The organism is Candidatus Nitrotoga fabula (genome assembly GCF_905221025.1).
GTDB lineage: Bacteria > Pseudomonadota > Gammaproteobacteria > Burkholderiales > Gallionellaceae > Nitrotoga > Nitrotoga fabula.
This window is the reverse complement of the sequence record NZ_CAJNBL010000002.1, coordinates 1-57671: the sequence shown is the minus strand read 5'-3', so window position 1 is coordinate 57671 and position 57671 is coordinate 1. Positions and strand designations below refer to the sequence as shown.

Genomic DNA, 57671 nt, shown 5'->3' with positions numbered 1-57671 from the left:
CGGATTACTTAACTCTAAGCGGACATTTGCAATTTTTTTTCGGATTTCCTCCAGTTCTGCTGCTTTCTGCGCTGTATCAATTTTCAGCTTGCGCAACAAATCCATTGATTCGACACTGCCTGTTGCAGCAGGTGCATGGGTGGACGCTTCCAGTTTTGCGATCTCAGATCTGTTGATATCCAGCTCGGCAGCAATTTTGCTTTCCTGTGGAAGCAATCCGACCAGTTCATTGTCGGTTCCTTCCTGTTTGCTGCTGTCTATCATGGCGGATCCTAGAGAAGTGCCAATACCTATTCCAATCAGAATCAGGGTCTGCTCCGTAAGTATGCTGGTATGATCACCGGTCACTGCCCAGATAAAAAGAAAGGATGCAACTACCAGAATAAACCAGAATGAAGCCTGGAATTTTGCAAGGCTGTAAGGTTTCTCTCTTCCCGGATCAGGATAGGGTGGTTTTGAATCACGTATGATGTTGCTGTTTTTTGCCAGCCAGATAAACAGGCTGATCAGCACTATGAAAGTGATTACCAGGCCGGTAAACCAGTCTTTTCGTAAAACAATAAATTCAAAGTTATTAAAATTTGCATCAATTCTGGAGGATGGATCAACAGGAAAGGCAAACTGATCTGGCAGTCCGACACTGACTTTGACCGGACGGAGAAATTGTCCAGGACTTCCTATCAGAGAAGACCACTTTCCATTATTTTTTTCATTACGTCTTGGCGTGAAAGTCAATTCATTCCGCGTTGGATCGATAGTATCGGGAAAAACTCCATCCAGGGGATACCCGTCGAAATACAGAACCAGCTGCTTAGGGTCAAAGCATGGGCTACGCATTGCTTCTGTAAGCCCCTGCAGTTCAACGATAATTTTTTCTCCCATGGCAGCCTGCTTTGCATCTGTAGCAGGCCGGTCTGATTTAACGGACATCACCGTAGGCAATTTGAGATCTTTATCAGGGCAGCTTGCTGCCGTGGCCGGTTCGGCGCTTGCAGATGAGCTTGCAGACAAGAAAATGATTGCATGGACAGCAATCCAGACCCACTGCCGAATAGGATTCCCCCTAAATATTTTCATCATTGCTTCTCCAGTCTAGCCAGTCGAACGCATTTACAGCGGCAATCTGACATGCAGCTTTAGGTATAAGGCACAAAAACAAAAAATCATTCAATCTCCCATTCCATCCGGTTTCCAGAAACATCTGCTGTTTTCAAATTTATTGGCACCGAAAATCAAAAAATGACAGATATGTAATTTGGATTTACCCTCCGTTTGCTGGCGTATGCATCATTTTTACTGTTTTATCGGATAAAAATCAGGAAATTTTACCTAAAAAATCCTGTTTTCCAATTTCCACCCCATTATGACGCAGGATCGCATAGGCGGTGCTGACATGAAAATAAACATTAGGTATTACAAAATTAAGCAAGTATGACAAGCCGTTAAATGTAAGGGTTGTTTTGTCATGCATTGGCAAATGAATGACTTTCCCTTCCGTACCATCAATCTGTTCGGGCCGAAAAGTCTCGATCAATGCAATCGATTTTTCCAGCCGCGCCATCAACTCAGGAAAAGTGGATTCGTTGTCTTCAAATTTAGGCGGTTCGATGCCTGCAAGACGACAGGAACCATTTTTAGCGATATCCGCTGCAATTTGAACCTGGCGCGACAGCGGAAACATATCTGGATAAAGCCTTGCGTTGACCAGGACTGACGGGTTGATGTTTTTAGCTTCGGTATATACCATCGCTTTTTCAAGCATTCCCTTCAGGTTGCGAAGCGAATGAACGACGGGCGGAACAAAGGCCTGATACATGGAAATTGACATAGTGTTTTACCTCTAAATAAACTTTCGGTTACAGATCCGTTCGGATTGCGCCAACTCGTGGGTTGACTCAATCACTAAATTGACAAGGTCTCAGAGATATAAGCTGGCAAACAAACATAATCCCGGGAAATTGCCGCAAAAAATCCGATAGAAAATTTTTGTTAACAGTATGGATTCTATCCTGCCCGAATAATTTTTACCAAATTCTTAGCAATCTGGATATCACACGATAAGATTGCGCAAATATCCTTGTATGGCGACCCTGCCTGAAATCTGAAAAACTTGATAAAAAAATGCAATGATCCACAAAGGGAATGCATGAAAGTCCAAGTCGGGTCACACGCAGAAAGTCCTTGCATTTGCTAGGTATATCTTTTCATAATATACTTAATCAAATGGTCAGGAATTAACCCGGCCGCCAGTAAACTGGCTACGGCATAGGTCTATGACCATAATGTCATTCGCTATAATTCAAACCGGAGGAATCGTTCATGTGGAAACTCTATCGGGCTGATTTGCTCGGAAAAGATCTGGAAACCAGTCTTCGCCAGATTATTACAGATGCCCGCAACAACCGGCATAAAATCCTTTCCGTGGAACACCTGCTGCTATCCATGCTTGATAACGTATCAGCGGTAGAAACGTTGCAAGCCCATGGAATCAAAGACATTGAAGAGCTGCGCAAGCTGCTGGTGGATCACATAAACCAGAATACCCCTCTCGTCCCGGAAAGCAGTGGATCCGACGAACAGCCTGCGGTTGCAGCAAAACCTACCCTCGCGTTCCATCGTGTCATTCAAAGTGCAATTCTTCAAGTAAAATCGACCGGCCAGAAGGGTGTCCAGGGTAACCTTGTGCTTTCCTACCTTCTGCGGGAATATGACACCTATGCAGTATCCTTGCTGAACCAGCGGGCGTTATATTCGCTGGAAGATCTCATGGAAAAGAAAGCTGAAAAATCAGCAGGTTCTGATATATACACCAATGAAGGTACCACTGACCCTCATGACCCGCATCGTGTAGCCAAGAACGAATCGCTTCTGGCTGCAGGATTAATGCCAATGGTAAGCATCGATGAGACCGGAGAAAATCTGGGTTTTTACAGTCCAGATCTGGGAGCGGATACCTTGGCTGCACTAGCCAAGGCTGCACGCTGATCGCAAATTGTAGAATGGACGGAATTTACGTTGGGGTAACCTGGCGCAAATTCCTGGTATATCCCGGGTGCATAAAGCACATATGACGGCAAGCAACCAGGCTCAATGAACAATCCCGCAACAAGCTGCGGGATTGTTCATTTCATATTCCAGAAACCATACTCCGGAAAAATCCGTTTCAATCCAATATGACAGCTGGAGATCAGATTACGGTATATTCATTCGGATCTACAAAAAGCTGTGGCAGTCCGGCAATTTTACTTCCCTGCTGTGCAGGACCTTCAGGGAACAGGTCATAGAGATACGGGCTCTTGCCTTTTTCTTCTCCTATTTCTTCACTGACCGCCTGGGTCAATTCACGAATATTTGGGGGAGTCTGATGGTATTGGTAATACATACGCAAGAAATTGAGTATCTCCCAGTGATTGTCCGTTAATTCCAGTTCCTCTTTCTTTGCAACAAATTTTGCAAAATCCAGATCCCAATCGTTAAAATTGATAAGGTAACCTTCATTGTCGGTTTCATAGTTCTTGCCATTGACTTCTATGGTAGGCATTTGTTTTCCTGTTCAGCAAAATAAAAATTGTAAAAAATTATAAAACGATCATCAACCATTTTCCCTGGGGAAACTGACAACAGGTAGGTTGTATTGAAGGGAGTCTATGTAAACTACATTCTTCCGTCAAGACAATGTACCGACGGAAAACTCAGTAATCAACTGATGCGCAATGTGGATAAGTCCAGGGTCTGTCATGATAAAAATTGCGCCTAGAATCATTCCATTTATTCAGCACGTTGCAGCTTTAAATTACCCTGAAACTTTCCTGGTCTTGTCTCCTGTTCTGAGCAGTACCCAAACCGCACCGCTCCCTCCGGCATTCCTTGGCGCTTCAGAAAATGCCAGTACATCCGGATGTTGAGGCAACCAGTGCCGAACATGACTTTTCAGCAAGCCTTCCCTTCCATTCATTTGCCAACCTTTGCCATGTATGACGCACACGAAGCGCAGTTTGCGCCCGACTGCGTCATACAAAAATTCAAGCAGCCTTTTGCGTGCGGCATCCTTGTTATAGCCATGCAAATCAAGAATATCCTGTATTTGCCAGTGACCTCGCCGTAATTTACGAAGAATCATTTTCGGCATTCCAGAACGTAAAAATTCGGTTGGCGCAACCTCTTCTTCAGCAAAACTGTCCGAAAGGTTATCTGGAATCAAAGACCGGGTAACTTGAGGGTTATTTCTTGCCGGAGCCTGATGAACAGGTTTTATGGCAGCCACCCTATTGAGGGACGGTAGAGGAGTCACTCCTTCCATTGCCTGCTGGAATAGCAGATCACTATCGGGTGACGTCGCCCCCTTTTTTTCCGCCATATTGCTACTTGAGATGATGCTGTGCACTTAGAAATTTATCAGCATCCAATGCCGCCATGCATCCGCTGGCTGCACTGGTGACCGCCTGACGATAAATATGATCCTGCACATCTCCTGCTGCAAACACGCCGGAAATACTGGTGGCAGTAGCGTTGCCATTCAGTCCGCCACGAGTAAGGATATAACCGTTTTCCATTTCAAGCTGGCCACTAAAAATATCCGTGTTCGGCTTGTGACCAATCGCGACAAAAACGCCCGTCAGCGGGATGTCCTGCATTTTTCCTGTTTGCGTTTCTTTCAGGCGAATGCCGGTAACACCGCTATCGTCACCCAGAACCTCATCCAATACCTGATTCAACTGCAGGGTAATCTTGCCTTTTTCAACCTGCTTCATCAAGTGATCCATGGTAATGCGTTCTGCACGAAAAGTATCGCGCCGGTGCACAAGGGTTACATGGCGTGCAATATTAGCCAGATAAAGCGCTTCCTCGACCGCCGTGTTGCCCCCCCCTATAACGGCGACATCCTGTCCACGGTAAAAGAAGCCATCGCAAGTTGCACAAGCAGAAACTCCCTTGCCCATGAACTTCTCTTCAGAAGGTAAACCCAGATATTGTGCAGAAGCGCCCGTAGCGATAATCAGAGCGTCGCAGGTATAAATTGCACTATCACCGATCAGGCAGAATGGTTTTTGCTGAAGCTTGGCCGTGTGTATGTGGTCGAAAATAATGACGGTGTTAAATTGCTCTGCATGTTGCTGAAAGCGCGACATCAAATCAGGGCCTTGTACCCCAGTCGGATCAGCGGGCCAGTTCTCGACATCCGTGGTAGTCATCAGCTGCCCTCCTTGCGCCATGCCAGTGATCAGAACTGGTTTCAGGTTTGCGCGAGCAGCATATACTGCAGCAGTATAGCCAGCTGGTCCTGAGCCAAGAATTAGCAGGTGGTGATGCTGTGTTGGTTTATCCATATGAATATTGATTCAGTCCGATACAATTTAAAAATTTGAATTTAGCAGCGGTACACTGGATTGTCGAGAGTCAAATACATAAACATGCGGATTTCACCGCTGTTTCTTATTTTAGAATCACATTCCAGTTTTAATACATGAGGTCTTGCAGGCATTTCCTGCCTGAGCTCCAGACACAAATCTATCAAACTGCTTTCCGGGTAAATTTTCCTGGTACTTGTTTCGCGCTTACAGGAAGGAAAGTCCATGGGCATGTAACCAGGCGGGTATCGGGTTTATATATGTCGAACAATCGGGCGCAGAAGAAAAAGATAGTCATCGCATAATGTCATGAGATCCGTTATGCTGACTCATGATTGCATGATCCGTAAAGCAATAGCGGTGAAGGTGAATAATCACAAACAATCACTACCCTGCTTTGCTTGCTTGGCACGCTGGATACTTGGAATACTGGACTGCAAAACGGCGGACATGAATCCGCCGTTCGATCTGGCTGGCCAAGTCTTATTTTACAGTCACATGAATTGTGCTTCGCATTTTTTCACCATATGAAACATGGGCGCCATTAGCGAATTGTAATGTCAGAGTATGCGGGCCTGGAGCCAGTTTTATCTTGGTTTCCGTTTGGCCTTTCCCGAAGTGAAGATGCTTGTCACTCCCTGCTGGAATGGTTTCCCCGGCATTGATCTGCTGCGTGGCATCAATCAGAAGATGATGATGTCCGGTATTTTCTGCTATGGTGCCAGCAGGCATGACTTCCATTCCCTGCACGCCCATTCCCACTTTGAATTCGCTTTCAACTACCGCACCATCCATGGGTTCGATAAAATAAACACGTTGTACCGCAAGTGGTTTGACATCATAATAGCTTGCCATCGCAGTATGCGCATAGCCAATGGATGCGCTTAGCAGAAACATCGGTAATGCAAATTTCATTTTCACGATTCAATTCCTTTATATTTAAAATACCGTAGCATGAGATTTTAACCTAATTGTTCATTTTAGCAATCATATAAAAACAGTCCCAATCCTAGGCAGTTTGATTACAATTAGCCTGCATAATAATAAGGAGGGCGTCATGCAATACCGGATTTTGCTATTTATACTCCCTTTCGCAATCGCGGGATGCATTACCGATCCAACCATTGCTGACATTACTCCCCATACCGCTCAAATCGAAAAATTTTCCGGCCAGCGGGTACGGTGGGGGGGTAGCATCGTACATACCGAACCCGGCAGAAATGAAACCTGTTTTGAGGTAATAAGCTATCCATTGGGTTTTAGCGTCAGATCTCCTGAAACAGACATGCGATCAGGTCGTTTCATTGCATGCGTCCCCGGTTTTTACGAGCCGGAAGTATATGCAAGAGGCCGAGAGGTCACCATTGTCGGCATCCTCCAGGGCACTACCACGCGCAGGGTGGGTGAATATGAATATCTTTATCCGAAAATTAATGCAGAATCCGTTTATCTATGGCCAAAACCCGCTCCATATTATGGGATTTCCGATTTTTCCAGCAATCGAAATTCCGGATAACCCGGACTGAAGGTCCTAGATTGATATAGTAGAGGGAACCAGATACTGATTTGTCTGGTGGAATTATGATAAATAACTATCAGGAGGTTACCATGAATTTCCGGACATTTGTTTTAATAATGCTTCCCATTGCGGTAACAGGGTGTTCCACCGTCCCGAATCAATTATTGGTGGGCACATTTGCAGAAGTTACTCCACTTGCAGCCCAGAACCAAAATCTTGAAGGTCAGCGTGTGCGCTGGGGTGGCACGATAGTCAATACAGAGCCGGGAAAAGACGAAACTTGCTTTGAAGTCGTCAGTTATCCATTAGGTTCAAGCGCAAGACCTCTGGAAACAGATGCTACGTCGGGACGATTCCTCGCATGCACTCCTCTCTTTTATGATCCTGTCGTCTATGCAAAAGGCCGGGAAATAACAGTTATCGGAACCATTCAGGGTATCAGCACACGCAAACTCGGGGAATATGAATATCGCTACCCGCAGATCAAGGCAGAAACCGTCTATTTATGGGCGCAGCTTTCCCCCTATTATTATGGTCCACCATACCCCTACTTTAACGGCTATTATGGTCCCTACTGGTATAATCCGTGGAATACTTGGGATGGACGGTATGGATGGAGGTGGCCTTACTGGTATTAGCTTGTTTCCAAAGCAAGTTTCTGCCATCAGGAAGCTATCCAGCAGGAACGGGACATACGCAATGATTGTCCATTTCTGCTGGCAGCAACAAAGCTATAGCTTTCCTTTTACCCAGTCTGATACAGAAGCAAGCGCTGCTGGCAGGGATTCTGGCTGTGTTCCTCCTGCCTGCGCCATATCTGCGCGACCGCCACCCTTTCCACCAACCTGTTGCGCTACCATATTTACCAACTCTCCGGCTTTAACTCTGCCAGTAAGATCGGGAGTTACACCAGCAATAAGCATCACTTTCCCGTCGGCTACGGAAGCCAGCACTATAGCCGCCGATTTAAGTTTATCTTTCAGCTTGTCCATTGTTTCACGCAGCATTCTGTTATCTGCTCCCTGCAGGATTGCAGCCAGCACTTTCGCATTTCCAATTTCTATTGCCTGATTGAATAGTTCTTCACCCTGCGAAGATGCCATTTTTGACTTCAGGCTGACAAGTTCCTTTTCCAGCATTTTCATCGAGTTCTGTAACTGGTCGATGCGCTGAGTCAGCTCGTTAGGCTGCACCTTTAATGCGGCTGCAGTCTCCTTTATGGTTGCATCCAGCTGTTGAGCCCATTTCACGGCATTCTCTCCACTGATTGCCTCAATACGCCGGATGCCAGCTGCCACGCCAGCCTCCATGACAATTTTGAACAAGCCAATATCGCCAGTACGCTGCACATGGGTACCACCGCATAATTCCGTGGAATATTCCCCCATGCTCAGCACTCGCACTTCATCTCCATACTTTTCACCAAATAACGCCATGGCTCCCAACTTGATTGCTGCATCATATGGGAGAACCTTTGCGCACACTTCGGTATTGGCCTGAATAGCCTGATTTACCCGATTTTCCACCGCGCAAATCTGCATCTCAGTCATTGGTGCATGATGGCAAAAGTCAAAACGGGTTTTTGTCTGGTCAACCAGTGACCCTTTCTGTTGCACATGGCTTCCCAAGACATCTCGCAGTGCCCTGTGCATTAGGTGCGTAACTGAGTGATTGCGCATGATGCGTGCGCGCGCAGCCTGATCAACTATTGCATCAACCATATCACCCAGCTTCAACGTACCGCTTTTTACCTGCCCATGGTGACCAAAAACGTCGGCTTGAATCTTCTGAGTGTCTTCCACAACAAAAAACGCAGACCTTGATTCGTCTCTGGTGCCCTTGTCCTGAAAAACAGAGCTGCTAAAAGCAGTTTTCAATACGCCGATATCTCCCACCTGTCCACCAGATTCTGCATAAAACGGGGTATTGTCCAGAACTACAATCCCAGATTCAGAAGCTGACAATTCCTGTACTGCCACGTTATTTTTATATAGCGCCACTATTTTGCCGTGTGCAATCAGTTGTTCATAACCATGAAATTGCGTTTTGACTCCCTCGTATTCAAGGCCTGTCGTCAATTTGAATTTCCCTGCAGCTCTTGCCTGTTCACGTTGTCGCGTCATGGCATGCTCAAAACCGGCATCATCAACAATCACTCCATGCTCACGACAAACATCCTGGGTCAGGTCAAGCGGGAAGCCATAAGTATCATGTAATGTAAAAGCAACCTGGCCAGAAAGAACAGGAGCGTGATAAAGTATGCTTTCTCTTACCTTCGCACCTCCAGTTGCCGCTTCATCGCGCCGGTCGGATGTAATATTCCCAAGTTCTGCCTCAAGAATTTTCATGCCATGCTCGATTGTCTCAAAAAACCTTTCTTCTTCGACGCGCAAAATCTCGGTTACATTTGCCTGCACATCGACCAGTTCAGGGTACGCCCCCCCCATCTCCTTGGCAAGATCTTTTACCATTCCGTGAAAAAACGCTGCACGACAACCCAGTTTATAACCATGTCTGATTGCACGGCGAATAATGCGACGTAATACATAGCCGCGTCCTTCATTTCCAGGAATCACCCCATCCACGATTAAAAAAGAACAGGCACGAATGTGGTCGGCAATTACCTTCAGTGAGTTATTCGTAAGGTCACTGGTATTAGTTTCACGGGCAGCAGCACAAATCAGGTTCTGAAACAGGTCGATATCATAATTGGAATGTACTTGCTGCAATACTGCAGCAATTCTTTCAAGCCCCATTCCCGTATCCACGGATGGTTTGGGCAAGGAATGCATCACACCATTTTCGTCACGGTTGTACTGCATGAACACCAGATTCCATATCTCGATATAGCGATCGCCATCTGCCTCTGCGCTACCCGGCGGCCCCCCCCATACCTCAGGCCCATGGTCATAGAAAATTTCTGAGCAGGGGCCACAAGGGCCTGTATCTGCCATTTGCCAAAAATTATCAGAGACATACCGCATACCCGGCTTATCCCCGATACGTACAATGCGTGCTGTAGGAACCCCAATCTCGTTAGCCCATATGCCATAAGCTTCATCATCTTCTTCGTAAACCGTTACCCAGAGTTTTTCGGCAGGCAGCTTGTAAACCTGAGTAAGCAATTCCCATGCATACTTTATGGCACTATGCTTAAAATAATCTCCAAAACTGAAATTACCAAGCATCTCAAAAAAAGTATGATGACGCGCGGTATAACCTACATTCTCCAGATCGTTATGCTTTCCACCTGCGCGTACACACCGCTGCGAGGAGGCAGCGCGGATATAGGGACGCATGTCATGACCCAGAAAACAGTCTTTGAACTGCACCATACCGGAATTGGTGAACAATAACGTGGGGTCATTGCCTGGAACCAGCGGGCTTGAAGGTACGACGGTGTGTCCTTGGGAAGCAAAGTATTCTAGAAATTTCAGACGTATTTCACTGCTATTCATCTGTTCACCAATTTATCAAACAATTATTTTTGCTCTTCACAATTAACGGATAATAACACCCGAAACCGATAGATCGCATCCCTGATTTCCCTGGCGGAGAAATAAATAGCAAAAGCCGCTGTCGCTCATCCGCACACTAATTGAAATGACCTCAAAAAGTTCAACCTTGCAACCTCGGCAACTCTTTCCCTGAAACCAGAAGCAGGGTGAATTGCTCCGCGCTCATTGGCTTTCCAAAGTAATATCCCTGAACTTCGTCACATCCTTGTTTTTTCAGGAAGGCCACCTGCTCTGCGGTTTCAACCCCTTCGGCAATTACTTTTAAATGAAGCCCATGTGCCAGGGTGATAATCGCGCTTACAATCACTGCGCTATCCCTGTCAGTGGCCAGATCGTGCACAAAGGATTGATCAATCTTGAATTTATCAATTGGGAACCGCTTGAGGTAGCTTAAACTGGAATAACCTGTGCCAAAATCATCGACTGACAATTTTAATCCCATGGATTTCATATCTTCCAGAAGCAAAATTGCAGCTTCCGCATCATGCATAACGCTACCTTCGGTAATTTCAAGTTCCAGGCCAGAAGGAGGCAAACCACTTTCACGTAAAATCAACTTGATCGTTTCACCAAGATTTTTTTGCCGGAATTGTATGGTTGAAAGATTGACCGCCATGGTGATCTCTTTCAAACCTTGCATACGCCAAACTTGATTCTGACGGCATGCCTCACGTAAAACCCACTCCCCGATTTGGGGAATCAGGCCGTTTTCTTCCGCGATAGGAATGAACTGCGATGGCAATACATTTTGATACATGGGGTGATCCCAACGCACCAACGCCTCTGCGCCGACAACATGGCCACTTTGCAAATCCACTTGGGGCTGGTAAAGCAGATAGAGCTCGTCCCGTTCTAAAGCATGACTCAATTTGTTTTTCATCGACATGCGTTCGAGAGAACGTCTGTTCATGTCATGAGTGAAAAACTGATAATTATTTCTTCCATTTAGCTTGGCTTGATACATTGCCGCATCGGCATGCGCAAGCAGGGATTCACTATCATTCCCATCTTCAGGAAATACGCTGATTCCCACGCTGGTTGTGACTTCTATTTCATTACCATCTATCACGCAAGGTCCAGAAACACATTTCAGAATTTTCAATGCAATGGCCCCGAGATCATCGGCATGATCTACGTATGTCAACAATACGGCAAATTCATCGCCGCCTAACCGACTTACGGTATCCGTAATGCGAGCAACACTGCTGATGCGGTCGGCAACAATTTTCAACAGTTTATCCCCGACAAGATGACCCAATGTATCATTTATTACTTTAAAACGATCCAGGTCCAGAAACATAACTGCTACCTTGCGCTGCTCACGTTCAGCATGGGCTATTGCCTGCGTGAGACGGTCATGCAGCACCATCCGATTGGGAAGACCAGTGAGAAAATCGTGCTGCGCAATATAAACCATGCGTTCTTCTGCAGCCTTACGCTCGCTAATGTCTGAAATTACAGCAATATAGTGACTGTGCTCTCCTTGCTTGTCCTTCAGGGCACTAATACTCAGCCACTCTACATAACTCTCTCCATTTTTGCGCCGATCGCTTATTTCACCCTGCCATCGTCCTGTTTTCCTGATACTCTGCCACATCTTGTCGTAAAAAATCTGGTCCATCAAACCAGAGTGCAGCATATTAGGATCTTTTCCGATCGCTTCGGCCGGACTATACCCAGTAATTTCGGAAAATGCCGGATTAACAAACAGGATATGGTTGCTTGCATCCGTCACGACAACCCCTTCATTGATGGTGTCAAATATTCGGGCGAACAAGCGAAGCCGTTCCGTGGCCTCCTTCCGTTCTGTAATATCCTCGATCACCTCAATAATGTAATCCGGTTCGCCCATACTGGTACGAGTAAGGGACCATGTTAAATTCACCCATACCAGTGAACCATCCTTACGGACATAGCGTATTTCTTTGGTGGAACTCGGGACTTCACCTGTCAGAATTTGTTTTATGCTGGCAAGTTCTTCGTTCAAATCGTTAGGATAAGTAATACTGGAATGGTCTCGAGCTAACAACTCATCTTCAGAGTAGCCGGAAATCACGCAAAGTTTGTGATTAACCCGCAACCAGCGTCCATCTAGCCCGACATGCGCAATACCTACAGCTGCCTGCTCAAATGTTGCGCGGAAACGTTGCTCAGTCTGAAACTGGAGGCGTCTTGCTTCAGCTGCCTGAAGTTCACGCTCTATGGCGGGAATCAGACGTTTCAGATTACTCTTCAACAGGTAGTCATGCGCTCCGGCCTTGATAGCAGCCACTGCAAGATCTTCCCCTATCGCTCCGGAAACAATAATAAATGGCAAATCATGCCTGCTTTGCTGAACAATTTTTAATGCAGAAAATGAATCAAATCCAGGCATGGCATGATCGGAAAGCACCAGGTCCCACTCGCCATCTTGCAGGGCCTTTTTTAACCCATCGGCACTATCTACCCGTATATGTTTGAGTTCATAGGTCTGTTGCAAGAATCGTACTAACAGGAAAGCATCATCTTCCGAATCTTCAATAATCAGCGTACGCAATACTGGCTTGCTCATTTCAACAGCCCACTTCCTGGAGGAGTTACATTAATGGAGAGCCAATATTTCCCAAGGTTGCAAACTGCATCAATAAACTGGTCAAAATCCACAGGTTTGATGATATAGCTGTTCAGGCCAAGTTTATAGCCGGTCAACAGATCGTGCTCTTCGCTTGAGGAAGTTAAAATGGCCACAGGTAACAGTGCAGTGAGCGTATTGGCTCGCAGTTGTTTCAAAACTTCCAGACCATTTATTTTCGGAAGTTTCAAATCAAGCAAAATTAACGCTGGCATTTCATTCAAATCTCGGCCTGCGTACTTTCCTCTGCCGAACAGGTAATCAAGCGCCTCTGCCCCATCCCGCGCAACAACCACGTTATTTTCGATATGATTTTGCTTGAGGGCACGCATGGTAAGTGCTTCATCATCAGGATTGTCTTCAACAAGCAAAATAAATTTTTTCCTATCCATGCTGTTTTCCAAAGTTTTGCATCTTTCTCAATTTTAAGCTCATGCTATGAAATGAGCGGCGCTATGGCAATGTAAAATAAAATGTTGCGCCCTTGTCAATTTCTCCTTCTGCCCATGCTTCCCCACCATGACGGTGAATAATACGCTGCACGGTAGCCAGACCAACCCCGGTTCCTGGAAATTCAGTCATGGCATGCAGCCGCTGAAAGGCAGAAAATAATTTCCCCACGTATGCCATGTCAAATCCGGCACCATTGTCACGAACAAAATACACTGACGCACCAACTTGATGCATGACCCCAAACTCTATGTGAGCATGCTCGCGTTTAGAAGTAAATTTCCATGCGTTCCCCAATAAATTTTCCAGAACAATTTTTAGCAACCTAGCATCGCCCCGAACCATCATGCCAGGCGTGCATACAAATTCCACAAAACGTTCAGGATATTCCTGCTGCAGCTCATCAACCACTGTCTGCGCCAGTGCGCTCAGATTTACCGTATCTACATTCATTTCACTGCGCGTAACGCGCGACAGCATCAACATATCATCAATTAGCTGCCCCATACGCTGGGTAGATGCACGGACCCGGTTCAAATAATCCTTTCCTGTATCATCCAGCTGGGGGGCATAATCATCCAGCAAAGCACGGCTAAAGCCATCAATGCTACGGAGCGGAGCGCGCAGATCATGTGATACCGAATAGCTGAAAGCCTCCAGTTCCTTATTGGCTGCAGCCAGTTGGGTTGTGCGCCGTGTAACCTGATCTTCCAGTTCCACGGATACCCGGCGTAAACGGGTAATTACAAGAGCAAGGGCACCCAAGCCCAGTGTTAGCAACACCCCAAACAGAATGAAAATATCTCTCAGATCAGCCCGACTTTGAGATACCACAACATCCAGAGGCCGAACAATCTCCAGCACTCCTCGAACATCGCCCACTTTCCAGTCACGTTTAGGGCTATCCGGGTGAGCATTATGACAACCGATGCAATCTTCATGCATCACATCTGCAGTAGCGTAGCGCAACGATGCACGTCCATCGAGTTCCTCAAACCGGTAATAGGGTTGCTTTGGATCTGCCTGTAACGCAACCAAGGCCTGTCTCTCGAAATCATCACGTGCCCCCCCATCCTTGCGCCAGGGGAAAGGATAATTGCTATATAACCGCACCCTCATGCCGGTTCCATGCAGGCTGATCCTTCTTCCAAGTTCCATGGTGAAAATGGCAGGCAGCGGAATTGCCCCCGGCTTGAGTTGATAATCATGTGTTACTTCAATATTACTGCTTCTCAGGCGATCCACCACTTCAGAAGTGTAATAATTTCGCAGTTCAGTCAGAGACTCCGAATACATTGTAATTCCTTGCAGAGCTGCGGATTGCACCAAGGTAGTAGTCGCATGAGACAGGTACCAGAACGCCAACAGCGCACCGCCAACGAAGATGGTACTTAAAACCAGGATGGTATGTTTATATAACGGTGCAAGACAGGCTTCCAGCACCTTTTTTAATTTTTGACATAATCCGGACGAAATAACTGGACAGTTTTCTGACTGCATGGCAAATCTCCCCCTGAAGATAAAACGAGAGCCGATGGGAACCTATAGTTGTGTAACCATGTATTCCCACTACAAATCGCATACACAACAGAAATTGAACGTTCAACATTCCAAGCATAAGCAGCTAAATAATCAATTTTCTGTTTCAGAGAAATGCAATGAACAATATCATTTGATACTGTACGCTGGCCAAAGCGACGAAGCAAGCAATGAATGGAATCATGCCGTTTGTCCAGAATTGCATCATGCTAACACGGTCAGGAGGAACTTAATGGCAGTCACACAGGCATAAACATGCCAGACTTTAATCTGAGGATGCAGGACGTTTAAAACGTTTATTAAAAATCAGATACATATAAATAATTTCCGAGAAAAGAACGCTATCGCCGGAGAGGATATGACAATATTTTCAAGCTAAAGTCATTTCTCGGCCCAGATTTTTATGCGGAATCTGTGTTAATGCTGCTGCACCAGAATAACCGAATAAATATACTAAAAATTCAGAATCTGGGAACACAACTAGACAGTTCATTCAGAAAAAATCTTCCTGTTTCGTTCCAATATTAATTTATACGCAAGAAGAAAGACAGGTAAGCTTTTTCAATGCAAGCAACTAATCCAGTTTTACAGACAGCAATCCAGCAGGCCTGTCCAGGCAGGCAGCGCATGAGACAACCTGCTGAATGCAATCTTTAAAAACTTCAGAGCATGACATTGTGCAGCATTAACGGCAAGCTATCGAAAATATGTGTTATTTAGAATGACATTTCCCGTTGAAGTTACCTGTCAGACAGAATTTCTGCCTTTATTCTGTTTGATCAATACCAAGCAAAACCGCATGTCCATGCTGTCCAACATGCAACAATTCATTCAAGAGGGGTATTCAAAATGAAATACACACAATACTTCATCGCATCAATAGCTTGTCCAGGCCAGTCAAGCCATCTTCATCTTTTTCATCCCGTGATCCACCTGGATAATTACGTTCATCTTCGCCAGGAGGAAATTCTTTTTCCAATAAATGAAGCTTGTTCTTTACTTCTTTCCAGTCATCTGCATCTGCGGGCGGATCTTTCTTCTCAACGATACATTTGAATACCTTGCATAGCTCCGCATTCAACGCGCTGAACTGACGCTGATCTTCTGGCAAATCATCTTCTGCATAAATTGCATTGACTGGACATTCTGCAACACATAAAGTGCAATCAATACACTCATCCGGATCAATCACCAGACAGTTCGGTCCTTCGTAAAAACAATCCACGGGGCATACTTCAACACAATCCGTATACTTACATTTGATGCATGCTTCGGTAACTACATAGGCCATGTGTCCAAACTCCTAATGAAATAGATGCCATTTTAAACAAAATACAGGCCAGTGTCAGCTATGACGACCTGATTATTCAAAAAACTACTGAATTTTATGGCAGAGAAGAGTTTATAAAGCCACCAGTTTATTCATTAGATTAACCAAACGGCTCAAGCACAATCATGTAAAAAATAACTGCGCGAATGAATATGCAGCGTATTTTTAGTAATTCACCAATATTCAAAATGTTGCCCTACCTTATTTCATGGACGTTTTATCCCACTCAATCAATGCATATGCAGAATGATTATGTATTGATTCAAAATTTTCGGATTCCACTACATAAGCATCAATGCGCTCATCCCGATTGAGCGCAGATGCAACATCACGAACCATGTCTTCTACAAATTTGGGGTTGTCATAAGCCCGTTCCGTGACAAATTTCTCATCTGGACGCTTAAGCAGGCCATACAATTCACATGATGCCTGCTTCTCGGCATAATTCACAATCTCTTCTATCCACACAGAACGATTAGTACGGACAGTGATGGTTACATGCGAACGTTGATTATGCGCTCCCCGATCGGAAATTTTTTTAGAACATGGGCACAAACTAGTAACTGGCACTAGAACTTTCATGACAAAACTATATTGACCTTTATTTATTTCCCCGACAAAAGTGACATCATAGTCTAGCAAACTTTGCACTCCAGATACCGGAGCCAACTTATTTATGAAATACGGAAAACTCATTTCAATATGACCGGAACGAGCTTCCAGTTTTTCCACCATCTCCCTGAGAATACTCTCAAATGATTCAACAGAAATCTCTCGCCCATGGCAGTTCAGTATCTCAACAAAACGTGACATATGAGTACCCTTGAAATTATGGGGCAAATACACATACATATTGAATGTAGCGATAGTATGTTGCACACCTTCATTTTTATCTTTAACCTGGACAGGATGACGAATGCTTTTAATGCCAACCTTGTTGATTGCAAGATGACGCGTGTCGATCATGTTTTGTACATCAGGGATTGAAGTGGCATTCAAAGGAATCATGTTCGCAGAATTTAAAATCTCAAAAATCAGTGTATCTAAAAATTTCGTCTGTTAAATCATCATAAGAAAAGATCTGCAATCAATACTGAACAAAAAATCATGCAGTATCCATTGACAAGAGATTTGGGTTGCAAACTCTAAATAGTCGCCTTCATGCGGAAAGGGACGTGCAGAAAATTTTTAGGTGCAACAACAATACCCACCACTCCCCTAGCTTTTTAATTTGCATATGACATGCTAAAGAAGCTAAAGATCATGTTTACGATTACTGGAACAAATGTCTGAAAATTGAAAAGCCATTGTTTCGCTTCAGGCTACTGTTGCTGCACTAATTTAATCCAAGTGTTTTTAATGAGGCTGCTTAACTATACGAAGGTATGGCTTAACGGTTTTCCAGCCATCGGGAAACATCTTTCTTGCATCATCATCTGACACTGCAGGAACAATGATTACATCCTCGCCATTTTTCCAGTTCACAGGGGTAGCCACTTTATAATTGGCAGTCAACTGTATTGAATCCAGCACACGCAATATCTCATCAAAATTGCGTCCGGTAGACATTGGATACGTAAGCGTCAGTTTAATTTTCTTGTCAGGGCCAATGATAAACACAGAGCGCACCGTTGCATTGGTGGCTGCAGTTCTCCCCTCCGAAGTACCTGTCTCTTCGGCCGGAAGCATGTTGTACAGCTTGGCCACCTTCAAATCCCCGTCGCCAATCATCGGATAATTAACAGCATACCCCTGTGTTTCTTCGATATCTTTGGCCCATTTTTCATGATTTTCCACCGGATCCACACTTAAGCCGACAATCTTGCAATTCCGCTTTCTGAATTCTGGCTCCAGTTTGGCCATATATCCCAGTTCAGTAGTACATACTGGAGTAAAGTCCTTAGGGTGGGAAAAAAGGATTGCCCAACCATTTCCAATCCACTCATGAAAATTAATGATACCCTGAGTTGTCGGGGCAGTAAAATTTGGTGCTTCATCATTGATTCGTAATGACATGATCCATCCTCCGTTTATAATTAAAATTCCGTCAAGACGCCACTTACAACCACATATCGATTACAAACCATTTCAAAATTTCACATCTGGAATGCATCATATGCTTGCATTAAGACCAGTATACTCCTAAAGAATTCCTATGAACCAAATGGTCCAACCTGAATGAACACAAGTTATCCAGAATAGGCCGCTTAAACGATTATTGCGTCAGCTTCCAGCTCGTTAGTGTCCCGGAATATGCAATTTCATCAGGACATTCGCGAACGAATTGAAGCTATAATTCCAGCCGCATCCAAACCGCATGTAGCCAGCATTTTTTCTGGCTCTCCCTGCTCCAAAAATTTATCAGGCAAGCCAAGTTGCAGCACTGCAACTGACATGCCGTGTTGCTGCAAACATTCTGTAACCGCACTGCCCGCACCTCCCAGAACAGTATTTTCTTCAACCGTAACCAGTAACACATGCTCCTTGGCCAATTGCAAAATCAGTCCAGTATCAAGAGGCTTCACAAAACGCATGTTGGCTACGGTAGCATCCAGAACATCAGCGGCATCAATAGCCTGATGGAGCATCGAACCAAATGAAAGAATGGCCACTTTTTGACCTAGACGGCGAATCTCGCCTTTGCCTATTGGCAATCCCTTCATTGCCTTGAGAGGAACACTACCCGGTCCATAACCACGCGGATATCTCACGGCAGCAGGAGTATCCAGCAGAAATGCCGTATATAAAAGTTGACGGCACTCATTTTCATCAGACGGAGCCATTACTGTCATATTCGGAATACAACGCAAGAAACTCAGATCAAAACTCCCGGCATGCGTTGCACCATCCGCACCCACCAGTCCAGCACGATCGATTGCAAACACAACAGGCAGATTCTGAATCGCAATGTCATGTATGAGTTGATCATAAGCGCGCTGCAGAAAAGTGGAATAAATGGCGACTACCGGTTTATAACCCTCACAAGCCAATCCAGCAGCAAAAGTCAGCGCATGCTGTTCGGCAATGCCCACATCAAAATAACGTTGCGGGAAATTTTTTGCAAAATCACCCATGCCAGAACCTTCGCACATAGCGGGAGTAATGCCAACCAGGCGTTTATCCTGCCTCGCCATATCGCACAGCCATCCGCCAAAAATTTCAGCATAGGTTTGCTTGCGGGCTTGCCCTTTCCCATCTTCAAGAGCAGTTTTCGGCAGAATACCCTGCTCAGGATCAAACTTCCCAACCCCATGATAGAGCAGACAATTTTCCTCAGCATGCAGATAACCTTTCCCCTTTCGAGTAACAACATGCAGGAATTGCGGACCGTGGAGCTGTCGAATATTGCCGAGAGTCGTGACCAGGGTATCCAGATCATGCCCATCGATAGGACCAATATAGTTGAACCCGAATTCTTCAAATAATGTTCCCGGGGTGACCATCCCCTTGACATGCTCTTCCGCTCTCTTGGCAAATTCGAGTACAGGTGGAATTCCTTTCAGCATTTTTTCACTGCTGCGCCGCATTGCTGAATAAAACCGACCCGACATCAGCTTGGCAAAATAATTGTTTAGTGCACCCACAGGCCTCGAAATGGACATGTCATTATCATTAAGAACAACCAGCAGATTGGTGTCCATGGCTCCAGCATTATTCAAAGCCTCGAATGCCATACCACCACTCATTGCACCATCCCCGATGATGGCAACAGCACGCCGATCGCTGCCGTCAATTTTCGCTGCCACTGACATCCCCAATGCTGCGCTGATCGATGTGCTGGAATGAGCAGTACCAAAGGCATCATAAATGCTTTCAGTTCGACTGGGAAAACCTGATATTCCGCCTGCCATTCGCAGGGTTTTCATTAATTCCCGCCGTCCCGTAAGAATTTTATGTGAATAAGTCTGGTGGCCGACATCCCACACTAATCTGTCGTACGGAGTATTGAATACGTAATGTAATGCTATGGTTAATTCTATGGTTCCAAGGTTCGAAGACAGGTGGCCACCAGTTTTGCTCACCGATTTCACCAGAAACTGGCGTAATTCCTCTGCCAACTGCGGCAATTGTTTTCGATCCAACTGACGTAAATATTCAGGGGTATTAATCGTATTTAGCAGCAAAACCATCACAAAACCATCAATACTTTCTAAACAAGATAAAATCTGCCATTTCATTCAGACGGAGCGCCGACTCCCCAAAAATTTTTAGAGTATCTAGTGCTTCATCATGAAATTCCGCTGCCATTTTCCGGGCAGCCTGCAAGCCGCGTAAAGTGACGTAGGTAGGCTTATCCTGTTCAGCATCTTTTCCTGCAGTTTTTCCCAAGGTAATAGTGTCCGCCTCGCTGTCAAGAATATCGTCCATAACCTGAAAAGCCAGACCAATGCATTTGCCATAATGATCAAGGGCAGCCAGTTCTGATCCCGTTAATACCCCCCCGCACCTGGCTCCAAGCAATACTGCGGCTCGGATGAGCGCGCCAGTTTTATGAATATGCATGAATTCAAGTTCAGGCAAGCTTAGCTGACTACCCACGCTTGCCAAATCAATTGCCTGCCCCCCTGCCATGCCACGAGAACCAGAAGCGGTCGCCAACAGCCTGATCATATCCAGTTGATGCCCGGCATCATCACTAAGCTTGTTTTCAGCCAGCAACTGAAATGCCAGGCTTTGCAAACTGTCTCCAACCAGAAGTGCAGTCGCCTCATCATATTCAACGTGACAAGTTGGTTTGCCACGCCTAAGAACATCATTGTCCATGCACGGCATATCATCGTGTACCAGAGAATACGCGTGAATTAATTCTACGGCTGTAGCAACAATATTGACACGCGTGATATCCGCCCTTGCCAGTTCTCCAGCGGCAAACGCCAGAAGCGGCCGCACTCGCTTACCGCCATCCAATACACTATAACGCATGGCTGAATGCAAACGTTGTGGCGCAACACCCGATTGCGGAAGAATATTTTTTAGCAGTTCTTCAAAACTACTCTGATGAGAACGAGCCCATATCTGGAAATCAATGCTAAGCGATTTATATCTATTCATTTTCTCGCATCGGCAAATCGCTTGGAAAAACCGGACCGTTAGAGAAGGTTTGTAATGTGCCGCCTTCCAGGATACGTACCTGCTGCTGCACGTCTTCTAAACGACTGCGGCAGATTTTCAACAGTTCGGTTCCGCGACGGTACGCTGTCAAAGTTTCTTCCAGAGACAGCTTGCCCATCTCCATATCCGCGACCACCTGTTCTAATTCTGCCAGCGCCAATTCAAAACTAGGTATCTTTTGAGATTTTGCTGCCATACTTTAATTCTTCGATTCCAGTTTCACGAACTTATTTTTTATTAGAAATTAACCTGAATTTTCAGGATAAATATTGCGCATTGTCGCTTGCAAAACATAATCAGGCAACACTGGAGAATCTTTGACAGACAGGCCATTCCTTTAGAAATAAGCAGGCCTGAATGCCCGTGCAGGCTTGCATGGACATATGAGCACGGAATCCCCAAAATCTGCCAGAAATTACGGCAAAGTTCTGGCTACGCGGAATCCAAGATTATTGACCCGCTCACTGGCCTCGATACCCTCGCGATAGCCTAACGTCATATATTCAGGCTCGTATTCGAATGAACCACCACGAAGTACCAGTCTTGAACAGTCCCCTTCCCGGCAGCCATCCGTCCATTGCCAGACATTACCCATCATGTCATACAAACCATACGGGTTGGGTTTGAAACTTCCAACCGGCATAGGAATATTTCTCTTTTTCTCATACCGGTTGCCACAACCACGACAATTGGCATTATGGAACCCAAGGTCATCCCCCCAATAATATTGGGTCAGGGTGCCAGCCCGCGTCGCGATTTCCATTTCATGTTCACTGGGTAACCGGTAGGTTTTTCCGGTTTTTGCAGATAACCATTCAAGGTAATATTGTATGTCGTTCCAGCTCACATTGACCACAGGTTGCTTACCACGCCCCCATTCTTCATCCAAAGGTACATAACCGTTGCATCCACCATCTGCGACGCATGCATCCCATTCTTCAAATGTAACCGTATATTTCCCGATCTCGAAATCTGCACCTGGTATCGGCACCATTTCAGGGCAGAAACTGCAAGGCTTATTGGATACTACATTCCCTTTATTATCCCTCTTGGCAGATTTCGATTGCTCAGGCTGCGATTCTTTACCTGCTGTATGGAATACTGGAGTAATCAAGTTTGCTTCCACTGTTTTAGTGGTGTTATTTCCTACGTTAATTTCTTGCTCGAATATACGTTCGTTTTTTTGCACCTTCAATTTCAATTTACCCATGGGCACTTTAATTTCGAGCGGGCATTCACCTTTAAATTTTCCGTTAACTGAAACTTCTGCGCCCACATCATCACCTTTACAGACCACATTCAATTTGGAACTGACAGCATAAACATTTGTGGTGAATGCACTCAACATAAGGATGCTCAGAAAATATATGGACTTCATGAAATCTCCGTTAATAAAATAAAAATCAGGACGAATATAAAGGTACTTAAGTCTATCCAAACAAAATCTTGCTTATTATAAATCCAAGAATAGATTCATTCCTGGAAATGGCTGATTAAAACGCAGACTGAGACTGACCTCAGCTGCACCATCGGTCTTTGGGACATCGCTTGCTGTACCAGCCCTTTCTTCTATCGACACGACCACAGAACAAATCTGGGCTGGTATTATTTTTTCAGGGTCATTGCCAGTCTGAATCCACTGATATGGTAACGTTCATTCACAGCATCCTTAAACCGGGCGGAAATCCGGATATTTGTTCCAGTGTCATTCCATGATCCACCGCGAAGCACCCGGTAACTACAGTCATCTCCCCAGCAACTATCAGTCCACTGCCAGACATTGCCAGACATGTCATACAGGCCATATCCGTTCGGCTTAAAGCTTCCGACCGGCGCGGTTGTTCTGTTATCCCACTTGCTTCCACAGCCATTACAATTCGCATTTACGCTTTCGGTTGAGTCTCCGAACGGGAAAATACCCCAATAATAATCTGTGGTAGTGCCAGCCCGCGCAGCAATTTCCCATTCCTCCTCAGTAGGCAGACGGTAGGTGTTGCCCGTTTTATTTGACAGCCATTTGATATAAGCCTGAGCATCGTTCCAGCTCACATTAATCACCGGGCGTGTTGCGCGTCCCCATTCCTTATCCGAAGGCCGGTATCCATTGCAGCCGCCATCAACCACACAGGCATCCCAGTCCTGGAATGTTACGGTATACTTGGCAATGGCAAAATTTGTATTGGGAATTGGAACCATTTCAGGACAATGAACACATATCTTTTTTTCTTCCTGCAATTTATCTGTGTTGGCCAATTCTGTACCTGAGGATTTTAATGTCAGTTTTTTCCCCTCCGCATTCAACTGAGGGACTCCCAATACAACGTCGATTTTTTTTACAACATCCTCTCCCAGACGAATTTCCTGTTCATAAATCCGGTCATTGTAGTCATCCACCTTTTTTTGAACCATTAACCTCAGTTTTCCGGCAGGTACATTGATATCTAGTGGACACTCCCCTTTAAACTCACCATTTACCAATACCTCTGCACCTACATCTGCCCCCCCGCAATTGATGATCAACACAGAACCCGCCGCATATGTGCTGGCGGAAGCCGCAAGAGACAGCGTCAACAGTAAAAAAACATAAATCAATTTCATGAAAGCTCCGTTTTAAAAATTGGGCATATTCATAAATTTCCCTAAGTAATTGGAAAATATATCAATATAAAATCACAGTGTTATAATTTAAATCGGCATCTTTCACAGTCAGTCCAAACACCATATGCCTTTCGTCATAAGATTTCGCAAAACCAACCTGCAACAGCCAAATATTTGAATCGTATTCTGATAAGTAGTTCATTCACAGCCACGATCTAATTTAATACACTGGGGTTCCTGTAGTAGCCACACATGATCCATGCGCGAGCATTATTAACATATGGATATTCCTGGAAATTTTTTGATTATCCTCTTTTCTTGATCAATCCTCATCTAAAATATTTTCCAATCAACCCCCATGCATGCTTCAAACACCAGGAGTATTATAGTAACGATCTGAATACACTAATTTTTAAGAAATTCCACACCCAGCCTTTTATTTTCCAGACATTCAATTAAAAAATCACCAGATTTGCGGTTACCGCTTGCTGCGACAAATTTTTTTCGTAGTCAGAATTGGCAGACGAACATTAAGTGCCATTCACCAGGCTGTCGTGAAACACACAAGCAACCCATTGTGTCTAATCTAATACCGTTACATCATACCTTGTTCTGCAAATGACAAAGACCCAGAACCAGCCACAATGAAGTGATCCAGCACATTTACATCGATTAGCGCCAGCGCCTGTTTTAGCGATTCGGTAAGCAAACGGTCGGACCGGCTGGGTTCTGCAATGCCTGAGGGATGATTATGAGCCAATATGACCGCGGCAGCATTATGGTACAAGGCTCTTTTCAACACTTCGCGCGGATATACACTGGTTTGAATGAGCGTACCGTAAAATAATTCCTCTGATGCAATTACACGATTTTGGGCAGAAAGGAAAACCACCATAAATACCTCCTGTTCCCGATCACGCAAAAGCAACCGCAAATAATCCCGTACCGCACCTGGAGAATTCAGTGCATCCCCAACATGCATTACCTCCTGCAAGGCTCGTTTTGACATTTCTAGCACAGCTTGCAGCTGAACGTATTTAGCCTGCCCCATACCATGAATCAAGCAAAACTCATCCTGACTGGCTGAAAACAGGCCGGTCAGATTGCCAAACCTGGCAAGAATATCGCGTGACAAATCCACCGCACTTTTCCCGGTCACTCCAGTACGTAGAAAAATTGCCAACAGTTCTGCATCTGAAAGTGCAGAGGCCCCGCGCATAATTAATTTCTCGCGTGGCCGCTCCCCTTCGGGCCAATCATTGATACCCATTATTTCTCCCTGCAGCGGCTCATAAACTAAACTAATATAATGGCAAATATTTGCAATATATGCAGCGCATTATGAATCAAATCCAGAACAAAAATATTATCCTTGGCCTGACAGGTAGCATTGCCGTCTACAAAAGCGCCGAATTAACCCGCTTATTGCTAGACCAAGGAATACAAGTACAAGTCGTAATGACCGATGCGGCCTGCCGCTTTATTACTCCTGCCACAATGCAGGCATTATCAGGCAAGCCAGTATTCACCGAACTTTGGCAGGATAATCATGCCACCAATCAGATGGACCACATTAATTTGGGCCGTACAACCAATGCTATCCTGATTGCACCTGCATCTGCAGATTTCATCGCAAAATTGGCTCATGGGCTGGCCGATGATCTGCTTTCCACGGTTTGTCTCGCCCGCGATTGTCCCTTGATAGTTGCGCCTGCAATGAACCGGAAAATGTGGGAGAACCCCGCAATGCAGCGAAATCTCAAACAACTTGAAACGGATGGCATTACCATCCTGGGGCCGGCCAGTGGCATCCAGGCATGTGGGGAAGAAGGCATGGGGCGGATGCTGGAGCCCGGGGAACTGGCTGATGCTGTATTCTCTTTTTTTTGGCCAAAATTGCTTTCCGGCATCAAAATCCTGATTACCGCCGGGCCAACCTATGAACAAATTGATGCAGTACGCGGCATTACAAACCGCAGTTCTGGGAAAATGGGATATGCCGTCGCAAAGGCAGCGCTTGAACTTGGTGCAGTAGTTACCATGATTTCCGGTCCTACCACATTATTGTGTCCGCATGGGATTGCATTGAAGAATGTAACCAGTGCAGCGGAAATGTTCTCTGCAGTTCAAGAGCTTGTTGCGGATGCCGATATCTTTATCGGAGTAGCAGCTGTGGCGGATTATCGGGTAGCCCAGCCAGTTGAACATAAAATCAAGAAAAGTGCCAGCACACTTACTCTGGAACTGATACCCAACCCTGATATCCTTGGATATGTCGCCGGATTACCCAGCCCCCCCTTCTGTGTTGGTTTTGCAGCTGAGAGCCAAAATCTCCGGGAATATGCTGAAACCAAGCGAAAGGCAAAGAATATCCAGTTAATTGCTGCAAACCTAGTTCAAGAAGCAATTGGGGCCGACGACAATGAAATGGTGTTACTCGATGCTGTAGGGGAAACAATATTGCCGCGTGCTGATAAACTTACACAAGCGCGCGCTTTATTGCAGCGCATAATCCAACTTTACCGGCAAGGAACCCAGACATGAAAAAAAGAGTGGATATAAAAATACTTGATCCTCGCCTACATGAACATCCGCCTGCATACGCCACTCCGGGGTCAGCGGGGATAGATTTGCGCGCATGCATAAACCAAAGCCTGACTATTTATCCCGGCCAGTCCGAACTTATCCCAAGTGGGATTGCAATTCATCTGGCCGACCCTCATTTCGCAGCCATGATCCTGCCTCGCTCCGGACTGGGCCATAAGCATGGCATCGTGCTAGGCAACTTGGTCGGACTAATCGACTCAGATTATCAAGGCCAAATATTCATTTCAACCTGGAACCGAGGACAACACCCTTTTACCCTGATGCCCCTGGAACGCATCGCGCAACTGGTAATTGTTCCAGTACAGCAAATGGAGCTCAATGTCGTGCAGGATTTCCCTACGAGCCAGCGCGGAAACGCAGGTTTTGGCAGCACAGGCAGTCACTGACACTGATTTTCCAGAAAAGAACATGTTCTCATTGCTTGACATTTATTAGGGTAACACCTGGAAAATTACTCAGATTATTGCATTAATTGCCACATGCATTTTTTTCCCAGAAATAGCATCTAAAGATACCCTTCTTCCCTTCTTGAAAAATTTTGCATCAGCCTCGCATCTATACAAAGGGATTTTGTCAGGTCACCGGTTACGCCCATCTCAGAAATAATTTCGATTTGGATGAAATTTCCCATTTAGACAAAAGCCAATTCACAAAAAAAGCCTGCTCCAACCCAGTCAAGATCTGTTTCGGTCAGTTTAAATAAACCTAGCCTTATCCCAACCTTGCTAATACGAAAACCAGATAAGGTTAGCCAAATAAATGATTTCTGAAAGCTGCATGGAATCGTTACACTACCCGAGAAATGTGGCTGTCTGCACGATGGAGAAATAGTAGAAATCCCGCTGCGTTGCAAGCATTTTAATGCAGTGCCCGTATGCGCAGGAGATACAGTCATCAACTATCCTCGCCAGATCAGGCTGTTTTTGATGGACAAAAAGGGGAATCATGAATTTTCAGCAATTGCGCATCATTCGCGAAACCGTAGCAAACAACTTCAACCTCACCGAAGCAGCAAATGCACTGTTCACTTCTCAGTCCGGCGTCTCCAAACACATTAAGGATCTGGAAGACGAGCTGGGTATAGAATTATTCGTACGCAAAGGAAAGCGGCTTCTGGGGCTAACCGAACCCGGACGTGAACTGGTAACCATTGTCAATCGTATCCTGTTGGACGCGAACAACATCAAAACCCTGGCCAATCATTACAGCGGTCGTGATGAAGGCCGACTGACCCTGGCTGCCACTCATACCCAGGCTCGTTACGCACTCCCCAGAGTGGTTGCTGAATTCAAGAAAGCTTTTCCCAAGGTCCATCTGAAATTGGACCAGGCCAGCCCGAATGAAATTGTTTCCATGCTACTGGACGGCGATGCAGACATCGGCGTGGCCACTGAAGCCGTCTCGGACGTCACCGGCCTGAATATATTCCCTTATTATTCATGGCATCATGCGGTGATTGTTCCAACCGGACATCCCCTGGAATGCATCCATCCTGTATCACTGGAAGCAGCTGCAGAATATCCCATTATTACTTACCACGATGGCCTGACAGGGCGAGCCTCAATAGATCAGGCCTTTGCCGCTGCAGGGCTGGAGCCGGATATCGCCATGTCCGCACTGGATGCAGACGTAATCAAAACATATGTTGAACTGGGGCTAGGTATCGGGATCATTGCCTCAATGGCATTCAACCCTGCAAAGGACACAGATCTCCGCATGCTTGACAGCGCACATCTGTTTGGCAAAAACACCACTTATATCGCCTTGCGCCACGGGCACTTTCTACGTGACTTTGCGTACCGTTTTATCGAACTATGCTCCCCCAGTCTGGAAGAAAAAATAATCCGTGCCGGCATAGCGCCACACCAGGAGCAATAATCTAACCATTCACCGCCCTGTTCCCGGATCACAGATTACAGTTCAGTTTCTCCAGCAACTCGCGTATTTTATTAGGATCGTTGGCTCGCAACATTCTTTGCATCAATGTTGAAATTTCTGACAGGTCTGTCCCCAGCACGCACTGTTTGACAGGAAGCAATTGTGACGGGTTCATGGAAAAATTACGCAAGCCAAAGCCAAGCAGCAAGCGCGTATACGAAACATTACCGGCCATTTCCCCACAAACTGAAATAGGAACGGCAGCCTTGATAGCGCTCCCGATTATGTGGGACAGCAAAAATAATACTGCAGGATGCAACGGGTCATACAGATGCGCGACTTCTTCATCCGTGCGATCCACTGCTAATGTATACTGTATTAAATCATTAGTCCCGATAGACAAGAAATCCAGTTTTTTTACAAACGTATCCATCGACAATGCTGCAGCGGGGATTTCGATCATACCCCCAATTTTTATCTGACGATCATAGGGAATCCCTTCTTCATCCAGGCGTTTACGGGTATCCGTGATAAATTGCAGAGTCTGGTTAATTTCAGATGCGCCGGAAAGCATGGGGATCAGGATTTTTACATTACCGTAAAGAGACGCGCGCAACAATGCGCGTAATTGAGTGCGGAATAATTGTGGCTCGGCAAGGCAAAAACGTATGGCGCGCAGTCCCAGCGCAGGATTACTGGCGACTCGCTGTGCACCGTTAAGCTGTTTGTCAGCGCCAAGATCAAAGGTACGAATCGTTACAGGCATTCCCTTCATTGACTCTGCCACCCTCCGGTAAGCTGTAAACTGCTCTTCTTCATCCGGCAGCACATCGCGATTAAGAAACAAAAATTCGCTGCGAAACAAACCGATACCGGTGGCACCATTCTCAAAAACTTCAGGCAAATCATCTGGCAGCTCAATGTTGGCATGCAACTCAATGGCTGTTCCATCCAGAGTCTGGGCAGGAGTGGTTTTCAGGCGCCTGAGTTTTTTCCGCTCCTCTTCCCATTGGCTCTGGAGCAACCTGTATTCAACCAGAACAGGTTCCTCTGGGTTAACCATGATGACACCCTGCGTGCCATCCACAATCACCAGATCATTTTCTCGCAGTAGCTGGCGCGCATGATGCAATCCCACAACACAAGGCGTGCTCAACCCACGGGCAATAATGGCTGTGTGCGAAGTGGCACCACCCAGGTCCGTCAGGATAGCTGCAAATTGATGCGGTTTGAGCTGGATTAAATCAGCCGGGCTGACATCATGAGCAACCAGGATCATTTTTACGCCCTGATTATCAACGGGGGGTACATACCCCGGCTGGCCTGTAAGTTTTTTAAGCACTCGCTCCACCACCTGCACAACATCCGTTTTTCGCTCGCTCAGGTAAGCATCCTCAAAGGCTTCGAATTCTGCAACCAGGGCATCCATCTGCACCTTGAGAGCCCACTCTGCATTGCACTGCTCATGCTCGATCATTTTCCGGGACGTAAGGGTGATATGCTCATCCGCCAGAATCATCAGATGCAGGTCAAGAAAAGCATCAAACTCGGCAGCAGCATATACCGGGCGGTTACTGCGCAATCCCTCAAGTTCATTGCGAGTGCTTTCCAGAGCGGCATCAAACCGCGCAATTTCTTCATGCACCAGATTCCTGGGTAACACATAGTGCACGACTTCGAGCGCGGTATGAGAAAGAAGATGTGCATAACCAATTGCAATACCACTGGAAACCGGTATGCCATGCATTGTGAAACTCACTCTGTTTCTCCAAAATAACTGCTGATCAGTCCAACAATCGCATCCATCGCTTCCTGCTCTTTTTCGCCATTTGTTTCGATGTGAACTGTGCTTCCCTTGGCTGCAGCCAGCATCATTACCCCCATGATACTTTTTGCATTTACACGTCTGTTGCCACGGGACATCCAGATCTCGCATGGAAAAGTTGAAGCGAGTTGCGTAAGTTTGGATGAAGCACGGGCATGCAAACCCAATCTGTTAATGATCACAGCATCCTGATTCAGCATTTTTTCCCTCATCGTTATTCATCAAAACTATACAATCACGGCCACCATCAAGGGCTTTCCGGGTAACCTCGACCAAAGGCATATGGCTGTAAGAGATTGCACGCAACAGCATTGGCAAATTGACTCCGGTTATACCTTCTGCATGCCCAGGCTGGATCAGCCGCTGGCCAATATTATATGGAGTTGCCCCACACAAATCAGATAGCACCAGCACCCCCTGACCCGTATCCAACTGCTCCATCAGGTCACGGCCTTCTTCTTCCTTGCACTGCAGATCATCCTCTGCAAGAACGGACAACACTTTCAGATTTCCTGGCACACTTCCCATGACATGTCGAACACAATCCACCAGGCTATCCCCAAGAGCATTGTGGGTTATCAATAGAATCCCGATCACTTAAAAACACTCCATAACAGTAATTATCAGAAGCACAATACCTGAATGCCTGCCAGCAGAAATCAGATGAAGCATCAACCACACGGATTCCCTGCCCTGCCTCAGCACGGCCATTCCAGATTGATCCCCTTATGAATGCCAGATCGATCCATGCTTGTAATATGGAAGTCCTGCCCTGAAAATGGCATTACCCAGGGAAATTGCGGCAAAACATCGCTTGCCTGCGTAAAGCAAGTGACAGCCCGTTTTTTCAGGAAATATCTATACAGCCATTTTTTCGCCCAGCAACCAATCACTGAATATTGGTTTATTGTGTTCCTTCCGATACCACCTCCTGAATAAAACAGGCCGATTCACGCTTCCATTGCTTCAAGTTCCAGTGCCGCCGCCAGCAACGCAATCCTGGCCACCACAGCATAAGCATAGAAGCGGTTCGGCGTGTCATCTGGCGCACAATCCGGGTTAGGCAAGATACAACTGGTATCGAACGCAAGCGGGACAAAATGCATCCCTGGAGCATTCAGGTTTTCATCCACCGCACGCCCGGTATGCACGCGATAAAAACCACCTACCACGAAATGATCCATCATATACACAACCGGTTCCGCTACGGCATCGTTAATGCTCTCAAAGGTGTACACTCCCTCTTGCACCAGCACGTCGGAGACGTGCATACCTTCCTTTACGACCGCCATCTTGTTGCGTTGTTTGCGGTTCAGTCCGCGAATTTCGCTGGCATCTTTTACCGTCATAATACCCATGCCGTACGTACCCGCATCGGCCTTGACGATCACAAATGGTGTATCCTTGACATTGTATTCTGCATATTTCACCCGCATTTTTTGCAAAATAGTCTCCACATGATAAGCCAGGCACTCCTCACTTTCGCTCTGCTTGAAATCAACCTGGCCGCAACTTGCAAAATAAGGATTGATCAGCCAGGGATCGATATCGAGCAACTGGCAAAACTCGGCAGCAACCTGATCGTAGGCCCGAAAATGCTGAGATTTCCGTCGTGATGTCCAGCCCGCTGCCAGGGGCGGTAGCGTGGTCTGTTCCAGATTTTTCAGTATTTCCGGCACCCCTGCAGAAAGATCATTGTTCAACAATACTACGCAGGGATCAAAATTTTCCAGGACAAGACGATTATTCCTGCGCTGCAGAGGCTCCAAAGTCAGCGTGCTGCCATTGGGCAGGGCAAGCCTGGTCGGCTGGGAAATTTCAGGCAACAGGCTGCCAATGCGCACATTCAACCCTGCCCGTTTGAGAATCAGGGCTAGTTGGGCTACATTCTGCAAGTAAAACAGATTACGCGTATGATTTTCGGGAATCAGCAATACACCACGCGCTTCCGGGCAGATTTTTTCTATGGCACTTTGCGCTGCGTGCACACACAAAGGCAAAAAATCCGGGTTCAGGTTGTTAAAGCCGCCCGGGAACAAATTGGTATCCACCGGTGCCAGCTTGAATCCACTGTTGCGCAAATCTACCGAAGCATAAAAAGGGACAGTGCGTTCAATCCATTGTAAGCGAAACCAATGCTCGATTGCAGGTTGCGCATCCAACATGCGCTGCTCAAGGTCAAGCAGGGGACCATTCAGGGCAGTAGTGAGATGTGGGATCATGGTTTCCTTCAAAAATACGGGCAATTAAAGAACATAATAGCAAGGGGGTCATTGTAGCCCAGCCAACCGAACCGGTGTAAACCTTGCACATGGTAGAATGCACATCTTAATATTACAGGCATGCCATGTTATCTACCGCTAATATCACTATGCAGTTCGGCTCCAAGCCACTATTCGAAAATGTTTCCGTCAAATTTGGAGATGGCAATCGTTACGGCCTGATCGGCGCAAATGGTTGTGGAAAATCCACCTTCATGAAAATCCTGGGTGGAGACCTCGCCCCGACATCCGGCACAGTAATGCTGGACAAAGGGGAGCGACTTGGCAAATTGCGCCAGGACCAGTTCGCATTCGAGGACTATACCGTACTGGAGGTAGTATTGATGGGTCACGCTGAAATGTGGGAAGTCATGCGAGAGCGCGATGCCATTTATGCCAATCCCGATGCCAGCGAAGAGGATTACATGCATGCAGCCAATCTTGAGGCAAAATTCGCCGAAATGGATGGCTACACTGCTGAGGCGCGAGCAGGCGAACTACTGAACGGAGTTGGCATACCCCAGGAACAACATAATGGCTCCATGCGTGCGATCGCACCCGGATATAAGTTGCGCGTGCTTCTGGCACAGGCATTGTTTGCCGACCCGGAAATTCTGCTGCTGGATGAGCCAACCAACAATCTCGACATTAACACCATACGATGGCTGGAAAATTTGCTGAATAGCCGCAAAAGCACCATGATCATCATCTCCCATGACCGTCATTTCCTGAATAGCGTCTGCACCCACATGTCCGACCTGGATTATGGAAAAATTACCACGTACCCGGGTAACTATGACAATTACATGCTCGCCTCCCTGACTGCCCGCACGCAACTTGCCGCAGAGAACGCACGAGCCAAGGAAAAAGTCGCAGAACTAAAAGCCTTCGTGGCGCGGTTTTCAGCAAACGCATCCAAATCAAGCCAGGCTCAATCCAGAGCCAAGCTGATCGACAAGATCAAAATTGAGGAAATCAAGCCATCCAGCCGTCAATATCCCTTCATACGTTTTGAATACGATGAACGCGAAAAGCTGCATCGCGTTGCCGTTGAAGTCGAAAACATGAGCAAGGGGTTTGACCGGCCGATATTTTCCAACCTGAATTTCCGGGTTGATGCAGGGGAACGCATTGCTATCATCGGCCCGAACGGAATTGGAAAAACTACACTGTTGCGCTGCCTCGCAGGCGACCTTGATGCGGATTACGGTACAATCAAATGGACAGACAAAGCCAATCGCGGCTACTTCGCGCAAGACCATGCCCATGATTTTGATATGGACATCAGCCTGACCGACTGGATGAGCAACTGGAGACGAGAAGGAGACGACGATCAAAAAGTGCGCAGCGTTCTTGGACGCCTGCTGTTTTCCGGGGATGAGGTCAAGAAAAGCGTAAGAATTCTGTCCGGTGGCGAAAAAGGTCGCATGATTTTCGGAAAATTAATACTGCAAAGACCGAACGTATTACTGATGGATGAACCAACCAACCACCTGGACATGGAATCGATTGAGTCGCTGAATACTGCGCTGAATGAATACAAGGGTACCTTGATATTTGTCAGCCACGACCGCGAATTTGTGTCATCACTCGCCACCCGCATCATCGAACTCTCCTCACACGGGGTATCCGATTATCATGGCACGTATGAGGAGTATCTGCGGGATCAGGGGGTCACTGCCTGAGAACCCAGTTCGAATATTACCAGCAAGCATTTTCAACCAAAATCGATCCGCAAAAAATGCCCACTACCTCCCTAAAAACATTTCTTCCCAATGAAAAAAATCAGGCCGTTCTGCGAACGGCCTGACTGATATTTCGCCTGAACCAAATATATTAACTCTGAACAGCAGAAGTCACAGTAGGTGGCGGTGAAGGCGAAGGAGAAGGTGGAGGCGGCGGCATCTTTCTTAATCCTACCTTGGTCGCCATTGCCTTGAACTTCATCGAACCATATGGTGCCAATAAAATAACGCTATTGATATTCGACATAATTATTCTCCTCAATGAAACAAGTTAATCAGGCTCTCACCCGCAGGCTCCCTAAACTGAAACCTGGCCAACTGGTGCCGTAGCCTTGCCACTCACTTTGGTGGCCAGAGCAGCAAGTTTCATGCTCCCGTAAGGAGCCAGAATGGAAAAATTTTTTCCCTCGCCAACCTTAGTGACCAATGAAGCAAATTCCATCGAACCATAAGGAGCCAGGACAAACCTGGTATTTTGAGTTAGCATCGCATCCTCCATAGTGGAAAATATTCAAAACTGTACAGTTGAATTTTTTCCTGAATCGAACCGCCCGCCCAAAATAGAAAGCTCTTAGCTACTCCGGGCATCAGGTTCAGTAAAAAATTTTTAACCGGGGATTTTCCCGGGGATTTTGTTCGCAGGAGCTACTGGTGGAGGCGGAACCTTCCCTACTTTAACCGCCAGCGAAGCAAATTTCATGGAACCATAAGGGGCCAACAAAGTTATATTCTTGTTCTTTTTCATTGTAATCTCCTCGAAAAAAATTAAAATCAAACATACCAAACAACACTCTAACAAAAAAATACAACATCCTGACATGCAGTTCATGCACTTTTATCTAGTGGCAGCTGTGTTTTCCTGCCTATTCAAAACAGGCTTTATGAATCTGAAAACAAGTAATCTGTATAAGATTCGAAAACTTACCCAGGACTCAGTATCCACCGACTTTACAAAAACATCTTGTCTTCAACCTGGGCAACCAACGGAACCAACGTCCATGGTCTGTATGAAACGTGTTTTTCCGTCCGATCTTAAGCTGTAATCATGGTTATCCTCTATAATGATCCATGACCAGAGCCATCAAATTCTGCGAAATCCGGAATCATCCAAAACGGGAAACCACCAACCTTACGTAGTCAACCCGGACTTACGCCCCGAAACTTCTTTCAGAACACTAGCATACTCCTCAAACCAGTTCAAGCCCATTTTCAAGCATAGCCACCCGGGTATCTTTCATCACCTGGGCACCCAGATCTGAAAGCCGCCCCTCTTTTTCCAGTACCCCCAGACAATCCCAGAAAGCACGGGTTGAAGACTGCTGAACCGATTCACAATATTCCAGAATCTCTGTAAGAGATTCTGGAATATTCGGACTCCTCAAAACCTGCAATGCCCGGGACATGGCAACTGCCTCTCTGGCTGAAACAAATGTTGCATGGTATATCCCGTCCATAGGGCGGGCTTCCTGCCTCAAGGGAGAATGATAGAGTTCTTCAGGATCATTCAATACCAGCGGTTCATTTCTGGCAATGCCAAATAAAAGGTTATGAGAATATTCATGAACCAGGGAAGGTAAATAAAGCCACCAGTCGCGGTGTGCATCAACGTTAAGGGTCAACGCCCCCCACAGTGCGAAAGAAGATGCCCCACCGAAAGTTAATTTTTGAGAGCCATTGGGTTTCGCCAGGATAACCTGCCTGGTAATTGCAAAAAACTCAGCGTGAAAATCAGGAACCAGGCGCTCCAACGCATCGAATGCCCGTGCAAGATTTTTCCCGGACTGACTCAGTTCACCTTCTTCCAGAGAAGTCAGACCCATCGAATTTTCTGGTTCCAGATCCAGCCAGCGAACCATGCATTCCAGTTCTTTATCAGTAAAAAACGGCGATCTCAACGTGCCGATCTCGGGATACCCGGATCGCTGCAATTCCGGAGAGCCAGTTTGATTCATGGAGCATTCAAGCTGATTGACAAGCAGTTCAATGTCCTCAACCGGGATGACATCCTTTCCCTGCTCTTCAATAAGCATGAGAGCCTGGACCAGATCATAATAGATACCAAAATCAACCGGCCTGGCAAACCAGTTGTCTTTGATCAATAAATTCTTTTTCCCAGGCAGATTAGGATTGCTGAGACACCATTTCAGGCTCCCGGATAGAGATGCTCTGATCTGACAGTCCAGTTCCAAACCGCGATCCCGTGACGGATAAAAATAACCAGTTGAATTCATGAAAATAACCAGTTGAATAAATAACGATAACCAGTTAAATTACATAAAATATAATCCAACTGGTCAGACCATAGTGAAATTACCGCATACCATACCGCAAACTGGATACAGACTTATCACCAACCCCAAATAGCCAGCGGAATCATTCTGAAACCCATTGAACCATAACAATGCAACCTGCAAAGGGTTCTTCCCGCATTAAATACAGCTGCTTTCCATAATGAAAAATACTACAGATTCGACTTTAGCACAAATCCCTAAAAACCTGACACTCAATGGCTTTCGGCATGGTTTAAGTCAGCCTTCCCAGGTAGTCAGTTTTACATTCGCGATCATTCCGGCCATCGATACAGGAAAAATGGATGACTGGCTCCGAGAAAATTTTGAAATTGATGTAGCTCCTTACCATGGTTTCGATTTCTCAAAAAGCAGCCAGGATATCGTCCATCTGGCTCAATTTGTCTGGCGGGTGAACCACCTGGCAAACTCATTGCTTCAGGCTCTTCGCGTACCCAGTTTTGATCCAGGATGCATCTTAAGCATAGAACCTGAAGCAAGCATCCCCCCCATGTTCAAAACCACCCTGCTCATACCATACATCAATCACGTGCCATTCAGCACAGTCACAACCTCATTTGAAAAAGCCACACAGGCATTATTGCAATTCCAGAATGGAAATCTGGAAAATCCAGATTCAGACCAGATTTTTGCTGACCTGCAGAAACAGTTTTCTTCTGACAGGGAACTCTCCCTGGGCAGCGAATCCTGCACCATATCCATCCTGAAATCCGCATTCCGGGAAAACATTCCCTTCAGCTATCTGGGACTTGGAATATATCAGCTGGGATGGGGAGCTCAGTCACGATTAATGGACAGAAGCTCTACCGAACTGGATTCAGCCATTGGATCAAAAATCAGCCAAAGGAAACACCATGCCAGCCAGATCCTCAAAGAATCCGGATTCCCGGTCCCTCAAGGCATTCTGGTAAAAAATGCCGAAGATGCCATCCATGCGGCGCACCGGATCCAGTTTCCGGTTGTAATCAAGCCAGCCGACAAGGACCGCGGAGAAGGCGTCACCATCAATATCGACAGTGACGCACTGGTCACAGAAGGTTATCAAAAGGCGGCTGGATTTTCCGGGAACATTCTGGTCGAAAAACAAATCCAGGGGGTTTGCCATAGAATTTTCATCGCGAATGACAAACACCTGTTTACCGTGAAGCGCACACCCAAATCAGTCAAAGGAGACGGGGTTCTGACGGTTGAGGAACTCATCGGCAAAGCCAATGCAGATGAAGCAAAAAAACCGAAGCATAAACGCCTGAAACCCTTTCCTTTGGACGAACTGGCTATCGAATCCATTACATCCGCCGGCTATCGGCTTAACTCCATTCCGGAAAAAGACGTTCTGGTTCCCCTCAGAAAAATTGAATCCACGGAATGGGGAGGATCTGCCGAAAAAATGACCGACACGATTCACCCGGATAATATTCAGTTGGCTATACAAGCCACCCGACTGCTCAGACTGAATGTTGCAGGTGTAGACTTGATGTCCACGGATGTCCGGATACCCTGGCACCAAAATGGTGCCGCCCTCAATGAGATTAATTGTGTCCCTTATCTAAGCGGGAGCTCAGAAGAATCAAAAAAAGTTATATCGGAATATCTCAAAGATCTTTTGCCATACAAGGGAAGAATTCCCGTCGAGGTATTTGTTGGAGACCAAGAGGCCATGCATCAGGGCCTCGCAAGACAAAAATTCCTGCTTGAGAAAGGAATTCGGGCGCATCTGACTACTCATCAGGCAAGCTTCCATGCAACGGAAGAAACCCATCTGGAACTGGAGGCAGACAGCCTGTTTCTTCGATGCAAGGCATTACTGATGAAGCCTGAAGTTTCCGGAATTATCCTGGTGATTCAGACAGATGAATTTGCATACACCGGTCTTCCTGTAGACTCGATCAGTAAAATCAACTTACTCAATGCAAATTTAACCAAATGGAATCAGCCTGGGCATAAAATTGAAGATCAGGCGTTCAAAATTCTGATGGCCACATTGCAACAATATTTGACTAACAAGCCGAAATGATATTGTAGCCCGAAACCAAGATCAGGATGAACAAAACACATTGAATTCGTGGCACAAACATATCATGGCGGCAATCCGGTTCTTGACTGGGATTTTTCAATAATCAGTTGAAAAAATGGAAAAATGTACCATCCAGGCTGACATGCCTGGATCGTCAGCAATCAGAAATATATTCTATATACACCCTCTTCATGATGTAATGACATAATCCGGAACCGCTTTACTCATAAGTTTGCAAACATTATCTTTCAAACATGACTGCCACTGGCAGGAAAGTTAAACGATGGAAACCAATTTGTCGAACGAATCGTATAGTTACGAACCCAGCCGGATTGCTCCGGGAAACCTTATCCAGCTTTCTGATCGTCTGGTCAATGTCAGGCTGCGCCTATCCCGCCCGGAAATAGTCCTCGTTGACGGTTTTATGACGGATAGCGAATGTAACGAACTGATCGGAATAGCGCAACATAAATTGTCTCCATCAACAGTCGTTGACCTGCAGTCCGGGGGCAAAATCCTGCACGAAGGCAGAACCAGTGAAGGCACCTATTTTCATCGAAACGAAAATACCTTGATCCAGCAGCTGGAGCTTCGAATTTCTGAGCTATTGAATTTTCCGATCGAGAATGGAGAGGGAATTCAGATACTGCGGTATAAAATCGGGGAGGAATATCGACCACATTTTGATTTTTTCCCGGAACAGGAACCCGGAAGTGCCACTTATTTAAGTCAGGGAGGACAAAGAATATCTACACTGATCCTGTACCTCAACGAAGTAGAGGACGGGGGAGAAACCATTTTTCCTGACATCCATCTCAGCGTGATACCCAGAAAAGGTTCTGCCCTTTATTTCTCCTACCTGAATTCACTCAACCAGACGGACCCTTTGACGCTCCATGGAGGGGCACCGGTTAAATCTGGTGAAAAATGGATCGCAACCAAATGGATGCGAAAAAATGAATATAAATGAATTACTTGAAATAACCAGACGTCAAATGATGATGTCTGAAATCATAACGCTCTCCTCCTCCGCCCTTCCAGACCATTCATAGCGTCAACCGCTCAAGGCAGAATCTCCAGAACCGTTTCAGAAGGACGGCATAAGCGCACTCCACGCGGGGTTACAACAATCGGGCGGTTGATCAGAACTGGATGCGCAATCATGAATTCAATCAACTCGTCATGGCTCCATTTCGGGTTGCCCAGATCCAGTTCAGCGTACAGTTTTTCCTTACTGCGCAGCACATCCCGGACTGACTTACCCATGGCTGAGATCAAAGATGCCAGTTCAGCGTGGGTGGGTGGCGTTTTCAGGTATTCAACGATATGGGGCACCAGTCCGCGGTTGCGGATCAGTTCCAGCGTATTGCGTGAGGTGCTGCAACCCGGATTATGATAGATCGTAATGTTGTTCATGAACAAACCAGGAAATGTGTACTGTAACTAAATTAATCATAGCAAGAATCGGCTTAGCTGACGACCCGGAACGACCGGAAAAATCATTGGCCCTAGGGTAATTTCTGCCTGTCGCCACTCTCCCTGCCTCCGGAAGGCTTCCCAGGATTAGTCAGGATTGTGCGTAACCAGATATACTTTCTCAAATAGACGGGTTAATCCCTTTTCGCGAAATCGTGTTTCCCTGTCCAGGATATCTGCACTATGCAGCAATTGAACATTGCCTGTTTTCGCATAAGTCGCGCTGGCTTCCAATTCCCCGACGCTAAAAGGCGGTCCATTCATTTCATGTTGCGGATAATCCAGAGTAACAAGAAGAATTTTGCAGCCATGCGGCAGAATAGCGTGCATCTGGCTGGCATAAGCACACCGCATGGACGGCGGAAGCGCAATGAGTGACCCTCGATCAAAGACCGCGTTCACACCCCGCATATCCTCAGGGAGCAGATGAAAGAAATCACCACAATACAGTGCAAATCCATCTGCCTGATACTTGCTGAAATCTCTATATTTTGTTACAAAAAAGGGTATGGAATTTTCAGAAAAAAATGCCTCCACTGCAACAGGGCTCATTTCCACGCCTATCACATCATGCCCTTGTTCATGTAGCCAGACCATATCGCGGCTCTTGCCACAGAGTGGAACAAACACACGGCTTCCTGAAGGCAGATTCAGCAAAGGCCAGAATTTCTGCAAATGCAGATTGATTTCATTCTGATGAAAACCAATCTCACTTTTAAGCCATCGGTCAAGCCAAAAATCAGCATCCATATGCTTCAATTCCCAAACAATATTGCCAAAACAGAAAATCCATAAAAATTACCCGGAAACTGCACCAGTGCTGCCCATTTTCGAAATCTTGTGTTCCACCCTTCAGGGAAAATAAAGGTCGTCCCGGGTTGATAAACAACACCTCATCTTCTGCTGGAAATCATGCGGGGCAGGATGAGCCAGTAACCATCCGGTTTAATCGACCTGCTTTCAACCAATCTTGACTGGCATCGCAAGCAAAATTAAAGGGCAAAAGCAATCCCGCTGGATGCGGATTAAATTATAATTACAAATTATGTACTTCAAACACCGGGAATAAGGTTCCCATATGCGCTGAGTACACTGAAAAAGATTTCCAGCATCAAACCTCATGAACCATCAGGTATCCCGGAACTGCTTGCCTGATGCATACTTGCTGCATCGCAACTTAATTACACAGAACAATTTGACTTTTGTAAAACCTGGTTTTCCGATCAGTTACTGAGAAAAACAGGAATCTGCAAGTAAATTATATTACAGGGTGTACCCGAACAAAATCACATCATTCCGGCAAAATGAAATTTTGAGAAAACAGGCTATGCGGGTTGCGATAATACATGACTGGCTGACAGAATATGCAGGTGCCGAACGGGTGCTGGAACAAATCCTGTCATGCTACCCGCAAGCCGACCTATACAGCGTGGTTGATTTCATGCCAGCCGAAAAACGGGAATTTCTACAGGGGAAACCGTCCCATACCTCATTTATTCAAAGGTTGCCTTTTGCACGTACCCGGTTCCGAAAATATCTCGCCCTGATGCCGTTGGCAGTGGAGCAATTCGACCTTTCCAGCTATGAAATCGTCCTGTCCAGCAACCATGCAGTAGCTAAAGGTGTCATTACCGGCCCCGATCAGCTCCACATCTGTTATGTGCATTCCCCGATACGCTATGCGTGGGATCTTCAGCATCAGTATCTGGCAGAAACCGGATTGAACCAGGGAATCAAGGGATGGATCGCCAGACTGATTCTGCACTATATGCGGATATGGGATGTACGCACGGCAAACAATGTGGACCATTTCATTTCCAATTCCCATTTTATCGCCCGCCGGATATGGAAAACCTACCGTCGCAAGGCAACCGTCATTTATCCCCCGGTGGATATTCTGAAATTTTCTCTGCATGAAAACAAAGATGATTTTTATCTTGCTGCCTCCCGTCTGGTGCCATATAAAAAAATGCATCTGATCGCCGAGGCATTTGCAGCCATGCCAGAACGGCGTCTAATCATCATCGGCGACGGACCGGAAATGCAAAAAGTGAAAAAAAATTCAGGGGCCAATGTAACCGTAATGGGATACCAGCCATGTGACGTGATATGCGATTACATGCAACGAGCCAAGGCATACATACTGGCTGCAGAAGAGGATTTCGGCATCGCGCCACTGGAGGCCCAGGCTTGCGGCACGCCGGTGATAGCGTTTGGCAAAGGAGCCGCACTGGAAACCATCCGCGGGCTGGATGACGAGCACCCTACCGGAGTGTTTTTCCTGGAACAGACTGCCCAGTCGATACAAACTGGCATCACCCGTTTCGAGCTGGAATCCGCCCGCATCCTGCCAGCAGCCTGTCGCGAAAACGCAAGCCGATTCGCATCTGCCATTTTCGGAACAAAATTCAGGGAACTGGTGCACGCCAAATGGCGGCAATTCCAACTGTCCCTGAAAAAAACGCACCAGACAAAATGAACCTGCCATGACTTTTCGCAGTCTGCTTAAAAAGAACGCTGACACCATCAGTATGATTCAGCGTCTGGTGGATCCTCTGCTCGTACTGATCACCGGCACGGTGGTGTATGCAATACGCTTCGGGTCGTTTGAAATCCCCGAGGAATATATCGTTATCCTGATTGGAATATGCCTGATCTGCCTGGCAATTTTTCCATTCTTCGATTTGTATCGCCCACGCCGCGACGAAAGCCTGTGGTCAGAAATCCAGACATTAACAAAAGCCTGGTTCATCGTATACGCCGTATTGGTCGGCATCATGTTCGCAACCAAAACCAGCACCGAGTATTCGAGAGTATGGATTACCGGATTAATGATAGGCGGGCTTTCATCCATGACGCTGTTCAGGCTGATTCTGCGAAGCAGCCTGCGTTTTCTGCGTCGCAGGGGAATCAACACCCGCAATATCGTGATTGCCGGTGCTGGTGAACTGGGACGGGAAGTAGCTCAACGAATTACCGCTTCCCACTGGACGGGTCTGAAAATTATAGGTTTTTATGACGACGCACCTCATTTTCAAGGGCAGTTAATCGAAGGCGTCCCTGTTCGTGGCAGCCTGCAACTTCTGCCCAAGGAAGCGACAGGACTCGGCGTCAACCAGGTATGGATCGCCTTGCCGCTGAATCAAGATACCCAGGTGAAATCCATGGTGGCACAATTGAATCGACTGCCCGTGCAAATCACCTTTGTTCCAGACATATACGGAGTACATCTCCTTAACCATTCTATCGGCGAGATTGCCGGCCTCCCCGTGATCCACATCATGGAAACCCCGTTGTCAGGGATCAACGGATTCATCAAGGAACTCGAAGACAAAATTTTGGCAATTTCCATACTGCTGGCAGCCAGTCCTCTCATGCTGCTTATCATTCTTGGCATCAAACTCAGTTCACCGGGGCCGGTGTTCTACAAACAGCTGCGCGGGGGCATGCATGGTGAGCGCATCTGGGTATGGAAATTCCGCACCATGAAGCATCATTCCGAACCCCCTGAAAAAATATTCCAGGCGGTTCCCGGCGATGCGCGCATCACCCCTTTCGGAACATTTCTTCGACGCACCAGTCTGGACGAGCTGCCGCAATTCCTTAATGTACTGAAAGGGGATATGTCGATAGTCGGACCCCGCCCCCATGCAGTGGAACATGATCATTTCTACCAGCAGCAAATTGACACTTACATATTACGCCACCAGGTCAAGCCGGGCCTTACAGGCTGGGCGCAGGTGAACGGCTGGAGAGGAGAAACCGGAGAAATCAGGAAAATGGAAAACCGGATCCGGCACGACATATATTATATTAACAACTGGTCGTTATGGTTTGACCTGCGTATCATTGTCAAGACGGTTTTTATTATCCTCACTGGCAAAAATGCGCATTAAGCCTGTTGCCTGATCAAGCATCATCGATAGAAATCATCATTGCAGCCTACAATAGTGATCAGAACAAACCAATAATATATTATTGCAGAATGTCCATTGAAACCAAACCCCTGCCCCCATCCAGCCGAATTTCATTACGCCGGGAATGGCTGGCGTCACCGCTGGTATTTCTAGCGAGCCTTCTCCTTTTTCTGATGGTGTACCTGTATTACAACTGGCCGGAAAAATGGATGAGCACTGCCGGAATTTTACGCTGGGACGGCGCAACCCTGACCTTGAGCAAAGGTCAGGGCCACCCAACACAGGGTAAGCTTCTGATCCGCAGACTGACAGACCAGGGGATTGCAATTGCCGCGCTCACTCCGCCGGTTTTCCAGGCGGATGATTACGCTACCGTAAACTGGTCTGTCTCAGGTATCCGCCCTGGCATGGAAATGGAATTTATGTGGCGTACAGCAGAAAATCGTGTTTTTGTGCGGCCCCTTGTCTGGGAAGATAATGTCATTCAGCCATTAAGAATGACTGAAGATGAAAATCTGGCATGGTCAGGTTACTGACCTGGCCATCATCTTTAAAGGAATGACGGATGCACCCATTTCCGTCAACAATGTGAGTCTCGATCCACTTTCTTTATCCGGAACCCTGCGGGAGCTTGCAGGGAAGTGGTTTGCCTTCAGTAAATGGCAGCAAACCTCCATCAACTTTGTGGACATGGACTCATACGGAAAAAAATTCACCCCTACCTTTGCTGCCCTGGTCATCACTCTCGTTGCCATGGCAATATATATCATCCTGTGTGTTACAAAGAAAAATCCACTCAATGCCGCCATAATATGGGGCATCGTTCTTCTTGGATGGCTTCTGCTGGATGTCCGCTGGCAGCTGAACCTGTTCCGCCAGCTGGGAATCACCTCCAATGAATATGCCGGAAAAAGCTGGGAAGAAAAACATCTTGCAGCCGAAGATCAAGGGCTGTTCGACTTCACGAGGCAAATAAAATCCAGGTTACCTCCCGGCGCGACCCGCATCCTGCTTTTTTCCGACGTGGACTATATCCGCGGAAGGGGAGCCTACCACCTGTATCCCCATAACGTTCTGGCCCGCAAGGATTTACCCGATGCATCCCGTTTTCATTCGGGTGACTATATAGCCCTGTTCCTCAAGCAAAGGGTGAAATACGATCCCGCGAAAAAACTATTGACCTGGGGAGACGGGCAATCCCTTAAAGCTGACATGCTGCTCGTCTCTAATGGCAACGCACTATTCCAGGTAAACTAAATGGAAAATTTCGCATTGGCAGCCAGTCTGATATTACCCTGGCTTCTGGGAATTGTCTGGTTGCGTGCTTCATGGCTCAAACCGGCCAGTACTACCTGGCCCATCCTGCTGGGATATGGCTATCTGGCCGGATTGCTTTTCACCACGCTAGTGATGCGTCTTCTGGACGCATCCGGCATCCGCCTTGGATTTTCAAGCATTGCAGTGGCACTGGCCTTGCTGATCGCCGCCGGGATATTTTTCAGCCGAAAACAGTCCTGGCGTATCCGGCGTCCCGGAGCAGACTGGCTGAGCCTCAGCGGATGGAAAAAATTCATTTACGCCCTGCTGCTATTCCTGATCGTTACAAGACTGGCAGGGCTGGGGCTGGAGATCCTATGGCGTCCGCTGTTTCCCTGGGACGCCTGGTCGCAGTGGGCGACCAAAGCCCGGGTATGGTATGAGACCGGACAGATCCTACCCTTCGTACAGGACGATATCTGGCTGGAAGGCAAATTTCCATGGGCATACACGGATGCTGCTCCTCACTATCCGCCCACGATACCTTTAATCCAGGCATGGATGAACTATGGCCAGGGTGCATGGAACGACACGTTAATGAATCTTCCCTGGCTGTTTTGCGCAGGCGCTCTTGGGCTGGCATTTTACGGACAGGCCAGGCAATGGCAAATCCCTCCACTGTTCTCGCTGCTGTTCACGTATTTCCTGCTCTCTCTGCCTATGCTCAATGTACACATCGCCCTGGCGGGATATGCCGACTTGTTTATGGGAGCATTTTACGGGCTGGCTGCAATTGCCTTTTTCCACTGGGTCAGGAATCGCGATTTCTGGCAGGGAAGCATGGCACTGCTGTTTGCCATGGGCTGCATCCTGATCAAACAGCCCGGAATTGCATGGGCAATCACCTTCCTTCCCGCGCTGCTCATTATTTTCCTGCCACGTGCCACGCTGGCAGGAACATTCTTACTGGCAGCAGCTGTGCTGGTGACTTTGCTGTTGTTTGAAGGAAAGGATTTTTACCTGCTTGGCTATCATCTGCACCTGAAATTTACCCCGGCGTGGCAGCCTTTCCGGGAGAACATGATGGCCATGGACAACTGGCATCTGCTTTGGTATCTGGTACTGACGGCACTTCTGCTGTCTATCCCGAGACTTTATTCCCTGCCTTATCGCAGTATGACCACACTGGTATTTGCTGCAATTTCATTTCTTCTGGTCGTTTTTTATTTTACCCATGCCCAGAAATGGGCGGAAGATTTTACCCTGATTAACCGGGCGTTCCTGCACATGGTTCCCATGCTTGTTTTTTATATCATGATTCTGTTCAGGGAAACCGCCCGCCTGCCTGCTTTCATTATGGGCGAAAGGCAATACGAATGGAAAAGCCCTGGTGATACTTAAGCTAGAACCTGAGTTTTTCGGGAAAACCACTATTGGATAAATGATATTTCATGAACAAAATTAAGATAAAATACAGCCATGTATTATGACTGGTTTTCTGATGTCTGAAAAATTGCCAAACCTACTACGCTGGGGATTTGAAGACATCACCCACTCGGTTCGTACCCGGGACATGTGGCTTTATCTGGGGCGGCAGGATATCAAGATGAAATACCGGCGTTCAGTCCTTGGCCCATGGTGGTATACCCTATCCACCGGAATTCTTGTGCTGACCCTGGGTTTATTATGGTCCCAGGTTTTCAATCAGCCAACCGGCTATTACATGTCCTATTTCGCAGCAGGTATCGTCACCTGGACATTCATTTCAGGTTTCATAACAGAATCTGCAACTTCCATTACGCAATTTGAAGGTTTCATCAAGCAGCAGCACACCCATTTTTTCCAGTTCGTGCTCAGGATATATATCCGGCATCTTTTAATACTCGCCCATAATTTTCTGGTCGTGGCAATCGTTTTTTTGTTTGCCGGGCCGGGGGTTTCTTTCGAAGCCCTGGCTGCCATTCCTGGATTAGCCATCCTATCCCTGCTGATGCTGATGATCGGCGCTCCGGTTGCCATATTCTGCACGCGTTTCAGAGACATGCCCCAGATTATCAACAATCTGCTCCAGGTGATCTTTTACCTAACCCCTATCATATGGGAAGCCAAACAAATCGGGCGATTCCAGTTTGTTTCAGACTGGAACCCATTCCATGCAATGGTTTCAATCATCAGAAAACCCCTGCTCGGAGAACTTCCTGCAGCATGGGATTTTTTAATGATCTTTATCCTGATCGCAATCAGTACTCTGGCCACGGCCGGGCTGCTTGGCAAATACCGCCGAAGAATCGCTTACTGGCTCTGACATGGTTTCCATCAAGGCACATAACCTGAGCATACAGTTTCCTGTGTACAACGCAGCGCATCGCTCGTTCCGGGGGAATTTCATCAAAGTTGCCACGGGCGGAAGGTTCTCTTCCGACGTGACCAACCATGTCTATATCAATGCCCTGGATCAAATCAACCTGAATATCCAGAATGGAGAAAGAGTTGCTTTGCTGGGGCACAACGGCTCCGGAAAATCTACGTTGTTACGCGCGATTGCAGGAGTATATTATCCAACTGGCGGCAGCCTGGAAGTGGAAGGGTCCATATCAACCCTGATCGACCTTCACCAGGGGATGGATGCAGAAGCAACAGGATGGGACAACATTATCCTGCGTGGCCTGGCGATGGGCATGTCACGCGCCGAAATCAACGGCCGGAAAAACGAAATTGCAGAATTCTCCGAGCTTGGCGATTTTCTGAATATCCCGGTCCGGACATACTCCAGCGGCATGAAATTACGTCTGGCCTTCTCGGTTTCGACCTCCAGCCCGCGGAATATTGTCCTGATGGATGAATGGCTGTCCACAGGTGACGCCTCCTTTTCAGAAAAAGCCACCCTGCGCCTGATCGATTATCTGGGGAAGGCCTCCATCCTGGTGATTGCCACACACTCGGAAAAACTGGCAATGCGTATCTGCGACAGAATCGTTACCCTTTCCCACGGCAAAGTAGAAAATGATTCCCCAGTCATCAGCCAAGAAAAGGATTTTATAATTTGATACCGATCCGCCTTGTTCCTGTAGCCGGGCCTTGTCTGGATATTCCTATTGCTCCCGAAAAGGCAGGCCATGGGTAACGATTCCACCTGTCATGTTGTTGATCCCCTCCTGACAAACACGTTGGGACATGCATCAGGTTCTTCTGAAATCATGACGCCCACAGTGCAACCGCAGGCATCAGACCAGCTCCATGAACTGGAAACCCGGTTGCGCAAAGCCGAACTCCGCGCCAGCATCGCAGAAGAGCGGGCAAAACAACTGGAAAATGAACTGCACGGCATACGCCAAAGCTATTCATGGCTTCTGACTCATCCCTTGCGCGCCTACAATCCCAAACGAATTTTTCTCTTCACACTTCGCGGCATAGGACGTCAGATACTGCGGCATCCGCAACTGGTTGATGCAATCAAGCCACACCTCAAGGCCCATCCCTGGCTTTGGGAGAAAATCAAGCGCGAAGTCGTATTTAACCATACCCTGAATTCGCAATTCACGTGCAGGTTATGGCAAAGAATCACGGACAGGATATTTCTCAGCGAAGAAATACCGCAAGATAAGGAGGACAAGGAAGCAGGCTTTACCCTGATCCCATTTGATGGGGTGGCAATATATTTTGCCAATGGCCCCCTTGAGGACCGAAGAGGAATCGGTCGGGTGTCCAGGGAACTGTTGATCCAGCTGAAATCCCTTGCCGAAAATTCGGTTCAAGCGGAAAATCATGCATCTTCCCAGACCATACGCAAAATTTATTTTTACGCCTCTATTCATTGGTGCCCGGATACCTTGCCAGCGCCTTGCGTAGTCATGATCCATGACGTTATTCCGCTGCTTTTTCCCAGCGAATTTCCCGAAGCAATCCGGCACACCTGGGAAACCCGCTATAAAATCATAGCTTCCCAAGCTACCCGAATCGTCACGATCAGCCAGTCCAGCGCGGAGGATATTTCCTCCACCCTGGAGATCCCAAAAGACAAAATCAGCCTTATTTATAACGGCATCACAGAACTGCCGGTTTCCAGAAACCCTCCTGCTCCCCTGCCGGAAACCCCCTATCTGGTATTTCTCGGTTCACATGACCACCACAAAAACGTACATGTGGTATTACAGGCATTAACCCTGCTTCATCTCCAGGACATTCATCTGGTCATGATCGGGGACAACACGGGATGCAAAGACCGGGTCAAAGAATTGGGTCTGGAGGATCGGATTCATTTCCTGGGCAGATTAAGCGACGAGGACACGGGTTATGTAATCAGCAATTCACTGGCACTCGTTTTCCCCAGCCTGTACGAAGGTTTCGGGATGCCTCCCATGGAAGCCGCTTTACTTGGTACGGCCACCATTTGCAGCAGAAGACCCGCAATGACAGAGTTGCTCGATGGAGTGACGGTATTCGCCGAACCCGATTCACCCGAGGAATGGGCCAGCGCAATCGAAAATCTGCGTTCCGATGCCGAACTCAAACAATCCATCCAGTCCAGAGCCCTTAACCATGTGCAGGGTTTTTCCTGGAAAACATCAGCAATACATCTGCATCGCGTGTTCCACGAAGAAGCGCTCTAATTGCTACTCCATGGCAGTATGATATCATGCTGAAAAAATGAGAACCAAATATTTCGGTAAAACAACGAAAACAACAGACGAATTCGGGCGTATTCAAAATAACAGACAAGAAACCCGAGCTACGCAATGCTTATTTCAGGCATATTCCTATATCCAGTCAATTGAAAAAATGAAACGCAACTGGATATACAGATTATTCTCTTCCAGGAAATTCGAATTATTCATTTTCTGGATTGTTCTGGGCGCGGTCGCATTTTTACATGGCCGGTGGATACTGGTCCACTTCACATCACACGGATATCTCTTCGACAGCGGCTGGTTTGCCCATTTATTCGAGTCCGCCGATCCATTACTGAAAAATCCCAGAATCATCGACGAACTAAGCTATTACTCTACCCATCTGTCACCCTATTTATTTCTTTTTGGTGCACCGCTTGCGATCGGTTTCGGCCTGAATGGGGTAGAAATCTTTGCCATCCACCAAGGGCTGTTTTTCGGACTTTTCTATCTCGCTTTGTATCTGATTGCGGCCCCACCCAACGGGCTTCCCCAGCCGCACCGGCTGATCGCAATGATGCTTGCGCTCCTGATCGGAAGTTCAAACGTCCTGCTGTTCCAGGCAGCAGGGTATCCCCATTTTGAAATTTCAATGATTGCAACCACATCGCTGGCCCTTGCCACATATCTGCGTAACAGAAACTTTCTTTTTGTCCTTTCATTGCTCATGCTTCCGCTCATCCGGGAAGACGGCGGATTTTATGCCGCGCTCATCTGTTTACTCATCCTGACACTGAACTTCAGGCGCCAGGATGGCTGGAACCGGGAACAGACAAAGCTAATCATTCTTGCACTGGCCGGAGTACTGATTGCAGCACTCTGTTTTTTAATCAAGAGCAAACTCTTCCCAGGAGCCGATACCTTCGGGTCGAATTTTTCCGGAGATGGCTGGAGCCACCTGTCTGCTCATTTCATGGTAGAACGGCTGGCAAACCTGGTTTCTCAGAACAATTTTCTGATCATCATTACAGGAACCGTTACCCTGAGCAGTTACGACCGTCGATATTTGTCCGGACTGGTGCTGCTTTCACCGCTCATCGCCATTTACCTGCTCGCCGTGCGGGATGAACTAGGACAATTTACGCTGTATTACGGCCTCCCCTGGCTGCTGATTTGCCTGAATTGGGTTGCGGTTTTCGTTTCCCGTGGAAGGGGAAAAAATCCCCCGACAACCATGGAATGTCTACTGATCCTTGGACTCGCGCTATCCCTTTCTTCTCCAGTGCAGCATCTTCTCCACATGCAGGAAAACCACTCCAGGATTCCCATACAGGCAGTCAAGGCAGAACGGGGCGACATCCGGAGCATGATTGCTTTCCTCCAACCTCTAGTCCACCCGCCCAGCCAAGAGAAAAAGGATGAGATATGCGCGTCGATCGGAATTGCCGCACTGATACCCGATGCACTGAACCCGAAGCAGTTTATCACCGCTGAAAGCAGCCTGAAATCATGCAGGCAGATACTCCTGCTGCACGGCGACATGGACTACGATACCCTTAGATCACAGGCCACGAAAACCGGCTTTATTCTGCGCTCCCGCTCTGGAAATGCAGAGCACTGGTCCAAAAATGATACCGAAAAGCCCTGACCCACCGGCAGCGCAAAAAACCATGGACTGCGCATCAACTGCAACAGCTCGCACTCATCCCGAATATTGAAAAAACCGCTGCAATCGCCCGGCTACGCTTTCCACACCAGGAATCTAGACATAGAATAATTCCATCCCACTCCTGCCAGAATCCCTGCCAGTCCCGAAATCCACCAGGCCAGTCCGCTGCTGTTCAGCATGCCCGCAACGCCTAAGTTAGCCAGCGCACCGGCACTGCAAACCACCATAAACAAAGCCAGACCTCTGAACCATTTTGCGCCAAGCCTGCGATTTCTCCTGAAAGTCAGCATGTTGTTCAGCGTGTAATTCCAGACAATTGCCATCAGGATCGCCATGCCCTGCGATGCCAAAAACGTCTGTCCGTACACAAAGAGCAGACAATATAAAACCGCAAAGTGAATCACAACACCGGAACCACCTATGATGGCAAAGCCGGGGAACTTCTCCGGGATGACACCATTGCTCATCCGGCTCAGTACCTGCCCGACAAAATCAAGCACCACCGCCGAATCCAACTTTGATTCACCCGCATTGCGCGGCCTGAAACTGATCTGCATTTCCCGGATCAGCAGATTTCTGGAGCGAAGCGAGTACAAAATTTCGAGCAGTATCTTGAAACCGGATGGCCGGATTATTCTCGCCACTTGCAGGAACAACTTCCTTTCCATCAAAAAGAAACCGGTCAAAGGATCTGTCAGGGTCTGGTTCAACAAAAACCGGGATATCCGGTTTCCAAACCGGCTTAACCCGTTCCTGAAACCCGTATGCGATTCCTGTAAAACCTTATCCTTGAAACGCGAGCCAATCAGGATATTTGCCCCCGTTTCCTGGAGCATCTGGATCATCCTGACCAAATCAACCGGAGAATGCTGGCCGTCCGCATCCATTACAGCCACGTATTCTGTATCCGCCAGCAACATTCCTTCGACAACCGCAGAGCCCAGCCCTTGTCTTCCGATCCGGTGCAGGCAAAGGACTTCCAGCGGAAATCTGGTATTTTTAATGTGTTCACTGGTACCATCCGGGCTATCGTCATCGACATAAATCACCCTTTTGACAAACCGGCTGGAATCCGCCAGATACAGCTCCGACAGCAGCGAACCGACATTATCGATTTCGTTATATACCGGCAGGACCAAAGTAACCGACTGCGGCGCGATGATTCTGCTCATATTGACCTATCCGGTAAACCAACCATTAAAGGAATTCCTCATTCCTGACGACACTTGTATCTGCATTGATCATTTGGCGACAGACCCGAGGCTCCTTCCCGGAAGACCGCGTCTATTTCCCTTTCTCCAGCTCCATCCTACCCCGCCAGCGGGGATCCGGAGATCACAAGCCTAATTCCCATCAGGCAACAGCTCGTAACCCGCAGCTTCCAGATCATCCTGGCCGCTTAGGCACAACCGCACTTCCAGATCAAGGATTCCATCAGGGACATGCATTGTCTCATTTCTGAGCAGCATTGGGCTCTTCATTGCGGGTACCGAAAACCGGGCAAGTACAACCTTGCCACGTTTCGCTACCACATCTACAACGGCTGCAATGCAGTAGTTTCGGTCTGATCTGACAGTAGGAACTTGCCAAAGGATTCGGTTTGGAGTTGGAGTCCCCTCAAAACCAGGTACGATTCAAAAGTGTTGCGTTAAATAATTAGTGACCCCATAATTAATAATAATCACAAAGTTTAAACTACCGGCTTTAGCTGCGACTGACCTTTGCTATCAATCATAGTTAGGCAGCGAGCAGTATTACATATTATCGCTGCTTAGATTTGTCCGGTGATCTAACGACATTTCGAAATATTAAATGACCACATGAACGACTTGATTGACAGTAGAAACGAGCGGCCAATGGTGTACTTGGGAGGTAATCGTGCTCTTACCAAAACGATTTATGGTCATAAAATAATCGTCGACACAAGAGATCTCAGTTTGGCGCCTCATATTTTAATAGATGGATATTGGGAAAGATGGATAACCAATGTTTTTTCAGAATTAATTCTGCCCGGAATGGTGGTTCTTGAAATTGGAGCCAATGTCGGATACTACTCTTTGCTCGCAGCAGATAAAATTGGCGCAAGTGGAAAGCTGATTTGTTTTGAGGCGAATCCTGAATTATCAGATTTAATTTTTTACAATCTTGCTATCAACGGATTTGGTTCTCGCTCTGAAGTTGTTAATAAAGCCGTCTACTCAGAAGACACTATACTAACGTTTAAAATTTACGAGAAATTCCTAGGTGGGAGTAGTCTGTGGGGCAATGATGAGCAAGCCAAAAATTATCGAGACAAAATAAAAAGGATTCAAGTCGACGGTGTACGTTTAGATAGTCATTTTAAGCCAGGTACAAGGATAGATTTTATTAAGATTGATGCAGAAGGAGCGGAACCTTATATCCTTAAAGGAGCATCGCGTATTTTGAGCGAAAATCCACACGTGATAATTATGTTTGAGTTTTCTCCAAAATGTTTCATTTTAAATATGTCGGTTGAGATTTTCTACAATGAATGGACCAGATTGGGTTTTAAGATGTATAGAATAGAGCCCGATTCAACTCTTAGCACTCTTACACTTGCGGATGCAATTGCAACATCAACCTGCGATGTAATTTTAAAAGGGTCTTAAGAAGTTAAGCGCATTATAAAGTATTCTAACCTCCTAATATGGTTAATAAAAAACAGATATTATGCTCGTTCACGAATCAGCGAGGCTAAATTCAGGAAACTTGTGAAATGTTTTACACTCAATCTTACTGCTACTAATACGGCTAAGTTGATCGAAATCTCGGTTCGGTCTGTAAATAGCAACCAGAACCAGCACATCCTCTGCAAACACCATCAGTCCTTTGAAAAGTTGGTAGTTGCATAACCTCTACTTTTAGCTGACGAACAAGAATACGAATGGACTGATTCGGCAGTATTTCCCCAAAAAGCGGGACTTCACCACGATTACACAGCAGGAAATGGATATAGCAATGGAAAAATTGAACAGCCGACCCAGAAAACGACTTGGATACAAAACACCTAATCAGGTATTCTTCAAGTCAGGCGTTGCACTTCATATTTGAATCGGCGTGTTACTAGCTGCTGCAGTTTTATGATTTACACTGAGTCAGGTCAATTCTGTTTGCCGATCGCAAATTATATTACCCACAAATCCTATGTGGTTGTTGTTGCTCATCCGGATGACGAAATCCTGTGGTTTGGGTCAGTGCTTGAAGGGGCGCAGAAAATAATATTTTGTTACTGCGATGTTGCAACTGAAAAATCTCTTGGTAGTGCGCGACGAGCTGTCCTTTCTCAGTATCCCTATTTAAATGTTATTTCACTTGATCTACCAGAAGGTGATTTTTTTAATACAGCAAACTGGGAAAAACCGGAAGAAATATTTGCTGGAATTGCCCCCCTTGATTCAGAGGTACTTCTACGTTACAAGAATAATTTTAATGTATTAGTCGAAAAATTATCCCCGCATTTAGAAAATATTGATCTGGTTTTTAGCCATAACCCATGGGGAGAATATGGACATGAGGATCATGTTCAGGTAAATCATGCTGTTAGAACCATTGTTGCTGGCTATGGAGCAAAGATGTTGGTTCCGGAGATATATAGCGAAAAAACTTTGGTCTTACGGTCAAAAAATTGTAATGTTACGAATCTACAAATATTTACTAAATGTATTGATAGGGAAAATATTCTGGAATTGAAAAAGCTATACCAGGAAAATAATTGCTGGACATGGGCTGATGATTGGGAGCCAGTTGATGAAGATTATTTTTTATTATTGAATGAGGATGAGTATCAAATGGAAAGTGAGGATATCGAGAATGTCGAAGAGATATTTCAGATTTTAATAGTAGATGACGGTAAGATTCCGAATGAGATCCCGCCCCAGATTCAATCAAATATTGCTTCAATAAAAGCATTGTATCCTAAGTCCCGTCATAGATTGTTCAGTGGAAATGAGATACGCGGTTTTATCCGAGAAAACTTTTCTCCTGATGTATTGGATACGTATGATGCATTAACTCCTTATGCGTACAAAGCAGATTTGGCAAGATATTGTTTGTTATATTTCTACGGTGGTCTTTATGTTGATATTGGAATTTATCTGCTTCAGAAACTTCAGATTCCGGTTAACAGAAAAATAATATATTTTCGGGATCTTGTGACATCCAGCAATGTTTCATGGGCTGTTAGTAACGGAATTCTTTATGCGCAACCAAACTGTGAAGAATTCAAACTGGCGATTGATCTCGTTGTTTCCAATTTTAAGAATAGGCACTATGGAATTAACAGCCTTTGTCCAACTGGTCCTGTATTGTTAGGTCGGGTATTTGCCATGTTGTACCGTGCAGAGTCTTATTATTGTGGGGAAGTGCGTTATTTGGTATCAGATTTTCCGGAAAAATATCCGAGCTTTATCGATCCTGATGGAAATATGGTTGCTTGGGTAAAAAAACCAAAAGTTGGCTATTATCTAGGTTTTGCCGGTACCAATGATTATACTGATTTGTGGCGCCGTAAACAGATTTACGGTGACTTTGAAATGATATGGTCTTACACCGATGTAGCCATCCGATGTATAGAAAAAAATCGCATGCCGGCTGGTATCCAAATAATTAAGGAATATACTGGATACCAGTTGTATGGACCATATATATTTTTGAAAGCGGGTAAATATAAGGCAGTTATGCATTTTTTAACAGGTTCTATAAATGGAGTTCCATTTTTAGATGTATGCAGTAACGGGGGTAAGACTGTTTACTCTGATTCGTGTGTTGTTTCTAATGATGAGGTTTTTATAGAGTTTAGGTTAAATTCATCTTGTAGCGATCTTGAAATCCGTCTGGATAGCAAGAAAAAGTTTTCTGGGATATATTTGGGAATGAAAGTAATGGCAATGAAGGATTAACCGATAGAAATCAATTTGGTTTTTTAATATGTTTATATTACTAGGCGCTATTAGTTTACGTATTCCCTTTGAATTTTTTAGATAGACCAGAACTAATCCAAAGCTACGCTGCAAGGCATCAACAACATCAACAAAGGGAATGGCTGGCTATCAATATCCATTCGGACCACTGGATGAATATGTTGACATGGTTGAAATTAACTTTGATAAATATTTTGGATTGGATTATGGAGAAAGTGAATTTGCGAATGTAGATCGCATATTAATGGTACTGAGTAATTCTTGAGATATGCAAAATCAGGTTGGCAATATTAAACTGCGTACAAATACATATTATCATATCTGAATACTATAATACTGCATATAACTCAAACCAACTGTGATAACTTTTTTCTTGAACTACTTAAGCAGGGTCTGATTAATTTCTGGTCATGAGATAATTTGAGCAGTCATTTGGAAAGGGCATCCATGCGCCAGAGTACCTTCAGCAGCGGATTTGAGAAGCACAGCAAGAAGACCCGAAAGGAACGATTTCTGGGGGAGATGGATCAGGTCATCCCCTGGAAAAAGCTGAGTCAGGCTTTGGAGCCGCACTATCCCAACCCGCAGGGCGCAGGGCGAAGACCCATTGGATTGGAGCGGATGCTACGCATCTATTTCATGCAGCACTGGTACAACCTGTCTGACCCTGCAATGGAAGATGCGCTGTATGATTCGCGGGCGATGCGCGAGTTTGCGGGAATCGATCTGGGTAACGAAGCGGCGCCTGACGAGAGCACTATCCTTCAGTTTCGTCATCGGATGGAAGCTTGTGACTTTGGAGCCGAACTGTTGCGGCTGGTGAATGCACATATGGCGGATAAAGGACTGAAAGTATCGCGGGGCACAATTGTCGATGCGACCATCATCAGCGCCCCGTCCTCGACCAGGAACCAGGGGAGATTCTGCCTATAGTGGTCAGGGTGAAGTACTTGCGGAATATGCGCCACAGGCACAGGACTTCACTCATGCCCGAGCATATCGCAACGCACCCCTGACCGAAGAGGACAAACGGAAAAACCGAACCAAATCGAAGGTGCGCGCCAAGGTGGAACATGTGTTCCGCGTGCTGAAGTGCCAGTTTGGTTTTACCAAGGTCCGTTACCGTGGCCTGGAGAAGAAT

52 protein-coding genes and 3 pseudogenes (1 of these 55 running past the window's edge) are annotated in these 57671 nt (G+C 46.4%); 24 read left to right on the top strand and 31 right to left on the bottom strand.

What is annotated here, in order from left to right:
- Positions 1-1080, bottom strand: the 5' portion of a protein-coding gene (locus tag KJA68_RS00370) for a hypothetical protein (protein ID WP_213034943.1). 225 nt of this gene lie to the left of the window's left edge; the window shows 1080 of its 1305 coding nt (coding positions 1-1080); its start codon is at positions 1078-1080; its stop codon lies beyond the left edge, outside the window.
- Between the two features lie 235 nt (positions 1081-1315).
- Positions 1316-1828 (bottom strand): DUF1993 domain-containing protein, encoded by a 513-nt coding sequence (locus KJA68_RS00365; RefSeq protein ID WP_213034942.1) that lies wholly within the window; start codon positions 1826-1828, stop codon positions 1316-1318.
- A gap of 491 nt (positions 1829-2319) precedes the next feature.
- Here KJA68_RS00365 and KJA68_RS00360 point away from each other — a divergent pair, with 491 nt between their 5' ends.
- Positions 2320-2985, top strand: a complete 666-nt coding sequence (locus KJA68_RS00360) for a Clp protease N-terminal domain-containing protein (RefSeq protein ID WP_213034941.1) — start codon at positions 2320-2322, stop codon at positions 2983-2985.
- A gap of 202 nt (positions 2986-3187) precedes the next feature.
- Here KJA68_RS00360 and KJA68_RS00355 read toward each other — a convergent pair whose 3' ends face one another.
- From KJA68_RS00355 to KJA68_RS00340, 4 genes are all read right to left on the bottom strand, one after another.
- A complete protein-coding gene (locus KJA68_RS00355) occupies positions 3188-3541 on the bottom strand; it encodes a TusE/DsrC/DsvC family sulfur relay protein (RefSeq protein WP_213034940.1) in 354 nt (117 codons plus the stop codon).
- A 252-nt stretch (positions 3542-3793) separates the two neighbouring features.
- Complete coding sequence (locus KJA68_RS00350; protein WP_213034939.1) at positions 3794-4357, bottom strand: Smr/MutS family protein; 564 nt, start codon at positions 4355-4357, stop codon at positions 3794-3796.
- 4 nt (positions 4358-4361) lie between these two features.
- Positions 4362-5327, bottom strand: a complete 966-nt coding sequence (gene trxB / locus KJA68_RS00345; protein ID WP_213034938.1) for a thioredoxin-disulfide reductase — start codon at positions 5325-5327, stop codon at positions 4362-4364.
- A 504-nt stretch (positions 5328-5831) separates the two neighbouring features.
- Positions 5832-6263 (bottom strand): DUF4399 domain-containing protein, encoded by a 432-nt coding sequence (locus KJA68_RS00340; RefSeq protein WP_213034937.1) that lies wholly within the window; start codon positions 6261-6263, stop codon positions 5832-5834.
- Positions 6264-6405: 142 nt separating this feature from the next.
- Here KJA68_RS00340 and KJA68_RS00335 point away from each other — a divergent pair, with 142 nt between their 5' ends.
- On the top strand, positions 6406-6864 hold the full coding sequence (locus KJA68_RS00335; RefSeq protein WP_213034936.1) for a Slp family lipoprotein: 459 nt from the start codon (positions 6406-6408) through the stop codon (positions 6862-6864).
- A gap of 92 nt (positions 6865-6956) precedes the next feature.
- Positions 6957-7505: a Slp family lipoprotein gene (locus tag KJA68_RS00330; RefSeq protein ID WP_213034935.1), complete on the top strand. Its 549-nt coding sequence runs from the start codon at positions 6957-6959 to the stop codon at positions 7503-7505.
- Positions 7506-7598: 93 nt separating this feature from the next.
- Here KJA68_RS00330 and alaS read toward each other — a convergent pair whose 3' ends face one another.
- From alaS to radC, 13 genes and pseudogenes are all read right to left on the bottom strand, one after another.
- A complete protein-coding gene (alaS, locus tag KJA68_RS00325) occupies positions 7599-10325 on the bottom strand; it encodes an alanine--tRNA ligase (RefSeq protein ID WP_213034934.1) in 2727 nt (908 codons plus the stop codon).
- 160 nt (positions 10326-10485) lie between these two features.
- Positions 10486-12936, bottom strand: a complete 2451-nt coding sequence (locus KJA68_RS00320) for an EAL domain-containing protein (RefSeq protein WP_213034933.1) — start codon at positions 12934-12936, stop codon at positions 10486-10488.
- Positions 12933-13388, bottom strand: a complete 456-nt coding sequence (locus tag KJA68_RS00315; RefSeq protein ID WP_213034932.1) for a response regulator — start codon at positions 13386-13388, stop codon at positions 12933-12935. The genes KJA68_RS00320 and KJA68_RS00315 overlap by 4 nt, the downstream gene beginning before the upstream one ends.
- Positions 13389-13449: 61 nt before the next feature.
- On the bottom strand, positions 13450-14946 hold the full coding sequence (locus KJA68_RS10805; protein WP_246487000.1) for a sensor histidine kinase: 1497 nt from the start codon (positions 14944-14946) through the stop codon (positions 13450-13452).
- 1009 nt (positions 14947-15955) lie between these two features.
- A pseudogene (fdxA, locus tag KJA68_RS00305) lies at positions 15956-16276 on the bottom strand (ferredoxin FdxA); the annotation flags it as partial.
- 240 nt (positions 16277-16516) lie between these two features.
- Positions 16517-17323, bottom strand: a complete 807-nt coding sequence (gene folE2, locus KJA68_RS00300) for a GTP cyclohydrolase FolE2 (protein WP_213034930.1) — start codon at positions 17321-17323, stop codon at positions 16517-16519.
- Between the two features lie 348 nt (positions 17324-17671).
- A complete protein-coding gene (locus KJA68_RS00295) occupies positions 17672-18331 on the bottom strand; it encodes a peroxiredoxin (RefSeq protein ID WP_213034929.1) in 660 nt (219 codons plus the stop codon).
- 248 nt (positions 18332-18579) lie between these two features.
- Entirely contained in the window at positions 18580-20445 is a 1866-nt protein-coding gene (gene dxs, locus KJA68_RS00290; RefSeq protein WP_213034928.1) for a 1-deoxy-D-xylulose-5-phosphate synthase, read from the bottom strand.
- Positions 20446-20455: 10 nt separating this feature from the next.
- The gene (locus KJA68_RS00285; RefSeq protein WP_213034927.1) at positions 20456-21367 is read right to left on the bottom strand and encodes a polyprenyl synthetase family protein; all 912 of its coding nucleotides are present in this window, start codon (positions 21365-21367) and stop codon (positions 20456-20458) included.
- Entirely contained in the window at positions 21360-21623 is a 264-nt protein-coding gene (locus KJA68_RS00280; protein ID WP_213034926.1) for an exodeoxyribonuclease VII small subunit, read from the bottom strand. The genes KJA68_RS00285 and KJA68_RS00280 overlap by 8 nt, the downstream gene beginning before the upstream one ends.
- Positions 21624-21842: 219 nt before the next feature.
- A complete protein-coding gene (locus KJA68_RS00275) occupies positions 21843-22805 on the bottom strand; it encodes a formylglycine-generating enzyme family protein (RefSeq protein ID WP_213034925.1) in 963 nt (320 codons plus the stop codon).
- Positions 22806-23032: 227 nt separating this feature from the next.
- A complete protein-coding gene (locus tag KJA68_RS00270) occupies positions 23033-24025 on the bottom strand; it encodes an SUMF1/EgtB/PvdO family nonheme iron enzyme (protein ID WP_213034924.1) in 993 nt (330 codons plus the stop codon).
- Between the two features lie 595 nt (positions 24026-24620).
- Entirely contained in the window at positions 24621-25295 is a 675-nt protein-coding gene (radC, locus tag KJA68_RS00265; protein ID WP_213034923.1) for a RadC family protein, read from the bottom strand.
- A 71-nt stretch (positions 25296-25366) separates the two neighbouring features.
- On the opposite strand from radC, the gene coaBC reads away from it, so the two are divergent.
- From coaBC to KJA68_RS00250, 3 genes are all read left to right on the top strand, one after another.
- Entirely contained in the window at positions 25367-26569 is a 1203-nt protein-coding gene (gene coaBC / locus KJA68_RS00260) for a bifunctional phosphopantothenoylcysteine decarboxylase/phosphopantothenate--cysteine ligase CoaBC (RefSeq protein WP_213034922.1), read from the top strand.
- Positions 26566-27018 (top strand): dUTP diphosphatase, encoded by a 453-nt coding sequence (gene dut, locus KJA68_RS00255; RefSeq protein WP_213034921.1) that lies wholly within the window; start codon positions 26566-26568, stop codon positions 27016-27018. Before coaBC ends, dut begins: the two co-directional genes overlap by 4 nt.
- A gap of 559 nt (positions 27019-27577) precedes the next feature.
- A complete protein-coding gene (locus tag KJA68_RS00250; protein ID WP_213034920.1) occupies positions 27578-28510 on the top strand; it encodes a CysB family HTH-type transcriptional regulator in 933 nt (310 codons plus the stop codon).
- Positions 28511-28538: 28 nt separating this feature from the next.
- On the opposite strand, the gene ptsP is transcribed toward KJA68_RS00250, so the two are convergent.
- The 4 genes from ptsP to gshA form a co-directional block, all read right to left on the bottom strand.
- Complete coding sequence (ptsP, locus tag KJA68_RS00245) at positions 28539-30269, bottom strand: phosphoenolpyruvate--protein phosphotransferase (RefSeq protein WP_213034919.1); 1731 nt, start codon at positions 30267-30269, stop codon at positions 28539-28541.
- The gene (locus KJA68_RS00240; RefSeq protein ID WP_213034918.1) at positions 30266-30535 is read right to left on the bottom strand and encodes an HPr family phosphocarrier protein; all 270 of its coding nucleotides are present in this window, start codon (positions 30533-30535) and stop codon (positions 30266-30268) included. The genes ptsP and KJA68_RS00240 overlap by 4 nt, the downstream gene beginning before the upstream one ends.
- Entirely contained in the window at positions 30507-30932 is a 426-nt protein-coding gene (locus tag KJA68_RS00235) for a PTS sugar transporter subunit IIA (RefSeq protein WP_213034917.1), read from the bottom strand. Before KJA68_RS00235 ends, KJA68_RS00240 begins: the two co-directional genes overlap by 29 nt.
- 353 nt (positions 30933-31285) lie before the next feature.
- The gene (gene gshA / locus KJA68_RS00230) at positions 31286-32557 is read right to left on the bottom strand and encodes a glutamate--cysteine ligase (RefSeq protein ID WP_213034916.1); all 1272 of its coding nucleotides are present in this window, start codon (positions 32555-32557) and stop codon (positions 31286-31288) included.
- Positions 32558-32682: 125 nt separating this feature from the next.
- Between gshA and KJA68_RS00225 the strand changes: the two genes are divergently transcribed.
- Positions 32683-34281 carry an ABC-F family ATPase gene (locus KJA68_RS00225; RefSeq protein ID WP_213034915.1) on the top strand — a complete coding sequence of 533 codons (1599 nt, stop codon included), beginning with the start codon at positions 32683-32685 and terminating at the stop codon, positions 34279-34281.
- Positions 34282-34432: 151 nt separating this feature from the next.
- On the opposite strand, the gene KJA68_RS00220 is transcribed toward KJA68_RS00225, so the two are convergent.
- The 4 genes from KJA68_RS00220 to KJA68_RS00205 form a co-directional block, all read right to left on the bottom strand.
- The gene (locus KJA68_RS00220; RefSeq protein ID WP_213034914.1) at positions 34433-34588 is read right to left on the bottom strand and encodes a hypothetical protein; all 156 of its coding nucleotides are present in this window, start codon (positions 34586-34588) and stop codon (positions 34433-34435) included.
- Positions 34589-34639: 51 nt separating this feature from the next.
- Positions 34640-34828, bottom strand: coding sequence for a hypothetical protein (locus KJA68_RS00215; RefSeq protein ID WP_213034913.1), 189 nt, complete (start codon positions 34826-34828; stop codon positions 34640-34642).
- Positions 34829-34948: 120 nt separating this feature from the next.
- Positions 34949-35086: a hypothetical protein gene (locus KJA68_RS00210; protein WP_213034912.1), complete on the bottom strand. Its 138-nt coding sequence runs from the start codon at positions 35084-35086 to the stop codon at positions 34949-34951.
- 442 nt (positions 35087-35528) lie between these two features.
- Positions 35529-36572: an aKG-HExxH-type peptide beta-hydroxylase gene (locus KJA68_RS00205; RefSeq protein ID WP_213034911.1), complete on the bottom strand. Its 1044-nt coding sequence runs from the start codon at positions 36570-36572 to the stop codon at positions 35529-35531.
- Between the two features lie 220 nt (positions 36573-36792).
- On the opposite strand from KJA68_RS00205, the gene KJA68_RS00200 reads away from it, so the two are divergent.
- Both KJA68_RS00200 and KJA68_RS00195 read left to right on the top strand, forming a co-directional pair.
- Positions 36793-38664 (top strand): ATP-binding protein, encoded by a 1872-nt coding sequence (locus KJA68_RS00200; RefSeq protein ID WP_213034910.1) that lies wholly within the window; start codon positions 36793-36795, stop codon positions 38662-38664.
- 283 nt (positions 38665-38947) lie between these two features.
- The gene (locus KJA68_RS00195) at positions 38948-39634 is read left to right on the top strand and encodes a 2OG-Fe(II) oxygenase (protein WP_213034909.1); all 687 of its coding nucleotides are present in this window, start codon (positions 38948-38950) and stop codon (positions 39632-39634) included.
- A 92-nt stretch (positions 39635-39726) separates the two neighbouring features.
- On the opposite strand, the gene arsC is transcribed toward KJA68_RS00195, so the two are convergent.
- Together arsC and KJA68_RS00185 are read right to left on the bottom strand one after the other, a co-directional pair.
- Complete coding sequence (gene arsC, locus KJA68_RS00190; protein ID WP_213034908.1) at positions 39727-40080, bottom strand: arsenate reductase (glutaredoxin); 354 nt, start codon at positions 40078-40080, stop codon at positions 39727-39729.
- Between the two features lie 147 nt (positions 40081-40227).
- Positions 40228-40890 (bottom strand): thiopurine S-methyltransferase, encoded by a 663-nt coding sequence (locus tag KJA68_RS00185; protein ID WP_213034907.1) that lies wholly within the window; start codon positions 40888-40890, stop codon positions 40228-40230.
- 577 nt (positions 40891-41467) lie between these two features.
- Here KJA68_RS00185 and KJA68_RS00180 point away from each other — a divergent pair.
- From KJA68_RS00180 to KJA68_RS00140, 9 genes are all read left to right on the top strand, one after another.
- Entirely contained in the window at positions 41468-42619 is a 1152-nt protein-coding gene (locus KJA68_RS00180) for a glycosyltransferase family 4 protein (protein WP_213034906.1), read from the top strand.
- Positions 42620-42626: 7 nt separating this feature from the next.
- A complete protein-coding gene (locus tag KJA68_RS00175) occupies positions 42627-44036 on the top strand; it encodes an undecaprenyl-phosphate glucose phosphotransferase (RefSeq protein ID WP_213034905.1) in 1410 nt (469 codons plus the stop codon).
- Positions 44037-44125: 89 nt separating this feature from the next.
- The gene (locus tag KJA68_RS00170; RefSeq protein WP_213034904.1) at positions 44126-44593 is read left to right on the top strand and encodes a hypothetical protein; all 468 of its coding nucleotides are present in this window, start codon (positions 44126-44128) and stop codon (positions 44591-44593) included.
- The gene (locus KJA68_RS00165) at positions 44565-45314 is read left to right on the top strand and encodes a hypothetical protein (protein ID WP_213034903.1); all 750 of its coding nucleotides are present in this window, start codon (positions 44565-44567) and stop codon (positions 45312-45314) included. Before KJA68_RS00170 ends, KJA68_RS00165 begins: the two co-directional genes overlap by 29 nt.
- Entirely contained in the window at positions 45315-46715 is a 1401-nt protein-coding gene (locus KJA68_RS00160) for a hypothetical protein (protein ID WP_213034902.1), read from the top strand.
- A 100-nt stretch (positions 46716-46815) separates the two neighbouring features.
- Positions 46816-47619: an ABC transporter permease gene (locus KJA68_RS00155; RefSeq protein WP_213034901.1), complete on the top strand. Its 804-nt coding sequence runs from the start codon at positions 46816-46818 to the stop codon at positions 47617-47619.
- Positions 47582-48361 (top strand): ABC transporter ATP-binding protein, encoded by a 780-nt coding sequence (locus tag KJA68_RS00150; protein ID WP_213034900.1) that lies wholly within the window; start codon positions 47582-47584, stop codon positions 48359-48361. Before KJA68_RS00155 ends, KJA68_RS00150 begins: the two co-directional genes overlap by 38 nt.
- Positions 48362-48430: 69 nt before the next feature.
- Entirely contained in the window at positions 48431-49924 is a 1494-nt protein-coding gene (locus KJA68_RS00145; protein ID WP_213034899.1) for a glycosyltransferase family 4 protein, read from the top strand.
- 37 nt (positions 49925-49961) lie between these two features.
- Positions 49962-51569 (top strand): DUF2339 domain-containing protein, encoded by a 1608-nt coding sequence (locus tag KJA68_RS00140; RefSeq protein WP_213034898.1) that lies wholly within the window; start codon positions 49962-49964, stop codon positions 51567-51569.
- Between the two features lie 92 nt (positions 51570-51661).
- On the opposite strand, the gene KJA68_RS00135 is transcribed toward KJA68_RS00140, so the two are convergent.
- Positions 51662-52762, bottom strand: a complete 1101-nt coding sequence (locus KJA68_RS00135; RefSeq protein ID WP_213034897.1) for a glycosyltransferase — start codon at positions 52760-52762, stop codon at positions 51662-51664.
- A 171-nt stretch (positions 52763-52933) separates the two neighbouring features.
- Entirely contained in the window at positions 52934-53122 is a 189-nt protein-coding gene (locus tag KJA68_RS00130) for a hypothetical protein (protein WP_213034896.1), read from the bottom strand.
- Positions 53123-53410: 288 nt separating this feature from the next.
- Between KJA68_RS00130 and KJA68_RS00125 the strand changes: the two genes are divergently transcribed.
- The 6 genes and pseudogenes from KJA68_RS00125 to KJA68_RS00105 all read left to right on the top strand — a co-directional run.
- Positions 53411-54220 carry an FkbM family methyltransferase gene (locus tag KJA68_RS00125; protein ID WP_213034895.1) on the top strand — a complete coding sequence of 270 codons (810 nt, stop codon included), beginning with the start codon at positions 53411-53413 and terminating at the stop codon, positions 54218-54220.
- 45 nt (positions 54221-54265) lie between these two features.
- Positions 54266-54400: pseudogene (locus tag KJA68_RS00120) on the top strand (IS1595 family transposase); the annotation flags it as partial.
- 79 nt (positions 54401-54479) lie between these two features.
- A pseudogene (locus KJA68_RS10800) lies at positions 54480-54662 on the top strand (transposase); the annotation flags it as partial.
- A gap of 29 nt (positions 54663-54691) precedes the next feature.
- Positions 54692-56509 (top strand): glycosyltransferase, encoded by a 1818-nt coding sequence (locus KJA68_RS00115; RefSeq protein WP_213034894.1) that lies wholly within the window; start codon positions 54692-54694, stop codon positions 56507-56509.
- Between the two features lie 468 nt (positions 56510-56977).
- Positions 56978-57463 carry an IS5 family transposase gene (locus tag KJA68_RS00110; RefSeq protein ID WP_213034893.1) on the top strand — a complete coding sequence of 162 codons (486 nt, stop codon included), beginning with the start codon at positions 56978-56980 and terminating at the stop codon, positions 57461-57463.
- A partial coding sequence (locus tag KJA68_RS00105) for a transposase (RefSeq protein WP_213034892.1) occupies positions 57405-57671 on the top strand: 267 nt, incomplete at its 3' end. The genes KJA68_RS00110 and KJA68_RS00105, both read left to right, overlap by 59 nt.

Coding starts and splice junctions, on each gene's coding strand:
- KJA68_RS00365 (WP_213034942.1), bottom strand. CDS start 1,828: ATGTCAATTTCCATGTATCAGGCCTTTGTTCCGCCCGTCGTTCATTCG.
- KJA68_RS00360 (WP_213034941.1), top strand. CDS start 2,320: ATGTGGAAACTCTATCGGGCTGATTTGCTCGGAAAAGATCTGGAAACC.
- KJA68_RS00355 (WP_213034940.1), bottom strand. CDS start 3,541: ATGCCTACCATAGAAGTCAATGGCAAGAACTATGAAACCGACAATGAA.
- KJA68_RS00350 (WP_213034939.1), bottom strand. CDS start 4,357: ATGGCGGAAAAAAAGGGGGCGACGTCACCCGATAGTGATCTGCTATTC.
- trxB (WP_213034938.1), bottom strand. CDS start 5,327: ATGGATAAACCAACACAGCATCACCACCTGCTAATTCTTGGCTCAGGA.
- KJA68_RS00340 (WP_213034937.1), bottom strand. CDS start 6,263: ATGAAATTTGCATTACCGATGTTTCTGCTAAGCGCATCCATTGGCTAT.
- KJA68_RS00335 (WP_213034936.1), top strand. CDS start 6,406: ATGCAATACCGGATTTTGCTATTTATACTCCCTTTCGCAATCGCGGGA.
- KJA68_RS00330 (WP_213034935.1), top strand. CDS start 6,957: ATGAATTTCCGGACATTTGTTTTAATAATGCTTCCCATTGCGGTAACA.
- alaS (WP_213034934.1), bottom strand. CDS start 10,325: ATGAATAGCAGTGAAATACGTCTGAAATTTCTAGAATACTTTGCTTCC.
- KJA68_RS00320 (WP_213034933.1), bottom strand. CDS start 12,936: ATGAGCAAGCCAGTATTGCGTACGCTGATTATTGAAGATTCGGAAGAT.
- KJA68_RS00315 (WP_213034932.1), bottom strand. CDS start 13,388: ATGGATAGGAAAAAATTTATTTTGCTTGTTGAAGACAATCCTGATGAT.
- KJA68_RS10805 (WP_246487000.1), bottom strand. CDS start 14,946: ATGCAGTCAGAAAACTGTCCAGTTATTTCGTCCGGATTATGTCAAAAA.
- folE2 (WP_213034930.1), bottom strand. CDS start 17,323: ATGATTCCTTTGAATGCCACTTCAATCCCTGATGTACAAAACATGATC.
- KJA68_RS00295 (WP_213034929.1), bottom strand. CDS start 18,331: ATGTCATTACGAATCAATGATGAAGCACCAAATTTTACTGCCCCGACA.
- dxs (WP_213034928.1), bottom strand. CDS start 20,445: ATGGTTTTGCTGCTAAATACGATTAATACCCCTGAATATTTACGTCAG.
- KJA68_RS00285 (WP_213034927.1), bottom strand. CDS start 21,367: ATGAATAGATATAAATCGCTTAGCATTGATTTCCAGATATGGGCTCGT.
- KJA68_RS00280 (WP_213034926.1), bottom strand. CDS start 21,623: ATGGCAGCAAAATCTCAAAAGATACCTAGTTTTGAATTGGCGCTGGCA.
- KJA68_RS00275 (WP_213034925.1), bottom strand. CDS start 22,805: ATGAAGTCCATATATTTTCTGAGCATCCTTATGTTGAGTGCATTCACC.
- KJA68_RS00270 (WP_213034924.1), bottom strand. CDS start 24,025: ATGAAATTGATTTATGTTTTTTTACTGTTGACGCTGTCTCTTGCGGCT.
- radC (WP_213034923.1), bottom strand. CDS start 25,295: ATGGGTATCAATGATTGGCCCGAAGGGGAGCGGCCACGCGAGAAATTA.
- coaBC (WP_213034922.1), top strand. CDS start 25,367: ATGAATCAAATCCAGAACAAAAATATTATCCTTGGCCTGACAGGTAGC.
- dut (WP_213034921.1), top strand. CDS start 26,566: ATGAAAAAAAGAGTGGATATAAAAATACTTGATCCTCGCCTACATGAA.
- KJA68_RS00250 (WP_213034920.1), top strand. CDS start 27,578: ATGAATTTTCAGCAATTGCGCATCATTCGCGAAACCGTAGCAAACAAC.
- KJA68_RS00240 (WP_213034918.1), bottom strand. CDS start 30,535: ATGCTGAATCAGGATGCTGTGATCATTAACAGATTGGGTTTGCATGCC.
- gshA (WP_213034916.1), bottom strand. CDS start 32,557: ATGATCCCACATCTCACTACTGCCCTGAATGGTCCCCTGCTTGACCTT.
- KJA68_RS00225 (WP_213034915.1), top strand. CDS start 32,683: ATGTTATCTACCGCTAATATCACTATGCAGTTCGGCTCCAAGCCACTA.
- KJA68_RS00220 (WP_213034914.1), bottom strand. CDS start 34,588: ATGTCGAATATCAATAGCGTTATTTTATTGGCACCATATGGTTCGATG.
- KJA68_RS00215 (WP_213034913.1), bottom strand. CDS start 34,828: ATGCTAACTCAAAATACCAGGTTTGTCCTGGCTCCTTATGGTTCGATG.
- KJA68_RS00210 (WP_213034912.1), bottom strand. CDS start 35,086: ATGAAAAAGAACAAGAATATAACTTTGTTGGCCCCTTATGGTTCCATG.
- KJA68_RS00205 (WP_213034911.1), bottom strand. CDS start 36,572: ATGAATTCAACTGGTTATTTTTATCCGTCACGGGATCGCGGTTTGGAA.
- KJA68_RS00200 (WP_213034910.1), top strand. CDS start 36,793: ATGAAAAATACTACAGATTCGACTTTAGCACAAATCCCTAAAAACCTG.
- KJA68_RS00195 (WP_213034909.1), top strand. CDS start 38,948: ATGGAAACCAATTTGTCGAACGAATCGTATAGTTACGAACCCAGCCGG.
- arsC (WP_213034908.1), bottom strand. CDS start 40,080: ATGAACAACATTACGATCTATCATAATCCGGGTTGCAGCACCTCACGC.
- KJA68_RS00185 (WP_213034907.1), bottom strand. CDS start 40,890: ATGGATGCTGATTTTTGGCTTGACCGATGGCTTAAAAGTGAGATTGGT.
- KJA68_RS00180 (WP_213034906.1), top strand. CDS start 41,468: ATGCGGGTTGCGATAATACATGACTGGCTGACAGAATATGCAGGTGCC.
- KJA68_RS00175 (WP_213034905.1), top strand. CDS start 42,627: ATGACTTTTCGCAGTCTGCTTAAAAAGAACGCTGACACCATCAGTATG.
- KJA68_RS00170 (WP_213034904.1), top strand. CDS start 44,126: ATGTCCATTGAAACCAAACCCCTGCCCCCATCCAGCCGAATTTCATTA.
- KJA68_RS00165 (WP_213034903.1), top strand. CDS start 44,565: ATGAAAATCTGGCATGGTCAGGTTACTGACCTGGCCATCATCTTTAAA.
- KJA68_RS00160 (WP_213034902.1), top strand. CDS start 45,315: ATGGAAAATTTCGCATTGGCAGCCAGTCTGATATTACCCTGGCTTCTG.
- KJA68_RS00155 (WP_213034901.1), top strand. CDS start 46,816: ATGTCTGAAAAATTGCCAAACCTACTACGCTGGGGATTTGAAGACATC.
- KJA68_RS00145 (WP_213034899.1), top strand. CDS start 48,431: ATGGGTAACGATTCCACCTGTCATGTTGTTGATCCCCTCCTGACAAAC.
- KJA68_RS00140 (WP_213034898.1), top strand. CDS start 49,962: ATGAGAACCAAATATTTCGGTAAAACAACGAAAACAACAGACGAATTC.
- KJA68_RS00135 (WP_213034897.1), bottom strand. CDS start 52,762: ATGAGCAGAATCATCGCGCCGCAGTCGGTTACTTTGGTCCTGCCGGTA.
- KJA68_RS00125 (WP_213034895.1), top strand. CDS start 53,411: ATGAACGACTTGATTGACAGTAGAAACGAGCGGCCAATGGTGTACTTG.
- KJA68_RS00115 (WP_213034894.1), top strand. CDS start 54,692: ATGATTTACACTGAGTCAGGTCAATTCTGTTTGCCGATCGCAAATTAT.
- KJA68_RS00110 (WP_213034893.1), top strand. CDS start 56,978: ATGCGCCAGAGTACCTTCAGCAGCGGATTTGAGAAGCACAGCAAGAAG.